Raw genomic sequence first — 55525 nt, forward strand, 5'->3', positions numbered from 1 at the left:
AGCATCCGGCGCGCGCTTTGAGGCGGTCGGGAACAGCAGCACCGAGTTCTGGTCGAAGGGCGACGCCGGCATGCTGACCGTGGAGGGACAGGAGATGCCCGATTGCACCCGGATCGACGAAAGCGCCCAGCCCTATCGCGCAGGCGGCAACGAGCCGGGCTGGCAGGTCAGCATCGGGGAAAATGAGGTGGAACTGATCGCCGATTATGGCGAACTGAAGCGAAGCGCCCTGCGGCCCGAACCCGAGGTCACGCCGGGGGCGTATCTGTTCGACATGCAGGGGATTGGCGCGCGCCTGACGCTGGAGGACAGGCTGTGCCGCGACGACGCCACCGGAATGCCGCATCCGCATCACGCCGCACTGGCGCTGGACGAGCGTGTACTGCGCGGATGCGGCGGCGACCCCGCCAGCCTTCTGACCGGCGGCGAATGGCAGATCGAGGACATGGGCGGTGCGGGAATCGTCGACAGATCCGCCCCCGCCATCAGCTTTGACGCGGGCGGGCGCGTGGCGGGGACCAGCGGCTGCAACCGGTTTATCGGAGGCTATGAACTGACGGGTGAGGGGCTGTCATTCAGCCAGATGGGTGCGACGCTGATGGCCTGCCCCGATGCGTTGATGAAACAGGAGCGCCGCCTGCTGGACGCGCTGGAACAGGTCCGGCGTTTTGATTTCGACGAGACCGGCGCGCTGTTGCTGATCGGCGGCCCCGAGGATGCCACGCTGCTGAAAGCGCGGCGGATGATGTAAGCGATGTGGGCGGCCCGCGATGGCGGGCCCGCCCTTTAGGTCCGGGGCGTGATCAGTTCACGCATTCCGCATCGACGACATCCTTGTCGCGCGATTTGCCAGCGCCGCTGGCGATCGCGATGCGGCGCGGTTTGAGCGCCTCGGGCACTTCACGCACGAGGTCGATATGCAGCATCCCGTCGGCATGGGATGCGCCGGTGACCTTGACGTGATCGGCCAGCTGGAACTTGCGTTCAAAGGCGCGGGTGGCGATGCCGCGATGCAGGAAGCTGCGCGCGGAATCGTCCTCGGCCTTACGGGCAGAAACGACAAGCGCGCCATCCTTCACCTCGACGCTGAGATCGCTGTCGGCGAAACCGGCAACGGCAATCGAGATGCGATAGGAATCATCGGCGGTCTTTTCGATGTTGTAGGGGGGATAGGTGGGCTGGCCCATGTCGCTGGCAAGGACACGATCCATCATGTCGGCGATCTGGTCAAAACCCACGGTGGCCCGGTACAGGGGCGCAAGGTCGAAGTTACGCATTGGTCATCCTCCTTTGAGCGATACCTCATGTGATGCCTTCCCGAAGGGACAGGCAAAAACTGCGCGACCCGCAAAGCGGCGTCGGGCAGAATTGATTTGGGATGCGCGCGCGGCGCTTTCAAGACCCCTGCGCGGAGTCAGGGCCGCGCGAAACGCGCGCCCGAGGCGCGGTGCCCCTCGCCCACCTGCACGCGCAGAAAACCGCCATTTGCAGGTTGTGCCGGTCTGGCGGCACGCAGATCGCGCTTGAGCGCATCGACCAGCGCGGGAAGCTCCATGCCATAGGCGGTGGTGCCAACGGCATCGCTCGACCCGCCGCTGACCAGCGACAGGATGCGCGCGCGGTGCCCGTCACGGGTGAAAACCGGCGCACCCGATGATCCGAAAGTGACATCGCAGTCGAACTGCATCAGCCCCCCGCCGAATGCCTCGAGCCCGCAATCACGCTGCCATGAGGGCGCGGAGTCGCGGTCGCGGCCATAGGAGACGACGCTGAGGCGCAGGCCCGCGCGCGGTGCGCCATGCAGCACGAAGGGATCGGCCAGCGCGGATTGAATGGGTGTTTCCAGTTCCAGAAGCGCCGCGTCGTTGCGCACGTTCTCAGCGCTCATCCCGCCCAGCGGGTCATAGGCCTTGGGCGCGACATGGCGGGCAACGCCGCGTTCAGCGATGGTCTTGCCGTCGCGCAGCCCGGCGCGAAAGCGCATGGTCTCGGGAGCGATCCTGTTGCCCTGCCGATCAAAGACGCAATGGGCGGCGGTCAGCACCAGATCGGGCGCGATCAGGACGCCGGTGCAATAGCCCGAAGCGCCCTGCTCCACGCGGCCCACGGCCTCCCATCCGAAAAGGTCGTCTCGGTCGGTCAGACGGATGAGGCCACTGTTCTGCGATGCCGCCGGGCTTGCAAGGAGAGCGGCGAACAGCGCCGCGCCCAGAATGCGATGCCAGCTGTTCATGGCTTGGCGAACTTGGCGCCGGTGTCGCGTCTGCCGCCCGTGGTGAACATGCGCCGGGGTTGTGGCGTAACGCTGTTCTCGTCGAGCATCGGCAAAAGCTCGGCCAGCGGCCCTTCAAGCTGCGTTCCAAGCGAGACCTTGCGCCCGTCCATCTCGGCCATGGCCGACACGACGGAGACCACGCGCGGCGCTCCCCCCTCGAAGGAAAAGATCGGCGCACCCGAGGCCCCGAAATCAACGTCGCAGGAGGTAATCAGCACACCCTGCCGACGCAGCATCACGTCGCAGACTTCCTGCAGCGAGGGCGCATCGGAACGCCCGCGCGCATAGCTGACGACGCCGATGCGCTGCCCCTTGCGGGGGCGGATATCGGTCTCGAACGGGATGACGCTGGTGTTGCGGATCGGGTGGTGCAGTTCCAGCAATGCGATGTCATTGCGCACCCGATTGCCCGGATCGGTCTCGGAAAAATCATAGGACGGGTGGATCACCGCGCGGCGCACCTGGCGATAGGCCGAGGCGCGGCCGTTGCGCCAACCGGCCAGGAACTCGATCCCGGTGGGGTCGATCTTTGCGCCGCTTGCCTTGTCGAACAGGCAATGCGCCGCTGTCAGCACGATCCGCGGTGCGATCAGCGCGCCGGTACAGAACCCCAGCCCGTTGATATCGAGACGCCCCACGGCCTCCCAGCCGCGCCCGTCATCGCCGGTATCAAGGCGCTCGAGGCGGCTGTCCTGCGCAGCCGCGACCCCCGCCAGGAAGACGGCGACGAAGATGATCAAATGTCTGAGCATGGCCCCTCCGGCGATACTGGCCATTTGGCTAGCAACGGTTTGGGGCGAAATTAGGGCGCGCCGCGCAGGTTCGGCACCTGCGGGCCGGCGTTGTGGCCGGGGCGCATCGCCGGGGGCATCGGCCCGCCCGTGGCCCAGTCCAGCAGTTCGACGGTATGCACCACCGGCACGTCCGCCCCCGACCCGATCTGCATCATGCAGCCGATATTCCCGGCGACGATCACCTCGGGCTGGCAGGCGGCCAGCGTGCGCAGCTTGCGCGCCTTCAACTGCCCCGAGATCTCGGGCTGCATCAGGTTGTAGGTGCCCGCGCTGCCACAGCACAGGTGGCTGTCGGCGGGTTCCACCACGCTGAACCCGGCGCGCTTGAGCAGGTCCTTGGGATAGCTCTTGATCTGCTGGCCATGCTGAAGCGAACAGGCCGCGTGATAGGCGACCCTGAGCCCCTTGTCTGCGCCCTCGGGCAGATCGAGCTTCATCAGCAACTCACTGATATCCATAGTGATTTCCGACACGGCGGCGGCATCTTCGGCCAGCGCCTCGCCCCGGAACATATGGCCGTAATCCTTGACGGTCGTGCCACAGCCCGAGGTGTTGATGACCACCGCATCAAGCCCTTCGCCGCGCATCTCGCGGGTCCAGGCGCGGATGTTCCTGGCCGCCGTGCGGTGGCTTTCCCCGGTCTTGCCCATGTGATGCGTGAGCGCCCCGCAACAGCCCGCGCCTTCGGCGACCACCACCTCGCAGCCCAGCCGGGTCAGCAGGCGGATGGTGGCATCATTGATATCGGTATTGAGCGCACGCTGCGCGCAGCCGGTCATCAACGCCACCCGCTTGCGGCGCGGCCCCTTGGGCGCAAAGCTCTGGGGGTCGTCGTTGCGGCTGACCGGCGGCACCTGCCTGGGTGCCATCTCGAGCATCGCCCTCAGCCGCGCATCGGGCATGAGGAACGCGAAAGGCCGCCCGATCTTCGCGCCCAGCAACGCCAGCCGGAACCGCCCGGGATAGGGCAGGATCCGCGCCAGGATCCAGCGCAGGGCACGATCGCCGAAGGGCCGCTTGTAATTGCGCTCGATATAGTCGCGCGCGTGATCGACAAGGTGCATGTAATGCACCCCCGAGGGGCATGTCGTCATGCAGGCCAGACAACTCAGGCAGCGGTCGATATGCTTGACGGTCTTCGCGTCAGGTACCCGCTCGTTCTCGAGCATGTCCTTGATCAGGTAAATCCGCCCGCGCGGGCTGTCGAGCTCGTCACCGAGCACCTGGTAGGTCGGACAGGTGGCGGTGCAGAACCCGCAATGCACGCAGGCCCGCAGGATCTCGTTCGAGCGCGCGATGCCCGGATCGCGAAGCTGCTCTTCTGTGAATTCCGTCTTCATTCAGTCGCTCGCCATTTGGGCCGGACCGTCCATCAGGCCGGGGTTGAGCAATCCGCGCGGGTCGAACTTGCGGCGCAGCCCTTCCTGCAGGGCCGCCACCGGCGCGGGCAGTGGCTGAAAGGTCCCGCCGCCCGCCTCGCCGCGAATGCGTGTCGCGTGGCCGCCCGTCTCTGCCAGCGGCGTGCGGATCTTCGCGGGCGCGGTGCCGCGCGGCACCAGCAGCCAGACAAGACCGCCGCCCCAGTCATAGATCGCCTCGGAACCGGGCAGCGCGGCCACGATACCGGGTGCGTCCGAGGGTTTCACGGAGAGGCGCCAGACATCGCCGTCGCGCCCGTGAAAGCGCCGCAGGTCGCGCAGGTCGCGCCATATTCCGGCAACAGCCTCACCGTCGTGGTCAAATCCGAGATCGCCGAACTGCGCCAGCGCCTCCTGCAACCGTCCGGCGCGATAGGCAACCGAGCCCTGCGATCCTTCCAGCCGGATCAGCGTCCGCGCCGGCCCGTCGCCGCCACCCGGCAGATGCGCTGCACCGCTCACCTCGAAGGGCGAGGCCAATGCACGCGACAGCGCGGTTATGGCACTGGCATCATCCTGGCCCGTGATCTCGACCGTGCCCGCGCTTTTCGCGCCGGGCAGCACCTTGAAGGACAGTTCGGTCAACACCCCGAGCGTGCCGAAACTGCCCGCCATCAGCTTGACAAGATCATAGCCGGTCACGTTCTTCATCACCCGCCCGCCATTGCGGATGACCTGCCCGCGCCCATCCACGAAGCGCACCCCCAACAGGAAATCGCGCGCCGCGCCCACCTGAATGCGCCGCGGCCCCGAGACATTGGCGGCGAAAACCCCACCGATGGTGGGCTCTCCACTGGTGCCGAGCAATCCGCGATGATCCATCGGCTCGAATGCCAGCCGCTGCCCTTCGGCCGCAAGCGTCGCCTCGATCTCGGCCAGCGGCGTGCCGGCGCGCGCCACCATGGTCAGCGCGCCCGGCTCGTATAGCGTGATCCCGCTCAGGCGCCGCGTCGTCAGCGGCACGCCGTCGCGCGCGCCCCCAACAGGGCGCGTCCCGCCGCCCTGCACCCGGAACGGCGCTTCGGCCCCGGCCAGGATGGCGGCCAGCTCGGCCTCGCTTTCAGGTTCCATTGTCTTCATCTTGCCAAAAATACTCCGGGGGAGTCGCCGCTTGCGGCGACGGGGGCAGCGCCCCCTTATGCTGCGGCGTCCCTGCGGGCGGCGCTCGATTGCAGGGGAAAAACCTTGGCCGGATTCAAGAGCCACCCGGGATCGAACACATCCTTCACCGCCATCTGGATTTCAAGGTCTTCCGGCGCATACTGGTCGATCATCAGGTCGCGTTTCTCGATGCCCACGCCATGTTCGCCGGTCAGGCAACCGCCGACCTCGACGCAAAGCTTGAGGATCGCCGCGCCGAACGCCTCGCAGCGCTCCAGATCGCCGGGCTTGTTGGCATCGAACAGGATCAGCGGGTGCATGTTGCCATCGCCCGCGTGAAACACATTCGCCACGTCCAGCCCGAATTCCCCCGACATCTCGCCGATGCGCTTGAGCACATGGGGCAGCTGGCTGACCGGGATGGTGCCGTCGAGGCACATGTAGTCGTTGATCTGCCCCATCGCGCCGAAGGCGGATTTGCGGCCCAGCCAGATGCGCGCGCTCTCCTCGGCCGAGTTGCTCTGGCGCAGCTCGACAGGGTCATGAGCACGGGCGATTTCGATAATGGTTTCAAGCTGTTCGTCGATCTCGGCGTCCGACCCTTCGACCTCGACGATCAACAGCGCCTCGCAATCGGGGTAGCCCGCACCGGCAAAGGCCTCGCAGGCGCGAATGCAGGGGCGGTCCATGAACTCGATCGCGACCGGCAGCACCCCGGCCTTGATGATATCGCTGACGCAGTGGCCCGCGACCTCGTTCGAATCAAAGCCGATCAGCACCGGGCGCGCGCCTTCGGGCTTGTGCAGGATGCGCAGGGTCGCTTCGGTCACCACGCCAAGCTGCCCCTCGGAGCCGCAGATCAGCCCCAGGAGGTCATAGCCCGCCGCATCGAGATGCGCGCCCCCGAGCTCGATCACGGTGCCATCCATCAGCACCATCGTGACCCCCATAAGGTTGTTGGTGGTGACCCCGTATTTCAGGCAATGCGCGCCGCCCGAATTCATCGCGATGTTGCCCGCGATGGCACAGGCAAGCTGGCTTGACGGGTCCGGCGCGTAGAAGAAGCCCTCGGTCTCGACGGCGCCGGTGACCGACAGGTTCGTGCGTCCGGTCTGAACGCGGATGAAGCGATTTTCGTAATCCGTTTCAAGCACTTCGGTCAGGCGCGCCACGCCAAGGATCACGCTGTCGGCACTGGGCAGAGCGCCCCCGGCGAGCGAGGTTCCCGCCCCGCGCGGCACCACCGGCACGCTCATTTCGTGACAGATGCGCAGTGCCTCGGCGACCTCTTGCGTGGAGCCCGGCAGCACAACCGCCATGGGCGCGCATTTATACGCGGTTAGCGCATCGCATTCATAGACGCGGGTTTCGGCGGGGTCCGAGATCACCGCGTCGCTGGGCAGAGCGCGGTGCAGGCGGGCGACCAGTTCGGATTTCCGCGCGAGAATCGCCGGGTTGGGCGGGGGCATGTCCATGTAACGTCTCCTATTGGTAATAAAATATAACCAATCATGAGGGGCTGGCAAGTTGTTCTTCGGCAGGATAATCTGAAAGAATGGACTGGACGGATCGGCTCAGCCTCTTTTCGCCGCTTGATTACTGGGCGGTCGGCCTGCTGTTCGGCAGCTGGATCGTGATCGGCTACTTCATTGAAAACCCTCCGAAATCCCGCCCTTCGGTATCTGTTCTGATGGCGCAATACCGGCGCGACTGGATGGTCCAGATGATCACGCGGCAACCGCGCATCTTCGACGCGCAGATCCTTGCCACGCTGCGGCAGGGGACGTCGTTCTTCGCTTCGGCGACGATGATCGCGATCGGTGGCTGCCTGGCGCTGTTTGGCAACATGGAGCGGTTCATCGGGGTCGCCGAAGACCTGACGCTGGGCGCCGACCCCAACATCGTTTGGGAAGTCAAGGTATTGGTATTGCTTGTTTTTCTGGCGAATGGATTCCTCAAGTTCGTGTGGTCGAACCGGCTGTTCGGGTATTGCGCGGTCTTGATGGCGGCGGTGCCGAATGAGCCTGAGAATGCGCTGTGCCAGAAACGGGCGGCCAAGTCGGGGGAGATCAACATCACCGCGGCGAGAAGCTTCAACCGGGGTCTGCGATCGGTTTATTTCGCTTTGACATCAACGGTTTGGCTACTTGGCGCCGAGGCGCTGATCGTCGCGGTGGGGTTCACCTGCCTTGTGCTCCTGCGGCGCGAATTCGCCTCGCAGTCGCGCGCCGTCCTGATCCAGACCGAGTAGAAAAACCGTACGAAACGTCCGTTTTGTACAGCGGTTTTGTACGAAATCTGCGCGACACCTTTTTGCAGTCCGAGGCCGGGGGGCCAGCCCCCCGGACCCCCCGAGGTATTTCGGGCCAGATGAAGGGCTGGGCGCGGTCCTAGCGGCGGCCTTCGCGCAGCCAGCCGCCGACGACCAGCGCAGAGATCAGCAGCAGCACTGCCCAAGCCGGGAGGAGCGCGGTTTGCGTCACCGAGGCGGTCTCGAAAGCGCCGCGCGGGGTGAGGCCGATCCAGCCGCGCCCGGCGGCGGGGCGACCGGGGCGCACGTCGCGGATGCGGGGCATGCCGTCTTCGAGGGCGAGCGCGCCGCCGCCGCTCTGTTCGAGCATCGGGGCGAGGGGGGCGGCGCTGGCGATGGTCTGTTCAAATTCGACCGGCGCGGCGGGGCCGAGGCCGATCACCGCGCTCTGATCGCCATTCTCGAGCCGGTAGAGGCCGATCTCGGGGCCGCCGAACTGGGTCTCGAAGCGTCCGGGGCTGACCTCTTCGAGGGACCGCTCGAAGGTTTCGCCTGAGGGGCTGGTGATGGTCACGTCACCGATATCACCCGAAAGCGAGCGGCGGATGATACGCATCCGCTGGCCGGTGGCTTCGGCCCAGAGGGCTTCTTCCTCGAGTTCGGGTTCCTTCATCATCCAATGCGCGAGGCGGCGCAGCAATTCGAGCTGCGGTCCGCCGCCCTCGTAGCCGCGGTTCCAGAGCCAGGCGTGATCCGACGCCAGGAGCGCGATGCGGCCTTCGCCGACGCGATCGAGCACCAGCAGCGGGCGATCGTCCTTGCCCGTCATCACCATGTCGCCGGCGGTCTGTTCGACCTCGATCTGGCGCATCCAGCGGCCCCATTCACCGTCGAATTCCTGTTCCAGCCCGGCGGTGACCGGATGGCGCTGCCCGAGTTCGCTGACCTTGGGGCGGTAACGTTCCTCGATCACGCGGGCGGTCGGGCGCGCGGGCACGATGGGTTCGATCGGTGTGCGATACAGGCTGTCGGCGCTGGCGAAATCAGGACCCGCCGCGATCAGCACCGCACCGCCCTTCTCGACGTAGTTGCGCACGTTCTCGAGATAGATCGAGGGCAGGATGCCGCGCCGCTTGTAGCGGTCGAAAATGATCAGGTCGAAATCGTCGATCTTTTCGAGGAACAGCTCGCGCGTGGGAAAGGCGATCAGCGAGAGTTCACGCACCGGCACTCCGTCCTGTTTCTCGGGGGGGCGCAGGATGGTGAAATGCACGAGGTCCACCGAGCTGTCCGATTTCAGCAGGTTGCGCCATGTGCGCCCGCCCGCATGGGGTTCGCCCGAGACCAGCAGGACCGAGAGCCGGTCGCGCACGCCGTTGATCTGCACGAGCGCGGTATTGTTGCGGTCGGTCAGTTCGCCATCCACGTAGGGCGTCGTGAATTGCAGCACGTTGCGCCCGCCATGCGGCAGGCTGAGGGGCAGTTCGATCTCGCGCCCAAGCGGCACGTTGAAACGCTGGGGTTCGTCACCGTCGATCGAGATGTCGAGCGGCACGTCGCGGACGCCTTCGGGGGCGGCGCCCTCGTCGGTGATGGTGAGGGTCATGCTGACCTCTTCACCGAGGATCGCGAAGGCGGGGGCGTTGTCGATGCGCAGGCGGCGATCCCAGTCATCGGAGCGCCCGGTATGCAGAAGGTGCAGCGGCGCGGGCATGTCGGGCGCGCGGTCCATGTCGTGGATGCGGCCATCCGAGAGCAGGATCGCCCCGGCGATGCGGCCGCGCGGTTCTTCGGCCAGGGCTTCGGACAGCGCGGTCATGGCCTCGGTCCCGGCATTGTCGGTGCCGTCGGGCACGGTGATGCGGCGCAGTTCGGTATTGTCGCGGGCCTCGATCCGGGCGGCCAGGGTTTCGGCGGCACTGGCGGTGGTTTCGCCGCGTTCGGCGAGGCGCTGACTGGCGCTTTCGTCTTCGAGCAGGAGCACGATGTCGGTCAGCGGCTTGCGGTCCTCCTGCTGGTAGACGGGGCCGGTGAGAGCCGCGAGGATCACCGCCCCCGCCAACGCCCTGAGCGGCCAGCCCGAGAGACCCCGGACGAGCGCAAGCGCGATGCCACAGGCCGTCACCAGCGCCAGAAGCGCGATCAGCCACCAGGGCAGGAGCGGGTCGAAGACGATGGTCGAGGTCATGGCGTCATTGCCCCAGCCTGTCGAGAAGTGCGGGCACATGCACCTGGTCGGATTTGTAATTGCCGGTCAGCACATGCATCACGAGGTTGACCCCGAAGCGATAGGCCAGTTCACGTTGGCGTTCACCGGCATAGCCGCGGCCCACCGGCAGCATCGGGTTGCCGCGCGAATCCACGGCCCAGGCAGAGGCCCAGTCATTGCCGCCGATCACCACCGGGGTGACGTTGTCGTTGAGGTTGCGAAACGGCATGCCGTCGATCTTTTCGGCATCGGGCGGTGCGGCTTCGACCCAGACGGGGCGGCCCGAATGGCGGCCCGGAAAATCCTGCAACAGGTAGAAGGCGCGGGTCAGGACGTGATCGTCGGGGACCGGTTCGAGCGGCGGGATGTCGAGGGGCTCGGCGAGGCGTTGGAGCATCTGCCCGTTGGGTGATGACGCACCGAAGCCCGCGACATTGGCGTCGCGCGTATCAAAGAGGATCATGCCACCGCTGCGAAGGTAGGTGTTGAGCCTTGCATAGGCCTCTTGCGAGGGAAGCGGCTGTTCGGGGGTGACGGGCCAGTAGAGCAGCGGGTAGATGGCCAGGTCATCGGTTTCGAGATCGACACCGATGGGCGATGCGGGTTCGACCGAGGTGCGGAAGAACAGCGTTTCCGAGAGCCCTTCGAGCCCGGCGCGGGCGGTATCGTCAAGCGTGGCATCGCCGGTCAGCACATGCGCCAGCACCACTTCGGAGGCTGCGCGCAACTCCTTGTCGCTGGCGGGTGGCGTGGCCTGGGCGCTGGCGCCGTCGGGCAGGAAAACCGACGCCATGAGGATCGCGAGACCAAGGCTGGCGGCGCTGCGGGTGGCGGGGGCGGGTATCAGCCGCCCCGACAGGGCCAGCGACGCGATGATGTCGGCAAGCAGCAGGAGCGCGGCAAGCCCCAGAAGCCAGCCACCCAGCGGCGTTTCGGGCGCGCGCGCCAGCCCTTCGACGGGGATGCTCGCGGGCCATGTGCTGGGCGCAAGCGTATCCTCGGCCTGCATCACGTTGCGCGCCAGCCGCCGGTCCGGCCCCTCGTAGAGGCCGGGGGGCAGATCGGGGCCGAGCGCGTCGGAAATCAGGCGTTCGCCCGCGATCCCCGGCAGGGTGCCCGCATCCTCAAGCTGGCCGAAGCCGTCAAGCACCTGCACCGGCTGCCAGGTGGTGCCCTCCATTTCCGCAAGGTCGGGCAGCGCCACGGCCGACGAAACCGCGAGCCGTTCGAGCATCTGCACGAAGAGGCCCGAGAGCGGCAGCGAGGACCATTCGGCATTGGCGGTGACGTGGAACAGCACCACCTGCCCCGCGCCGACCCGTTTGCGGGTGACAAGCGGGGTGCCGTCGGAGAGCTGCGCGATCACCCGCTCGGCCAGCACCGGATCGGGCTGCGCCATGACCTGCGCCGATACGGTCACGTCCTGGGGCACGTCCAGCGCCGCGAACGGGCTGTCTTCGGGGAAGGGCGCGAGGGTCTTGGGTTCGCCCCAGCTCATCGCGCCGCCGACGCTGCGGCCACCGGCGCGAAGGCGCACCGGCATCAGGGGGTTTTCGCTGTCGCGCGACACGTCCGAGGCGGCAAGGCGCGGGCCTGCAAAGCGCAGCAGCAAGCCGCCCTGATCCATCCAGTCGAGCAGGGCCTCTTCCTCGCCGGGGGCGAGGGTTGCGACATCGGCAAGGACGATCACGTCGGGATTGGCGGGCAGGATCTCGAGCAGCGCGCCGTCCAGGATTTCCGCCGAGGGCTGAAGCGCCTGTTCGAGGTAATGCAGCGGCGAGAGGAGTTCGAGCCCCTCGCGGTCCTCGCGCCCGGCGATCAGCGCCACTTCGCGGCGCTTGAGGCTGTCATCGGTCAGCGTGACGGCCCCGGCGGTGCCCTGCCCTGCGACCTGGAACCGGGTGATGCGGGCGCGCAGTTCGGCGGGAAGGGAAAGCGCGCCATCGGCGGTGGTGGCGTCATCCTCGAAGCGCATCGGCAGGGTGGCCAGCAGGCGCGCGTTGCCCTGGGGGTCGCGGCCGTGGGCCTCGATGGTGATGTCGCGCGCAGTGCCGGCGCGGGCACGCAGGGCGGTCAGCTGCACGGTGCCGTCCTCGATCACGACGGGGGTCAGCGCGATCACCGGCGCGGGGCTTTCATGCACGGTGACGGTGCCCTGGCGTTCAAGTGCGGCAAGCAGAGCGTCGCGGCCGGGGCGCGAGAGGCCGTCGGAGAACCAGCGGGTTTCAAGCGTGCCTGCGCCAAGCGCATCGCCCAGCCCGCCATCGAGCGCTGTGTCGAGGGCGGCGAGGGCCGCGTCATTCATGGCGGGGGTCGGCGAGAAGGGCGCGGGCTCAAGACCGGTGAGGCGGCTGCGCCAGTCCTCGGCGGCGCGAAGGACGGGCGGTTCGGGCTGCGAGAGGCGCAGGAACGCCACGGGACGCGAGGCGCGCCCGGCCTCGGCCAGAAGGGAATCGAGCAGGCCGATCTGCGCAGACCAGTCGCGCGCACTGGCCCAGCTGGCGTCCTGCACGATCAGCATGGGACCGCGCGGGGCGTCGGCGCCACCGGCACGCGGGTTGAGCACCGGACCGGCCAGCCCGACGATCACCGCCGCCACCGCAAGCATCCGCAGCAGCAACAGCCACCACGGCGTGCGGTCGGTCACGCAGTCGTCGTCGCGCAACCCCAGAAGCAGCGCCACACCGGGAAACCGCCGCCGGATCGGCGCGGGCGGCACGGCGCGCAGCAGGATCCACAGCACGGGCAGCGCCGCGAGCGCCAGCAAGAGCCAAGGCGCGGTAAAGCCGATTGCGCCGGGGATCATCGCCTGCCCCCGCCGTCAAACGCGCCATAGAGCCAGAGCAGCGCCGATTGCGCACTGTCGGATGTGTGGTGCAGCCCGTATTGCCAGCCGGTCACGGCGCATAGCGATTGCAGCTCGGATTTGCGGGTGGCGAGGCGTTCGAGATAGCGGTCGCGCAGCTCGGAGGCCTTGAGCGTTTCATGTGCCATCGAGCCGCCCATGCTCTCGAAAATGGTGCGGCCGCGATAGGGAAAGGATTCCTCGGCCGGGTCCAGGACATGCAGCATCGCGCCCTGCACGCCACGGTCGGCGGCGCGGGTCAGGGCCTTTTGCACGCCGTCGAGCGGGCCAAGAAAATCCGACACGAACAGCGCGCGGCCATGCGCGAGAAGCCCGCGCAGATCGGGCGTGCCGTAATCGGCATCGCTGTCCTGTGTCAGCGCCTCGGCGAGGCGGGCGATCTGCGCCTGCCCGCGCCGGGGCGGCAGGGCATGGCCGGTGAGGCCGACACGTTCGCCCGCGCGATCAAGCAGGATCGCGACCGCCAGCGACAAGAGCCGTGCGCGGTCCGATTTGCGCGGCAGGTTGTCATCGGAGGTAAAGCGCATCGAGGCCGCGTCATCGACCCATATCATCACGCTCTGGGCGATCTGCCATTCGCGCTGGCGCACGAATTCGGCGTCCGATTTGCCCGAGCGCCGCCAGTCGATATCGCGCCGCGCGTCGCCATGCATCACCGGGCGGTATTGCCAGAAGTCATCGCCCATCCCCGAGCGCCTACGGCCATGTTCGCCCAGAAGGACGGTCCCCGCCAGTTGCTCGGCCCGCGCCAGAAGAGGCGGCAGCGGGGCGGCTTCGGCCTCGGACCGGGCGCGAAGACGGGCGGCTTGGGTCACGCGGCGGCCTCAGCGCGGGTGATCTGCGAGACGGTCTCGGCGATCAGACCCTCGAGGCTTTCGCCGCGCGCCCGCGCCGCGAAATTGAGCGCCATGCGATGAACGAGCACCGGCTGCGCCATCGCCGCCACATCGCCGATATCGGGCGCAAGGCGGCCCTGCAGCATGGCGCGCGCGCGCACCGTCAGCATCAGCGCCTGTGCGGCGCGCGGGCCCGGCCCCCAGGCAACGTCCTTTTGCACCGCTTCGGAGGCGGAGGAATCTTCGGGCCGGAAGGCGCGCACCAGATCGAGGATGGTTTCGACCACCGAATCCCCCACCGGCATCCGGCGCAGCAGGGTTTGCGCGGCGATCAGTTCCTCGGCGGTGAAGACCTGGAAGGATTCGGTTTCCTCGGCCCCGGTGGTGGCCAGCAGGATGCCGCGCTCGGTGTCGCGGTCGGGATAGGGGACGTCGATCTGCACCAGGAAGCGGTCAAGCTGCGCCTCGGGAAGCGGGTATGTGCCCTCCTGTTCGATCGGGTTCTGGGTGGCAAGCACATGGAAGGGCGGCGTGAGCGGGCGGTTTTCACCCGCGACGGTGACCTGGCGTTCCTGCATCGCCTGCAGCAGCGCCGACTGGGTGCGCGGGCTGGCGCGGTTGATCTCGTCCGCCATCAGGAGCTGACAGAAGACCGGGCCGGGAATGAACTTGAAGGCGCGCCCGCCATCTGCGCCGGTTTCCAGCACTTCGGACCCCAGAATGTCGGCAGGCATCAAATCTGGCGTGAACTGGACGCGGTTGGCGTCGAGGCCCATCACGGTGCTGAGGGTCTCGACGAGGCGGGTCTTGCCAAGGCCGGGAAGCCCGATCAGCAGGCCATGCCCGCCGCACAGGAGCGCCGAAAGCGACAGGTCCACCACCCGTTCCTGGCCGATGAAGCGCCGGGTGATCGAGCTGCGGGCCTGGGCCAGCTTGTCTTCGAGGGCCTCGATCCCGGCCAGCAGATCGGCGTCATCGGTCATGGCAAAACTCCTGTCGAGATTATATCCTTGTGTATGAGTGTATCGCGCGAGACCGAAATGGCAAAAGCAATGAGCAAGGACATGATCACGAGCCCGTCAGCGGAAAGCCTGGCCGAGGCGGTGCGGGCGGCCCAAGGCAAGGGATTGCCCCCTGTCCACAAGTGGAACCCGGAGTTTTGCGGCGATCTGGACATGCGGATCGCGGCGGACGGGACATGGTTCTACCAAGGCACGCCGATCAACCGGTTCGCGCTGGCGCGGCTGTTTTCCACCATCCTGCGGCGCGAGGGCGACAGCTATTTCCTGGTGACCCCGGTCGAAAAGGTGGGAATCACCGTCGATGACGCGCCTTTCGTGGCGGTGGATGTCGAGGCCGAGGGAAGCGGCGCGGCGCAGGAACTGATATTCGAGACGAATATGGGCGAGCGGGTGGTCGCCGGCCCCGACAACCCTATCCGCGTCGAGCGCGACGAGGAAACCGGAGAGCCGCGCCCCTATGTGATGGTGCGCGACGGGCTGGAGGCGCTGATCGACCGCAAGAGCTTTTACCGGCTGGCCGGCATCGGCACAGAGCATGATGGCTGGTTCGGGCTCTGGTCAGGAGGTGCCTTCTTTGGCATCATCCCGCAGGCGGATCTTTCCGAGGGCTGACCGGCACGCGCCTATGTGCCATGATACGCCATGCCGAGGTTTGCCGCCAATATCACCATGCTGTTTCAGGAGCTGCCCCTTCATGCGCGCCCGATGGCCGCGCGAAAGGCCGGGTTCCAGGCGGTCGAGCTGCTGTTTCCCTATGACGAGCCGGTGCATCGCATCCGCGACGGGCTGGTGCATGCGGGCCTGCCGCTGGTGCTGATCAACACGCCGCTGAGCCGGGACAAGGCGGGGCGGCGTGGCCTTGCGGCGGTGCCGGGAGCGGAGGAAGATTTCGCCGAGGCGTTCCGCCGCGCGCTGCGCGTTGCCAAGGTGCTGGGAGCGGGGCATATCCACATCATGGCCGGGCTGGCCGAAGGGCCGGAAGCGCGAGACAGGTTCATCCGCAACCTGGCCTGGGCCGCCGCCACCGCGCCGGACCAGTCGCTGACGATCGAGCCGATCAACCCGCATGACATGCCGGGGTATTTCCTTAATGATTTCGATCTGGCCGCCGAGGTTCTGGACACCGTGGGCGCGCCCAACCTGGCGCTGCAATTCGATGCCTATCACGCCCGGCGCATCACCGGCGACGTTGCCGGCGCATGGGACAGGCATGGCCATCGCGCGGCGCATGTGCAGGTGGCGGGCTATCCGGGGCGGCACGAACCGGCGGGCGGCGAGATCGACTATCCCGCCTTTTTCGCGCGGCTGGAGGCGGATGGCTATGCCGGGTTCGTCAGCGGTGAATACACACCGGCGGGGCGCACCGAAGAGGGGCTTGGCTGGCTTGCGTGACGCTTACGAGCCGATCAGGTTGGGCGTGGCGCAGGCGGTTCCGGCGGGTTCCATTTCAAGCGTCGCGTGGTGAATGCCGAACCGCGTGGCAAGCATGTCCTTGATGCGTGCGCGCAGGGCGACACCGTCGATCCCGTCCTCCATCGCCACATGAGCCTGGAAGGCGGTTTCGTGTTCCTGCATCCGCCACAGATGCACCGCGTGCACATCGCGCACGCCCTCGATCTCGTCGAGGGCCGCGACCAGATCGCCCAGCGCGGGGTCGTCGGGGCTTCCCAGCATCAGCACATGGATCGTGGGGCGGATGCCCTCGCTGGCGTGCCAGAGGATGTAGCCCGCGATCAGGAAGGTCACCAGGGGGTCGATCAGGCGCCAGTCATACAGCAGGATCAGCGTACCCGCGACGATCACCGCGACCGAGCCCATCGCATCGGCAACGTTGTGCAGGAAGGCAGCGCGGATGTTCATGCTGTCCTTTGACATGCCGTAGATCAGCCATGCCGTCAGGCTGTCGATCACCAGCGCGACGGCGGCCACGACCACCACGATCCAGCCATCCACCCCCACCGGGTTCAGCACCCGCTGAACCCCTTCGGCCACGAGGTAGAGCGCGATGACGATCAGCGTGGTGTAATTGATCAGCGCGGCGACCACCTCGGCGCGGCGATACCCGAAAGTCATCTGCGCATCCGCCGGTCTGCGACCGATGCGGCGCGCGGCGAAGGCGATCACCAGCGACAGCGCGTCGCTGAGGTTGTGCACGGCGTCCGCGATCAGGGCGAGGCTGCCCGAGATCACGCCCGCCACCATCTGCACCAGCGTCAGCGCGATATTGACCCCGACCGCCCAGGCGACGCGGCGGTCGCCGCCAAGATCGGCGGCGTGATTGTGATGATGGTGGTGATGATCGTGCGGCATGGCGATGGCCCTTTGAACTGTGACCAAAGCAATCTAATCTCTCTAGTGACTAGAGGTTCAAGAGGGAAATGCGATGTTTTCCATCGGCGAAATGTCACGCCGCACCGGCGTCAAGGTGGCGACGATCCGCTATTACGAGGGGATGGGCCTGATTGCCCCGGAGGGCCGCACCGAAGGCAACCAGAGGCGCTATGATCTGGCCGGGCTGAAACGGCTGGGTTTCATCCGCCATGCGCGCGACCTGGGCTTGCCTCTGGACACGATCCGGGCGCTGGCGGCGCTGGAGGATCACGACCCGGCGGCGCATGACGAGATCCACGCCATCGCCCAGGACCACCTGAAGGACATACGCGACCGCATCAAGCGGCTGCGGCGGCTGGAAACGGAACTGAAGCGGATCGCCGATGCCTGTGACGCACGCGAGGGCGCGCCGTGCCGCATCCTGCATGCCTTTGGCGATCACGACCAATGCGGCGGGGCGCATTGACGCGCGCCCGCCACGGCAGTGAGGATCAGTTGCGCACCACGTAGACCGAGCATTCGGCGTGGGTAACGACATGGCTGGAAGTGGTGCCCAGAAGGTAATCCTTTACCTTGGGGTTGGCCGATTCCATCACGATGACATCGACGCCGCGTTCGTCCGCCAGCTTGACGATCTGGCGATGCACCGCGCCCTTGCGTACGACGGTTTCCACCTCGACACCGGTCGCGGGGTGGGCGGCGATGAATTTCTTCAGCTCATCCCCCCAGTACTTGTCGGAATCATAGATGTTCAGGTTGCGCTCGATCTCGGGGGCGATCGTGGCCACGATCAGCTTGGCGCCGCGCCGCTGGGCCATCTCGACGGCCTCTTGATAGGCGTTGTATTCCAGCTTGATGTGGCGAAGGTTGACGGGGCAGAGGATCAGTTTGGTTTCGCGGGCCATTGGACAATCTTTCGGCAGGAACGGGTTGCGCGGATGCATGCCCCTACCTGATTCGCGACCATGCTGCGTCGCGGAAACGGCAGGGCGTCGCCTGTAAGCGGCATCATGTAAACAGCGCATGGCACCCTTGCGATCATAGCACAGCGCGCCGCGCCGATCTTTCCCGAATGCTTAATTAATGTGCCTGTGCGCCAGGAAATGTGCATAATCGATGCTCTACCCATCAAACCGGCACGAAAGCGCATCGCGGCGCGACCCGGAGCGATAAATTCGATCAGGCGATGATCGTGAAAGGCTGAACCATGAGCGAAACACAGTATTTCGACGAAATGTGGGGTCATGACGAGACCCTTCGCCAGCCCTATCGGCAGTTTCACGACTGGTTGCACCGGGAGAACCCCGCCGACCTGCGCGCCAAGCAGCGCGAAGCCGAGGAACTTTTCCGCCTGACCGGCATCACCTTCAACGTCTATGGCCGCACCGAGGCCGAAGAACGCCTGATTCCCTTCGACATCATCCCGAGGATCATATCGGCGCCGGAATGGACCAAGCTGTCGCGCGGCATCGAACAGCGGGTGCGCGCGATCAACGCCTTTCTGCACGACATCTATCACCGTCAGGAGATCATCCGCGCCGGGCGCATCCCCAAGGAGATGATCAGCCGCAACGAAGCCTTCCTGCCGCATATGATCGGGGTCGAGCCGCCGGGCGGCATCTATACCCATATCGTCGGGATCGACCTTGTCCGCACCGGGCCGGGCGATTTCTATGTGCTGGAGGACAACGCCCGCACGCCGTCGGGTGTGAGCTACATGCTGGAGAACCGGGAAACGATGCTTCAGATGTTCCCGGAGCTGTTCAGTCAGAACCGGGTGCAGCCGGTGCAGAACTATCCCACCGACCTCTGCCGCTCGCTGGCGGCCTGTGCGCCCCCGGCGGCGGGATCGCAGCCGGTGGTCGCGGTGCTGACGCCGGGGATCTACAATTCGGCCTATTTCGAGCACGCCTTCCTGGCCGACCAGATGGGTGTCGAGCTGGTCGAGGGGCATGACCTGCGGGTCGTGGACGGGCGCGTCGCCATGCGCACGACGCAGGGCTACCAGCCGGTTGATGTGCTCTATCGGCGGGTGGATGACGATTTCCTAGATCCGATGAATTTCAACCCCGACAGCCAGCTTGGCGTGCCGGGGATCATGGATGTCTATCGCGCCGGGGGCATCACCATCGCCAATGCGCCGGGCACGGGCATTGCCGACGACAAGGCGATCTATTCCTACATGCCCGAAATCGTCGAATTCTACACCGGCGAGCGGCCCTTGCTGGAGAACGTGCCGACATGGCGCTGTTCGGACCCGGACGACCTGGCGCATGTGCTGGAGAACCTGGGCGACCTGGTGGTCAAGGAGGTGCATGGCTCGGGCGGTTACGGGATGCTGATCGGGCCGACCGCGACGAAGGCCGAGATCGCGGGTTTCCGCAAGAAGCTGAAGGCGCGGCCGGGCAATTACATCGCGCAGCCGACGCTGAGCCTGTCCACGGTGCCGATCTTCTCACGCCAGGGACTGGCGCCGCGCCATGTGGACTTGCGGCCCTTCGTTCTGGTCAGCCCCGAAGGCATCCGGGTGACGCCGGGGGGATTGACGCGGGTGGCGCTGAAGAAGGGCTCGCTGGTGGTCAATTCCTCGCAAGGGGGCGGCACCAAGGACACCTGGGTTCTGGGGGACTGATCGGAATGCTGGGAAAAACCGCGAATGGCCTGTTCTGGATGTATCGTTACCTGGAACGGGCGGAAAACACCGCGCGGCTGATCGAGGCGGGCCAGCGCATCGCGCTGACCCGGCTGGAGGCGCGCGACGAGGAATGGGTTTCGGTGCTGCAATCGGCCGGGGTGCTGGGCGCGTTTCAGGCCGAGAACGAGACCATCACCAAGGAGGCGGCGATCGACTGGCTGCTGCGCTCGCGCGCGAACACCAGTTCCGTCCTGTCCTGCGTCGAGGCGGCGCGGCAGAATGCGCGCATGGTGCGCACCGCCCTGACCGGCGAGGTCTGGGAGGCGATCAACGCCACCTACATGCGCACCCGCAGCGCGCTGGCGCGCAAGGTATCGGAACGTGAGCTGCCCAAGGTGTTGGGGGCGATCCGCCAGCATACCGCGCTGGTGCGCGGCATGACCCACGGCACGATGCTGCGCAACGAGATCTACGATTTCGCCCGGATCGGCACCTTTCTGGAACGTGCCGACAATACCGCGCGTATCCTGGACGTGAAATATTACGTGCTGCTGCCCACCGCCAGCGCGGTCGGCACGTCGCTCGACAATGTGCAGTGGGAAACCATCCTGCGGTCGGTCTCGGCAAGGGGTGGGTTTCGCATGGCCTATGGCGCGGGCGCAGGCCCTGCCGAGATCACCGAGTTCCTGATCCTCGACAAGCGGATGCCGCGCAGCCTGGCGTTTTGTGTGGACAAGCTGCACTGCAATCTGCGCTACTTGCACAAGGGTAAGCGAAAGCCGCTGCCGTCGCTGCGCCAGGTCGATCAGCTGGAACGGATGTATCTGGTGCATGATATCGGCGCGGTGTTTGAATTCGGCCTGCATGAATTCATCCAGCAGATGCTGACGCAACTGGCCGGGATCGCGCGGCAGATCGAAATTGATTTCCGCTTCTACGAGTGAGGGGCCATGCGACTCAAGATTCAGCACAGCACGCATTACCGTTTCGATACGCCGGTGAAATACGGACTTCAGCAATTGCGCAAGACGCCGAAATCATCGCCTCAGCAGCAGGTCATCCGCTGGCAGACAAAGGTGAAGAATGGCCGCAAGGAGCTGGAATTCGAGGATTTTCATCACAACACCACCGAATTGATCAGCTTTGCGCCGGGCACCACGGAACTGAGCGTGATCAGCGAGGGCGAGGTGGCGCTGAACGATACGCATGGGGTGATCGGCGCGCATCGCGGGCCAGCGCCGCTGTGGCTCTATCTGCGCGAGACCGACCGCACCCGCGCCAAGGCCGGGGCGCGCAGCCTGCTGCGCGGTATCGAGGCGGCAGCCCCCACCCTGGAGGGGCTGCACGCGCTGGCGGACGGTATCCGCGCGGCGGTCAAGTACGAGGTCGGCTCATCGCATCCCGAATGGAGCGCCGAGGACGCGATCGAGGCGGGGCGGGGCGTGTGCCAGGATCACACCCATATCTTCCTGGCCTGCGCCCGCGAGATGGGCGCGCCTGCGCGCTATGTGTCAGGCTACCTCATGCTGGACGACAAGACCGTGCAGGAGGCGATGCATGCCTGGGCCGAGGCGCATATCGAGGGTCTTGGCTGGGTCGGGTTCGACGTGTCGAACGGCATCTCGCCCGATACCCGCTATGTGAGGGTCGCGACCGGGCTGGACTATGGCGATGCTTCTCCGGTATCGGGATCGCGGGTCGGGGGCACAGGCGAGACGCTCGAGGTGCAGATCGACGTGGCGCAGCAGTAAGAGCAAAGGCCCCGGCATGACATATTGCGTGGGAATGATTCTGGACGAGGGGCTGGTTTTCATGTCCGACACACGGACGAATGCCGGGCTCGACAATATCTCGACCTTCCGCAAGATGACGCTTTGGGAACAGCCTGGAGAACGGGTCATCACCCTGATGGCCGCGGGCAACCTGGCCACGACTCAGGCGGTGGTCAGCCTGCTCGATGAACGCAGTAAATCCCCCGAGGAACGACAGCCGTCGCTGTTGCAGGTGCCATCGCTGTTTCAGGCGGCACGGGTCGTCGCCGAGACCCTGCGCGAGGTGATCGAGCAACACGGCCAAGGCGGGCTGCAATCGGACAGCCCGTTCGGCGCGACGCTGATCATCGGCGGGCAGATCGCCGGCAGCCCGCCGCGCCTGTTCATGATCTATCCCGAGGGCAATTTCATCGAAGCGGGCGAGGACACGCCGTTCTTCCAGATCGGTGAAACCAAGTATGGCCGGCCCATCCTGGTGCGGGCCTATGACAGGGGGCTGGGGTTCGAGGCGGCGATGAAACTGCTGCTGGTCAGTTTCGATTCGACTGTGAAGGCCAACCTGACCGTGGGCGCGCCCTTCGATTATCATTTCTACGCCACCGGGAGCCTGCGGGCGGGCCCGCGCGGGCGCATCGCGCAGGACGATCCCTATTTCCAGGTGATCTCGAAAGGCTGGGGTGATGCGTTGAAGGACGCGCTCGACAGCTTGCCGGAATTTCACTTCGAGGAATAGACAGGCGCTCAGTGCGCCTGCGCCCAGTTCGCCCCCTGCCCCGCATCCACGACCAGCGGCACGTCGATCCTGACCGCCGGATCGGCGGCCCCCTGCATGACCTCGCGGGCGGTGTCGATGAGGCTGTCGGCGGCGTCCTCCTGAACCTCGAAGATCAGTTCGTCATGCACCTGAAGCAGCATTTTCGCGGGCAGCCCTTCGATGGCGGCGGGCATGCGGATCATGGCGCGGCGGATGATGTCGGCCGCGGCCCCCTGGATCGGCGCGTTGATCGCGGCGCGGCGCGCGAAACCGGCGCGCGGCCCCTTGGCCGAAATCTCGGGCGTGTGGATCTTGCGCCCGAACAGGGTCTGCACGAAGCCGTGTTCCTTGGCGAAGGCGACGGTCTCGTCCATATAGGCCTTGATGCCGGGGAAGCGCTCGAAATAGCGGTCGATGAAGCCCTGCGCATCCGAGCGGGGAATGCGCAGGTTGCGCGCAAGCCCGAAACCCGAAATCCCGTAGATCACCCCGAAATTGATCGCCTTGGCCTGACGGCGGATTTCGGGAGTCATCTGGTCGAGCGGCACGTCGAACATTTCGGATGCGGTCATGGCGTGGATGTCGAGACCGTCGCGGAACGCCTGTTTCAGAGCGTCGATATCGGCGACATGGGCCAGGATGCGCAGCTCGATCTGGGAGTAATCGAGGCTGACCAGCAGATTGCCCGGCTCGGCGACGAAGGCTTCGCGGATGCGGCGGCCCTCCTCGCTGCGCACGGGGATGTTCTGAAGGTTGGGGTCGGTCGAGGCCAGGCGCCCGGTATTCGCGCCGGTCTGCACATAGGACGTGTGCACGCGGCCGGTCGCGGGATCGATGTGATCCTGAAGCGCGTCGGTATAGGTCGATTTCAGCTTGCTGAGCGCGCGCCAGTCCAGCACCCGCGCCGGAAGATCGTGTTCGGTGGCCAGGTCCTCGAGCACGTCGGCACCGGTGGCATAGGCGCCGGTCTTGCCCTTCTTGCCGCCATCGAGGCCCATTTCATCGAACAGGATCTCGCCCAGCTGTTTGGGTGAGCCGACATTGAACTTGCGCCCGGCCAGTTCGTGTATCTCTTCTTCGAGCTGGGCCATTTTCTGGGCGAACTTGCCCGACATGCGGCTGAGCGTGTCGCGGTCTACCTTGACGCCATTGCGCTCCATCTGCGCCAGCACCGGCGAAAGGGGGCGCTCAAGCGTCTCGTAGACGGTGGTGACCTTTTCGCGGTGCAACTGCGGCTTGAACGAGAGCCACAGCCGCAGGGTGATGTCGGCATCCTCGGCGGCGTATTTCACCGCGTCGATGAGCGGCACCCGGTCAAAGGTGATGGCGGATTTACCGCTGCCCAGGAGGGTCTTGATCGGGATCGGCGTATGACCGAGATAGCGTTCGCTCAGCGTGTCCATGCCATGCCCGTGGATGCCGGCATTGAGCGCGTAGGACATCAGCATCGTATCGTCGAACGGGGCCACGGCGATATCGTGGCGCGCGAAGATCTTGGCGTCGTATTTCATGTTCTGCCCGATCTTGAGGATCGAATCGTCCTCGAGCACGGGTTTTAGCGCCGCCAGCACGGCCTCGAAGGGCAGCTGCCCCTCGGCCAGCGCATCGGTGCTGAAGAGGTCCTCGGCCTGCCCGTCGCGGTGCTGGAGAGGGATGTAGCACGCCTGCCCGGGCACGACCGCCAGCGAGATGCCGACAAGCTCCGCCTGCATCTCGTTGAGCGAGGTGGTTTCGGTATCGACCGCCACATGGCCGTGGGCGCGGATGCGGGCGATCCAGGTGTCGAGCGCATCCATCGTCGCGACGCATTCATAGGTATCGGGCGCAATGGCGGGCCATTCGGGCGCCGCCGCGGACGGATCGGCGCCAGCCGGGTCGGTATCGGGAATGACCGGCGCTTCGGCCCCGAGCCTGTCGGCAATGCGTTTCGAGAGCGTGCGGAACTCCATCTCGGCGAGGAACCCCAGCAACGTGTCGGGATCGGGATCGCGCAGTTCCAGATCGTCCAGTGTGAAGTCGAGCGGCATGTGGCAATCGAGCTGCACGAGCTGGCGCGAGAGTTCGATCTGGGCGCGGTTCTCGATCAGGGTCTGGCGGCGCTTGGGCTGTGTGATTTCCTCGGCGCGGTCGAGCAGCGCATCAAGGCTGCCGAATTCGTTGATCAGGAGAGCCGCCGTCTTGACCCCGATCCCCGGCGCGCCGGGCACGTTATCGACGCTGTCGCCCGCCAGCGCCTGCACGTCGACCACGCGATCGGGGCCGACACCGAATTTTTCCTCGACCCCGGCGGCGTCGATCAGACGGTTCTTCATGGCGTCGAGCATTTCCACCCCGCCGCCGACAAGCTGCATGAGGTCCTTGTCCGAGGAGATGATCGTCACCCGACCGCCCGCGTCGCGCGCCTGACAGGTCAGGGTGGCGATGATGTCGTCGGCTTCAAATCCCTCGATCTCCTTGCAGGCGATGTTGAAGGCTTCGGTGGCGCGCCGGGTCAGCGGGATCTGCGGGCGCAGGTCCTCGGGCATGGCTTCGCGGTTGGCCTTGTACTGATCGTAGAGGTCGTTGCGGAAGGTGTGGCTGCCCTTGTCGAAGATCACCGCGATATGGGTGGGCGCATCGGCGCTGGCGTTGTTGCCGTCGATGTAGCGCTGCAGCATGTTGCAAAAGCCCGACACTGCACCGATCGGCATACCATCGGACTTGCGGGTCAGCGGCGGCAGGGCGTGATAGGCGCGAAAGATGAAGGCCGAGCCGTCGATCAGGTGAAGATGGCAGCCCTTGCCGAATGAATTGCCCATGATCGCCCCCGTTCAAATGTCCTGCGGGGACGGTATTGCCATGAAGTGCCGCGCGCTTCCAGCCGGATCATGCGCATTGATCGTGGCCACGCGCGGTATCCGGCGATACCCTGCCGCCAGCCCCGTCATCAGCCAATTGGTATCGCGATATGAAATTCAACAAGACCGGGATCATTCTCAACACGGAGAATTACCAGGCCTGCGTGACCTTTTACGGAGAGATCCTGGGTCTTGCGCAGCTATACCAGATCGACCGCCCCGGTGAGACATTGACCTGCTTCGACATGGGCGGCGCGTATCTGATGGTTGAAACGGGCGGCACATCGCAGCCCGAGGGCAAGACGCTCGAGACCTGTCCGGTCAAGTTTCGCTTCAACGTCGACGATGTCAGCGATGCGGCGGCCGAATTGATGGCCCGCGGGGTTGGCGTGACGGTGAAGGAGCATGATTGGGGCACGACGGGCGAGTTTCACGACCCCGACGGCAATCGCTGTGCACTGAGGTCCGATCGCGATTTCGGCGGGTGAGGTGCGACTTGCGGGGTCATCATGGGGGCGCTGCCCCCGTCGCCGCAAGCGGCGACTCCCCCGGAGTATTTTGGGCAAGATGAAGCCCGGTCAGACGCAGGGAGGCGTGGGTTCCTGGCGCTCGATCTCGATCAGGCGTTCGAGGCGGGAATCGGAGAGCGCGCCAAGGGTCGCGGTGCGCCCGATCACCAGGGCCGGTGTGCCGACGAAGCCGAAACGGCGGGCAAGATCGGCGGTGATGGAGAGCTGGCGGGTGACGCCGGGGTGATCCAAGTCGGCGATCAGGCGGTCGGGGTCGATGCCGGTATCGCGTGCAAGGCGGCGCAGATAGGCGGGATTCGGCACGAAGGAACTGTCCATCATCCGGGAATGGAACGCGTCGTAAGCCCCCTGGCGTCGTGCAGCCAGGGCGGCGCGCGCGCCAAGGGTCGAATCGGGGCCGAGCAGCGGCAGTTCATGCCAGGTGAGCGAGATTCCGGCTGTCTGCGCCAGCGCGGCGAGCCGGGGGCTGAGCCGGCGGCAGAAGGTGCAGCGGTAGTCCGAGAAATAGGCGAGCGGCACGTCACCCGCGCTGCGCATTTCGGTGAAGAGGAGGTCGCAGACCGAAAGGCCGGGCGTCGCGCCAGGCGCCCCCTGCCCCTCCAGTCCGGCCAGCGCATTGGCGGGTGCGGCAGGCGCGCCCCGTTCCCGGCGGAAACCGGGCAGGCCGGGAATGGGATCGAAGGCGACCTGAGGGTCGAGCATCGCCGAAAGACGCGGCCAGGCGGCCACGCCGAGCGCCGTCAGCACGACCGAGGCCGCGCCCGCCATCAGGATGTCGCGGCGATCAGGCAGCTGACAGTTTGTCCTTGAAGGCGTGGTGAATGTATTTGCAGTCGCAATAGGGGCATTCGACGAAGCCCGTCGCAGGCGGGATCGAAAGCCATACGCGCGGGTGGCCCAATGCGCCTTCGCCGCCGTCGCAGGCGATGCGGTAGCTGTCGACGATCCGGGTTTCCGGGGCTTTCGTCACCATCTGGCGTTTCCTTTTGACGACATTTCCACTAGGTCCGATTATGAGCGATCGGGCAGGCAGGGGCAAGGGCAGCCATGGGCGAGAACGCCATTGAAATCCGCGGACTGGAAAAGATCTATGGGGCGAGCAAGGGCAGCCCCGCCAAACCGGCACTGAAGGGCGTGGACCTGGATATTCCGGCCGGGTCGGTCTTTGGCCTGTTGGGGCCGAACGGGGCGGGCAAATCGACGTTGATCAACATCCTGGCGGGGCTGGTGGTGAAGACCGCCGGGCACGTCACGATCTGGGGTTTCGACCAGGATGTGAACCCGCGCCAGAGCCGTGCCTCGATCGGGGTCATGCCCCAGGAGCTGAACCTCGACCCGTTCTTTACCCCGCGCGCCGCGCTGGAGGTGCAGGCGGGGCTTTACGGTGTTCCGAAATCGCAGCGGCGCAGCGACGAGATCCTGGCGCTGGTGGGGCTGGAGGACAAGGCCGAGGCCTATGCGCGCACGCTGTCGGGCGGGATGCGGCGACGGCTGTTGCTGGCGAAGGCACTGGTGCATCAGCCCCATGTCCTGGTGCTGGACGAGCCGACGGCGGGGGTCGATATCGAGCTGCGCCAGATGCTGTGGCAGAATGTCCGCCGCCTGAACGAGCAGGGCATGACGGTGATCCTGACGACCCATTACCTCGAAGAGGCCGAAGAGATGTGCGACGAGATCGCGATCATCAATTTCGGCGAGGTGGTCGCGCGCGACAGCACCGCCAACCTGCTGGAACGGCTGGATTCCAAGACCATGATCATTCATCCCGACAGCGATGTGACCGAGCTGCCGCAGGCCCCCGGACTGACAGTGGAAAAGCGCGCCGACGGGGCGCTCGTGTTCACGTACCAGTCGCGCGAAACCCCCGCCGAGGCGGTGCTGGAGGCAGTGCGCGGCGCGGGCATCCGCATTCGCGACGTGAAGACCGAACAGGCCGATCTGCAGGACGTGTTCCTGGAACTGACGCGGTCGCGCCAGGCGTAACCGCGCGGCGCGATCAAGACCGTCAGATCAGGCCTTCGGCGCGGAACATCTCCTTTACATCCGCCTCGGGGCGCGCACCGTAATGCGAGATCACCTCGGCGGCGGCGATGCAGCCCATGCGCCCCGCCACCTCAAGCGGCGCGCCGGTCGCCACGCCGTAAAGGAAGCCGGCGGCGAACTGATCGCCCGCGCCGGTGCTGTCGAGCGCCGGCACCGCGCGGACCGGCACGGTGAGCGTGTCGCCGCCCGTGGCGATCACCACGTCATGGCCCGAGCGGGTGCAGACCACGAGCCCGCTTTCGGCGGCCGCCTGTTCCAGCGCCGCGCCGAGATCCTCGGTTTCATAGAGCGCGCACCATTCATGTTCGTTGCCCAGCACGTAGTCGAGCTCCTGAACCAGCTTGCGGAAATCACCGCGGTGGCGGTCGACGCAGAACGGGTCGGAAAGCGTGATGCCCGCCATCCCGCCCGACGCGCGGCAGGCACGCGATGCGGCGAGAAAGGCATCCTTGCCCTTGGGCTTGTCGAAGAGATAGCCTTCGAGGAACAGGAGCGCCGCGCCGCCGGCGACATCATCGTCCACGTCCTCGGGGCCAAGCTCGGCAGAGATCCCCAGATAGGTGTTCATCGAGCGCTCGCCATCGGGCGAGACGAAGATCATCGAGCGCGAGGTCGGCAATTCGCCCTCGGGCACGGGCGGATTGACGAAGTCGATCCCCTCGGCGGTCATCGCATTGGCATAGAAACGGCCCAGCGCATCGTCATGCACGCGCCCGATGAACCCCGTCTTGAGCCCGAGCGCCCCCAGACCGGCGATGGAGTTGGCGACCGAGCCGCCGGGCATCTGGTTGCGGTTCTGCATCTGGTCGAACAGGAATTCCCCGCGCTGCTGCTCGACAAGCTGCATGACGCCCTTGTCGATGCCAAGGCGCGTCAGAACATCGTCGTCGCATTGGGTGATGACATCGACGACGGCATTGCCGATGCCGACGGCCTGGTATCTGGTCATATGGTTTTTTCCTCGTACTGACAGAGATCACGGATGATGCAGGTCGGGCACATCGGCTTGCGGGCCTTGCAGTGGTAGCGGCCATGCAGGATGAGCCAGTGATGGGCGCGTTGCTGGAAATCGACCGGCACGTTGTCTTCGATAGCGCGCTCGACCGCGACAACGTCCTTGCCGGGGCAGATGCCGGTGCGGTTGCCGACGCGGAAGATATGGGTATCGACCGCCTGCGCGGGATAGTGCCACCACATGTTGAGAACGACATTCGCGGTCTTGCGCCCCACCCCCGGCAGCGCCTGAAGGGCGGCACGGGAATTGGGGACTTCGCCGTCATATTGATCGACGAGGATGCGCGAAAGCTTGATCACGTTCTTCGCCTTGTTGCGGTAAAGGCCGATGGTCTTGATATGGTCGATCAGCCCGTCTTCGCCGAGGTCGAGCATCTTTTGCGGCGTGTCGGCGATCTGAAACAGCGCGCGCGTGGCGCGGTTGACGCCCGCGTCGGTCGCCTGCGCCGAAAGCGCGACGGCAACCACCAGCGTATAGGCGTTGACGTGGTCGAGCTCACCCTTTGGTTCGGGCTCGGCCGCCTGGAAACGGGTGAAGATCTCGCGGATGGTGTGATAATCGAGCTGGCTTGCCATGCGAAGCCTTTTGCCCCGAAAGAACCCAATGCGCAACATTCGGGTCGCCGCAGGGCGCCGCGCGTCTTAATCTTGGGACATGAACAAAGACGAGACCATGAGCGAAACCATGAAAGATGCCCCTGCAGATGCCCTTACGGTCGAGCCGAGCGAGAGCGCGAAAGCGCAGAGCTATCATTACCACGTGATGCGCCGGGCGCTGGACAAGATCGATGCGGCGGGCGAGCGGATACCGCTTGAGTCGCTGGCCACCGAGTTGAACATGAGTCCGGCGCATTTTCAGCGCCTGTTCTCGGCCTGGGTCGGAGTCTCGCCCAAGCGGTATCAGCAATACCTGACGCTGGAACATGCCAAGGCGCTGCTGGCCGAGCGCCACACGGTGCTGGAGACCGCTGTGGCTGCGGGGCTGTCGGGCACCGGGCGGCTGCATGACCTGTTCCTGAGATGGGACGCCATGAGCCCCGGCGAATACGCGCGGCGGGGCAAGGGGCTGACGATTCGCCACGGCTGGTTCGCAAGTCCCTTTGGCGAGGTGCTGGCAATGGGCACCGACAAGGGGCTGTGCGGGCTGGCATTTGCCGAGGAATGCGGGCGCGTTGCCGCCTGGCAGGACATGGCGGGGCGCTGGCCCGCCGCGCGGTTCGAGCATGACCCGGACAGTATCGCGCCTTGGGTCGAAGCGGCCTTTGAAGGACGCGGCGAAGCGGCGCTGCACATGATCGGCGCGCCGTTTCAGATCAAGGTCTGGGAGGCGTTACTGCGCGTGCCGAGCGGCCATGTCACCACCTATTCCGACATCGCGCACGCCATCGGCAGCCCGCGCGCGGTGCGCGCCGTGGGCACCGCTGTGGGGCGCAATCCGGTCAGTTTCCTTATCCCGTGTCACCGGGCGATGCGAAAATCGGGCGGGCTTGGCGGCTATCACTGGGGCTTGCCGGTCAAACGGGCGATGCTGGCCTGGGAAAGTGCGCGCGCCGAGGCCTGACGGCGCGCCCGGGTATCAGATATGCGCGGATTGCCGCCGATTTCCCCCCGGTTTTCCTTGGGTCGGGGGACGGCATTGCCTATTCTGTCCCCAGACCCGGCCAATCGGGCAATCAACACAAGGCTTCATTCATGATCCGAGCACGACATTCACTTCTTATTCTTGCCGGCACATCCCTGCTGATGGCCACGGCATGCACCGACCCGGCAATGGTCAACGGCAATGACCCGCGCCAGAAAACAAAGCAGGGCGCGCTTCTGGGCGGCCTGTTGGGCGCGGGGCTTGGCGCCGCGGTCAGCGACGACAAGGGCAAGGGCGCCATCATCGGCGGTGCGCTTGGCGCAGCGGGCGGCGCGGCCTATGGCAACATGCTGGACAAGCAGGAAGCGCAGCTTCGCCAGGAGCTGGACAACGACCGCATCCGCATCACCAATACCGGTGACCGCCTGATCGTAACCATGCCGCAGGACATCCTGTTCGACGTGGACAGCGCCGCCGTCCGTCCCGGACTGCGCAGCGACCTGCTGACCGTGGCGGACAGCCTGCGCGATTATCCCGATTCGTCGGTGCAGGTGGTCGGTCATACCGACAACACCGGCGCGGCCTCCTATAACCAGCAGCTCTCGGAGCGGCGCGCGAATGCGGTGGCCGATGTGCTGATGCAGGGCGGCGTTTCCTTCGGGCGCATCCAGACCTTTGGCCGGGGCGAGAACCAGCCGATCGCGGATAACCTGACCGATTCGGGCCGCGCGCAGAACCGCCGGGTCGAGATCGTGATCCTGCCCAACGCGGCCTGATCGCACGGCGCCACGGGCGCCCCGGAAACGGCAAAACCCCGGCAAGGTCCAAGGCCCTGCCGGGGTTTTTCATGTCCGGGTCATGCCGGGCGGTCCTTACATGGCGTCGATCATCTCGGCCTGGCGCACGATCACCTCGGCCTGCTTGATCGAGGCGATATCCACCAGACGGCCCTTGTAGGTGGTCGCGCCTTCGCCGCGCGCCTTGGCCTCGTCCATCGCCTTCAGGATTTCGCGGGCTTCCTGCACGGCTTCGGCGGAAGGGGTGAAGATCTCGTTCGCCAGCGCGATCTGCTTGGGGTGGATCGCCCATTTGCCGACCATGCCCAGCGTCGCCGAGCGGCGCGCCTGTGCGCGGAAACCCTCGTCATCCGAGAAATCCCCGAACGGGCCATCGACCGGCAACAGCCCATGCGTGCGGCATGCCGCGACGATGGCGGTCTGCGCCCAGTGCCAGGGATCAGACCAGTATTTCTGTCCCTCGCGCAGCATGTAATAGCTTTCCTGCGTGCCGCCGATGCCGGTGGTCGCCATGCCCATCGAGGCGGCGAAATCCGCCGCACCGAGGCTGAGCGCCTGCATCCTGGGGCTGGCGGCGGCGATCTCTTCGACATGGGCGATGCCGGCGGCGGATTCGATGATCGCCTCGAAGCTGATGCGCTTCTTGCGGCTCTTGGCGGCCTCGACCCCGGTCACCAGCGCATCGACGGCATAGATATCCGCCGCGCAGCCCGCCTTGGGGATCATGATCTGATCGAGCCGGTCGCCCGCCTGTTCCAGAAGGTCCACCACGTCGCGATACCAGAACGGCGTATCCAGACCGTTGATGCGCACCGACAGGGTCTTCTGCCCCCAGTCCACATCGTTGATCGCCTGGATGGTGTTGGCGCGCGCCGTGTCCTTGTCACCGGGCGAGACCGAGTCCTCGAGGTCGATATTGATGACATCCGCCGCACTGGCCGCCATCTTCTCGAACAGCTTGGTATTGGAGCCGGGGCCGAAGAGCTGGCAGCGGTTGGGACGGGCGGGGGCGGGCGGTTGCAGGCGGAAGCTCATGATGCGCGGCCTCTTGTCGAATGTTTCACTTTTGATCGGCCAACCGGTATAAAATTGCGCCCGCCCCCGCAACCGGTTTCTGCGCAGCAGCATCACGGGACCGCAGCCGGAAGTGGCGTTTGCGTATGGGGAAAAATTCTGTAGAACGTCGCACAAGCGGGATATTCTTGCGTACTGGTGGATTTTTACTTCGATTTCCCACAGAACATCGCGCCCATACTGTAGGAAAATCCCCCGAAACGTGATTCCCGAAAGGAGCCGTCATGATCGAGACCCCTTACCTGTTGTTTCTGGGCGATGCGCCCGACATGCTGGCCGCCAAGGTGGCCATCGGCATCCGCGACTGGCGCCCCGACAATGCCGTCGGCCAGCTGCGCCTGCCGGGCTGCGGCGCCGACCTGGGGCTGAGCGACATGACCCTGGAAGAGGCCCGCGCCGCCGGTGCCAAGACGCTGGTGATCGGTGTCGCCAACCGGGGCGGCGTGATCTCGAAGGAATGGAAAAAGGTTCTGGTCGCCGCGCTGGAGGAAGGTTTCGACCTCGCCGCGGGGCTGCACAACCTCTTGCGCAACGAACCCGACCTTGTGGCCGTGGCCGAGGCGACCGGGCGCAGCCTGCATGACGTGCGCGTGCCCGAGGTGGATTACCCCATCGCCGACGGCAAGAAGCGCCGCGGCAAGCGCTGCCTGCCTGTGGGCACCGATTGTTCGGTCGGCAAGATGTATACGGCGATCGCGATGGAGCGCGAGATGCACGCGCGCAACATGAAGGCGACGTTCCGCGCAACCGGGCAGACCGGCATCCTGATCACCGGCGACGGTGTCCCTCTGGACGCCGTGATCGCGGATTTCATGGCCGGTTCGGTCGAATGGCTGACGCCGGACAATGACGAGGATCACTGGGACCTGATCGAGGGTCAGGGCAGCCTGTTCCATGTCTCCTATTCGGGTGTGACCATGGCGCTCATTCATGGCGGCCAGCCGGATGCGCTGATCCTGTGCCACGAGCCGACGCGCGCGCAAATGCGCGGCTTGCCGGATTACACCCCGCCCTCGCTGGAAGAGCTGCGCGACACCGCGCTGCCGCTGGCGCGCATCGCCAATTCCGGCTGCGTGGTGGCAGGCGTGTCGGTGAACACCCAGCATATGAGCGAAGAGGACGCGAAGGCCTATCTCGCCGAGATCGAAAGCAGCATGGATCTGCCCGCGACCGACCCCTATCGGTTCGGACCGGGCAAGCTGGTGGACGCGCTGGCCGCCCTGTGATCTGATCGCCTCGCCCGGCGGCGCGATGACGCGGCCGGGCAGATGAGTATTTGAAGAACGATGAAGGAGAAGAGCGTGGAGATATCGCTGACCCGTGATGTGTTCCGGCTGGCGCAGGTCTTCACGATCAGCCGCGGTTCGCGCAGTGAAGCGCAGGTGCTGACGGTGCATCTGAACGATGGCGGCGTGAGCGGGCGCGGCGAATGCGTGCCCTATGCCCGCTATGGCGAGACGCTGGAGTCCGTGGCCGCGCAGATCGAGGGCCTGCCCGAGACCTTCGATCGCGCCCGGTTGCAGGACCTGCTGCCCGCCGGGGCGGCGCGCAACGCGGTGGATTGCGCGCTGTGGGATCTTGAGGCCAAGCGCGCGGGCAAGCGCGTGTGGGAGCTGGCCGGGCTGCCCGAGCCGAAGCCCGAAATCACAGCCTACACCCTGTCGCTGGACACGCCGGACGCCATGCGCGAACAGGCCGCGAAACACGCGCATCGCCCGCTTCTGAAGATCAAGCTGGGCACGCCCGACGACATGGAGCGCGTCGAAGCGGTGCGCGCAGGAGCGCCCAAATCCCGCATCATCGTCGATGCCAACGAGGGCTGGAGCGCAGAGGTCTATGCCGAACTGGCGCCGCATCTGGTGCGGCTTGGCGTGAGCCTTGTGGAACAGCCCCTGCCCGCAGGCGATGACGAGGCGCTGCGCGGAATCGAGCGCCCCCTGCCGGTCTGCGCAGATGAATCCTGCCATGACCGCGACAGCCTGCCCGGGCTGAAGGGGAAATATGACGTGGTCAATATCAAGCTCGACAAGACCGGTGGCCTGACCGAGGCCCTGGCCCTGCGCGACGCCGCGAAAGCGGACGGTTACAAGGTGATGGTGGGCTGCATGGTGGGCAGTTCGCTGGCGATGGCGCCGGCGGTTCTGGTGGCACAGGGCGCTCTGGTAACGGATCTTGACGGGCCGCTGTTGCTAGCTGAAGACCGGGACGAGGGTTTGACGTTTGACGAGGCCGGGGTGCATCCGCCCAAGGCCGCATTGTGGGGATGAAGAACATGCGCACCGTATACCTGAATGGCGAATACCTGCCCGAGACCGAAGCCAGGGTCTCGATCTTCGACCGGGCCTTCCTGATGGCTGACGGGGTCTATGAGGTGACCAGTGTGCTGGGCGGCAAGCTTATCGATTTCGAGGGGCATCTGAAACGGCTGGAGCGGTCGCTCAATGAGCTCGACATGCCCAAGCCCGAAGCCTTCGACGAGTTGCTGGATATCCACCGCGAACTGGTGCGCGTCAACGATATAGACGACGGGCTGATCTATCTCCAGGTCACGCGCGGCAGCGATGGCGACCGCGATTTCGCTTTTCCGGACCCGGAGACCACGGCCCCGACACTGGTGCTTTTCACCCAATCGAAGCCCGGCCTGGCCAACAGCCCGCAGGCGGAAAAGGGTTTGAAAATCATAAGCATAGATGACGTTCGCTGGGGCCGCCGCGACATCAAGACCGTGCAGCTTCTCTATCCTTCGATGGGCAAGATGATGGCCAAGAAGGCGGGGTGTGATGATGCGTGGATGGTGGAGGACGGGCATGTCACCGAAGGGACCAGCAACAACGCCTATATCGTCAAGGGCGGGCGGATCATCACGCGCCAGCTGAGCAACGACATCCTGCACGGGATCACCCGCGCGGCGGTGCTGCGCTTTGCGCGCGAAGCGCAGATGGAAGTCGAGGAAAGGCCTTTTACCATTGAGGAAGCGAAGACTGCGGACGAGGCTTTCGTGACCTCGGCCAGCGCCTTCGTGATGCCGGTGGTGGAGATCGACGGCGCGAGCCTGGGCGATGGCAAGCCGGGTCCGGTGGCCAGAAGGCTGCGTGAAATCTACCTCGAGGAAAGCCTGAAAAAGGCGATCTGAGGCGCGCGGGACGTGTACGAAACGTCCGTTTTGTACGGCGGTTTCGTACATCTTTCGCGCCGGGTCCGCCCCGGCGCGCGCAAGTTTTGTACAAATTGGCAGAGTCCGCGCCAGAGGCGCAATCTCTCCGGCGCATGAAAACGCGCCGCGGGCGCCGGTTCAGCCGGGCTTGTCGGGGTTACCCACGTTCTGCGCGAAGGCCTGCCGGAACTCGGCCTGCTTCTCGGGGCTGGCCTCGGTCTGGTGGCCGGCTTTCCAGTCTTCGTAGGGCATGCCGTAGAAGATCTCGCGCGCCTCGTCCTTGGTCATCTCGATGCCACGGGCATTGGCGGCCTCCTGATACCAGCGGCTGAGGCAGTTGCGGCAGAACCCGGTCAGGTTCATCATGTCGATATTCTGCACGTCGGGGCGTTTTTCCATCAGGTGTTCGCGCAGGGTGCGAAAGGCGGCGGCCTCGAGTTCGATGCGTGTCCGGTCGTCCATGACGGTCCTCCTTGGTGTCAGCTTCAACATGCGCACAAGGGCGCGTGCGTTCAAGGCGTCGGTGCGGCGTCAGACCCCGGCGCGGCGCGCGGCCTCGGTCAGGATGGGGGCGAGGCGGCACGCCCATGCGGCCTGCGTGTCGGGGGTTTCGATCAGGTCGTTGCGCAATTCGAGGAGCGTGTTGGGGCGCTCATGGGCGATTGCGTGGCGGGCGATGGCATCGCCGGGAAGATGGCCGCCGTATGGTTCGTTCTCGCCGATGCAGAGATCCTGCTCGTCGTGAAGCAGGTCGATGAAGGGTCGCGACAGGCGCCGGTCGGCGGCATAGAGCACACCCACATGCCAGGGCCGGGGCGGGCGCGCGCGAAGCTGTCGGGTGAAGCTGTGAACCGACACGATCACCGTGTCGCGCTGGCGCGCGGCCAGTTCCGACAGGGCCGTGTGATAGGGCCGGTAACAGCGGTTGAGGCGGCGCTCCAGTTCCTCTTGCCCGGCGTGGCGGTTGCCGGGAATGATCGTGCCGTCATAGAGCTTCATCAACAGGGTCGGGTCGTCCTCGCCACGGTTCGGATCGATCACGAGGCGCGAGAAATTCGACAGGATCACGGGCGCATCGAGATGCCGCGCCAGTTCGCGCGCCACACCGGCGGCGCCCACATCATAGGCGATATGGCGGTTCATGTCGGCCTCGGGCAGGCCGAGGGTGCCGCCGTTGACGAAGGGCGGCACGGTGTTGGCGGCATGGTCGCAGGTGACCAGCCAGCGGGCGGGGCGCTCTGCGCCCTCTATGAAAAAGGGTTGATAGGTCATCGCGGTGTCATGTCCTTTGCGCATCCTCTAGGACAGATGAAAGAGGATGTGAATTGGGAATGGACCTTGCTGCGCCGTTAGCGGTAACATATGGCCAACCGAGCAGCCAGGGACCATGCCGGACCCGGCAGCCCATTGACAGGACGCGCCCGGATGGTGACACCGGGCGGCGAATAAAGACAGGAATTCCCGGATGAAACGCCACCGCAACGTCAAGATCGTGGCCACGCTTGGCCCCGCCTCGTCGGATTACGACACGATTCGCGCCCTGCATGAGGCGGGCGCGGACGTGTTCCGCCTGAACATGAGCCACGGCGTTCATGAAGAGATCGCCGAAAAGCACCGCATCATCCGCCAGATCGAAGAAGAGCTGAACAGCCCGATTGCGATCCTGGCGGACCTTCAGGGGCCGAAGCTGAGGGTCGGCAGTTTCGCCAATGGCGAGGAGGAGCTGATCGAGGGTGCGGCGTTCCGGCTGGACCTGGACGAGGCCGAGGGCGACGCGAACCGCGTCTGCCTGCCCCATCCCGAGATCTTTGCCGCGCTCGAACCGGGCGCGAGCCTGTTGGTCAATGACGGCAAGATCCGCCTCAAGGTGATCGAATGCGGCAAGGATTTCGCGCAGACCGAAGTGGTCATCGGCGGCACCATTTCCAACCGCAAGGGGGTCAATGTGCCCGATGTGGTGCTGCCGCTGGCGGCGCTTTCGGAAAAGGACCGTGCCGACCTGGAATTCGTCTGCGGGCTGGGCATCGACTGGCTGGCGCTGAGTTTCGTGCAGCGGGCGGAGGACGTGACCGAAGCGCGCGAACTGGCGGCTGGCCGGGCCGCGATCCTGAGCAAGATCGAGAAACCCTCGGCGGTGACGCAGTTCGACGCGATCCTCGAGGCCTCGGACGGGATCATGGTGGCGCGCGGCGATCTGGGGGTGGAACTGCCGGTGCAGAACGTGCCCCCCATCCAGAAGCGCCTGGTGCGCAAGTGCCGCGCCGCCGCCAAGCCGGTGATTGTCGCCACACAGATGCTGGAATCGATGATCGAGAGCCCGATGCCCACCCGCGCCGAGGTGAGCGACGTGGCCACGGCCATTTACGAGGGCGCGGATGCGATCATGCTGTCGGCGGAATCGGCGGCGGGAGATTACCCCGTCGAGGCGGTCACGACGATGGACAATGTCGCCCGCGAGGTCGAGGACGACCCCACCTACCAGGAGGTGATCGAGGCCTCGCGCCGGGTCAGCCGCACATCGGTGGCCGACGGTATCGTCGCCGCCGCGCGCGAGATCGCCGAAACCACGGATATCAAGGCGATCTGCTGTTTCACGCAGTCGGGCACGACCGCACTTCTGACTGCGCGCGAACGCCCGCGCGTGCCGATCATCGCGATGACCAACCTGTTGGGCACCGCGCGGCGGCTGGCGCTGACATGGGGCGTGCATTGCGTGATGACCGGCCAGCTTGAGCGCTTCAAGCAGGCGGTGCTGAATGCGGCGCGCGCGGCGCGCGAGGAAGGCTATGCCGAGCCGCTCGATCAGATCGTGGTGACGGCGGGCGTGCCTTTCAACGTGCCGGGCACCACCAACATCCTGCGTGTCGCGCCCTGTCAGGAAAGTTTGATATACGCGACCGATCCGGGTTAAACTGCGCCTGTCGCAGCCTGTTTCCCGTATCGGAGAGTTGAATGGACCATGATCTTGCGCTGATTGTCGGCCTTGTGCTGATCATCCTGTCCATTCCCTCGATCATCGCCGCGTTCAGCGACGGACACGCGCCGCGCGTCGCCGCCTTCACGATCATCGCGGGCGGGGCGCTGTTGGTCTGGGCAATCTCGAGCAAGCCCGGCGGCTACACGATCAGCGATGTGCCCGACACCTTCGTACGCGTGGTGGCACGGTATCTGCCCTGAGGGGCGGAGCAGCGCGCGCGCCTGTAAGTGAGTAAAGAGTGGAGGTCGTTTTGACCGATAAAGAACACGTCGAATCCGGAATTCTCAGCCGTTTCATTGACTTATTCTGGGGCTATGGAAGTTTCGAGGCCCCGATCTGGATGGTCGGAATGGAGGAATCCTGCGGTGAGAAGGACTTTCCCAAGCGCATCAATGCCTGGCACACGCGTGGCGAGCGGCAATTGGACGATGCGGCCGGGTATCATCAAGCGATCGGCGCGCCTGAGCATTTCGAAGAACGGGCCAGGGTGCAAAGGACATGGTCCAAGCTGATCAAGACCTATCTGGCCGCCTATGGCCATCGGACGAATACAAGCGACACGCGCCGGTTCCAGATCATGTCGCTGGGTCGTATCGAACCTGTGCTGGTGCCCACATGCTTTATCGAACTGATGCCCCTGCCGTCGCCGAGTACGGGCGATTGGTGGGTCAAGGATCACACCGATCTCGACTATCTGCAGAGCCGCAAGGCCTATATGGCGGAGGTTGCCGACAAGCGTGCGCAAAAGCTGAAAGCGCTCGTCGCCGAACATCGGCCCGCCGCCGTGCTGTTCTATGGCTCGACCCTCAGGAAACACTGGGAGCGCGTGTCTGGCCCGCTGGTGCGCCACCCGGCGCATCAGAAGTTGTTCCACAGCCAGACCGGCGGCACGCAGTTCCTGATGATGCCGCATCCGGTCGCGCACGGGGTGAAGAACGCCGACTACATCAAGGTGGGTGAACTGCTGCGTGACCGGATCGGCGGGCAGTAAGACGGCGCCGACCGGGCGCAGGATGCATTGCTTTGGCGCTGCGGCCACGAACCCGTCTTTCACGGTGACACCCCCTTGCGAAACAGAGTGAGTCGGCGTATACGGCGCGCTCTGATACCGCGTGGCCGGCCGAAGTGGCATGCCGAGTCGCGCGTTCCACCGAACCTGAAGAGGAGCCGGAAATGCCCAAGATGAAGACCAAGTCGAGCTGCAAGAAGCGGTTCAAGGTGACGGCCAGCGGCAAGATCAAATGCGGACAGGCGGGTAAGCGCCACGGCATGATCAAGCGCACCACCAAGTTCATCCGTGACGCCCGTGGCACCACGGTCATGTCCGAGGCAGACGCCAAGATCGTCCGCCCGATGATGCCCTATTCCCGCTAAGGCCAAGGAGACCTGAACCATGTCACGCGTCAAAGGTGGGACCGTTACCCACGCCCGTCACAAGAAAGTCGTCAAGGCCGCCAAAGGCTATTACGGACGTCGCAAGAATACCTTCAAGGTGGCCCGTCAGGCCGTCGACAAGGCCAACCAATACGCCACGCGCGACCGCAAGAACCGCAAGCGCAATTTCCGCGCGCTGTGGATCCAGCGGATCAATGCCGCCGTGCGCGCCCATGATGAAGGCCTGACCTATTCGCGCTTCATCAACGGGCTGTCGCTGGCCGGGATCGAAGTGGACCGCAAGGTTCTGGCCGATCTGGCCGTGCGCGAACCCGAAGCATTCGGTGCCATCGTCGATCAGGCGAAAGGCGCCCTGGCATCATAAGCCAGCCGCGTTCGAGGGACAGAACGCAAAGCACCTGAACAACCGCCGTCAGCCCCGCGCTGGCGGCGGTTTTCGTTGTGCGCCGCCTGCGGGCGTGCCCGAAATTGCCCCGGCCCTGCCCTTATTCCGGCGGATTCGACATGCACCCTGAACGACGGATCGCGGCCCGTCCGGCCGCCCGTTGGATGGAGATGCAGATGCAGAGCTCACCGCAACAGCCCGTTCTGACGCTTCTGAGCGAGAAGGCCCGCCGCCTGCTGGCGGCGCATGACCAGGAGGTCCAGCGCGCCCGTCCCGCCTGACCCGGCGGCCTGAACCGCCTCCGCGGCCGGCGCCAGTCACTTGCGCTGGCGCGCCAAGCGCGGTAACCCGCCCGTGACGCCAAACGGGTGAGACAGATGGACGACCTCAGAGACAAGTACCTGACCGCGATCGCCAATGCCGGCGACGAGGCCGCGCTGGAGAACCTGCGCGTCCAGGCCGTTGGCAAGAAGGGCGAGATCAGCCTCAAGATGCGCGAGCTGGGCAAGATGACGCCCGAGGAGCGGCAGGTCATGGGGCCGAAGCTCAATGCGCTGAAAGACGAGATCAATTCGGCGCTCTCGGCCAAGAAACAGGGGTTGGGAGATGCCGCCCTCGACGAGCGCCTGCGCGGCGAGTGGCTGGATGTCACCCTGCCCGGCCGGTCGCGCCGAAACGGCACCATCCACCCCGTCAGCCAGGTCAGCGAGGAAGTCACCGCGATCTTCGCCGATATGGGCTTTGCCGTGGCCGAGGGGCCGCAGGTGGAAAGCGACTGGCATAATTTCGACGCGCTCAACATTCCCGGCCACCACCCGGCGCGCGCCGAGATGGACACGTTCTATATGCACCGCGACGCGGACGATACGCGCCCGCCGCATGTTCTGCGCACCCATACGAGCCCGGTTCAGATCCGCTCGATGGAATTGCAGGGCGCGCCGCTCAGGGTGATCTGTCCGGGCCGCGTCTATCGCGCCGATTACGACCAGACCCATACACCGATGTTCCACCAGGTCGAAGGGCTGGCGGTGGACAAGGACATTTCCATGGCCAACCTGAAATGGGTGCTGGAAGAGTTCGTGAAAGCCTATTTCGAGGTCGATGGCGTCGACCTGCGCTTCCGTGCCTCGCATTTCCCCTTCACCGAACCTTCGGCCGAGGTGGATATCCGCTGCAGCTGGGAAGGCGGCACGCTCAAGGTGGGCGAAGGCGACGACTGGCTGGAAATCCTGGGCAGCGGCATGGTCCATCCCAAGGTCTTGATGGCGGGGAATATCGACCCGGCGGCCTGGCAGGGCTTTGCCTTTGGCATGGGGATCGACCGGATCGCGATGCTGAAATACGGCATCCCCGACCTGCGCGCGTTCTTCGATTCCGACTTGCGCTGGCTACGCCATTACGGCTTCAGCGCGCTGGACGTGCCGACGGTGCGCGGCGGGTTGAGCAGGTAGACGGCGAGCACAGCAACGCGCGGTGAGGACGCCGCGCCGATAATCCGCAGCCAACCGGAGGCCCGCACATGCGCCTGTTCCGACATGAATCCCGCCAGCGAAATGCCGATACGCGAAGGATCTATGCGGCCTATGAGATCGCCTATACGGTGGTCGATTTCAGCGCCGCGATCTGTTTTCTGATCGGGTCGGTCCTGTTTCTCTGGGCCGATTTCGAGACCCAGGCGATCGTGTTGTTCATTGTCGGCTCGGCCTGTTTCTGTCTCAAGCCGACGCTGCGCCTGGCGCGCGAGATCCATCTGTGGCGGATGGGGAAGATCGACAGCCTGGCGCGGCGGATCGAGGGGTGAGCACCCCAGAGCGGTTGCGCGCGGATGCGCGCGGCGTCAGCGAGGGGCCAGCCCCTCGCGCTCCCCGGGATATTTCCAAACAGAAGAAGGCGGAGGCCCTGACACGCTGCGGGGTTTTCCCCCTGCGCCGGATAGGCTAAACGCGCATTGAACAATGTTCCTTTCGTGGATGAGAGCCGATGAAATTCACCCTGTCCTGGCTGAAAGACCATCTTGAGACCGAGGCCGGCCTGGCCGAGATCGCAGAGACGCTGACCGATCTGGGGCTGGAGGTCGAGGAGGTCTCGGACCCCGCCGAACGCTTGCGCGCCTTTACGATCGGCAAGGTGGTGAAGGCCGAGAAGCACCCCGATGCCGACAAGCTGAAAGTTTGCCAGGTGGCCACGGCGGACGGCGAGACGCAGATCATCTGCGGGGCACCCAATGCGCGCGAGGGGATCACCGTGGTCATCGCCAGCCCCGGTGTCTATGTGCCGGGGATCGACACCACGATCGGGGTCGGCAAAATCCGCGGCATCGAGAGCCACGGGATGATGTGTTCCGAGCGCGAGATGGAGCTTTCGGAAGAGCATGACGGGATTATCGAGCTGCCTTCGGGCGAAGTCGGGCAGGCGTTTACCGACTGGCTGGCCGAGCATGATCCCGCCAAAGTCGACCCGGTGATCGAGATCGCCATCACCCCGAACCGGCCCGATGCTCTGGGCGTGCGCGGCATTGCGCTGGACCTGGCTGCACGCGGGCTGGGGCAGATGAAGCCCGCACCGCAGGCCCATGTGGAGGGGCAGTTCCCCTGCCCGATCAATGTGACCATCGACGAGGACACGCGCGAGGGTGGCTGCGAGGTCTTTGCCGGGCGGGTGATCCGGGGCGTCGCCAACGGGCCTTCGCCGCAATGGCTGCAGGACCGGCTGCGCGCCATCGGCCTGCGGCCGATCTCGGCGCTGGTGGATATCACGAATTTCTTCACCTATGACCGCAACCGCCCGCTGCATGTGTTCGATGCCGACAAGGTGAGCGGCGACCTGCGGGTGCATCGCGCCAAGGGCGGCGAGACATTGGTGGGGCTTGATGAGAAGAGCTATGAGTTCGCCCCCGGCATGGTGGTGATTTCGGACGATCAGGGCGTCGAGAGCATCGGCGGCATCATGGGCGGGCTGGCCACCGGCGCCACCGGCGAGACGGTGAACGTGTTCCTCGAGGCGGCGGTCTGGGACCATATCCAGATCGCGGCGACGGGACGCGGCCTCAAGATCAATTCGGACGCGCGCTATCGCAACGAGCGCGGCATCGATCCGGGTTTCAACATGGAGGGGCTGGAACTGGCGACGCAGATGATCCTTGATCTGTGCGGCGGCGAGGCATCCAGTGTCGTGGTCGCCGGTGAGGTGCCGAATGTGAACCGCGCCTATCGGCTGGACCCCAAGCGCGTGCAGTCGCTGGTGGGCATGGATATTCCCGAGGCCGAGCAGCGGCGCACGCTGACGGCACTGGGCTTCAAGCTGGAAGGCGACATGGCGCATGTGCCAAGCTGGCGCCCCGACGTGATGGGCGAGGCGGATCTTGTCGAGGAGGTGGCACGCATCGCGTCGCTGACGAAGCTCGAGGGCAAGCCATTGCCGCGCGCCGAGCCCGGCGTTCCCAAGCCGATCCTGTCGCCCATGCAGAGGCGCGAGCAGATCGCGCGGCGCACCGCTGCGGCGCTCGGCTATAATGAATGCGTGACCTACAGTTTCATCGACCATGCGAGCGCGGTGCTGTTCGGGGGTGGCGACGACGCCACGATGCTGGCCAATCCGATCAGTTCGGAGATGAGCCATATGCGCCCCGAGCTGCTGGCGGGGCTGTTGCAGGCGGCGGCGCGCAACCAGGCGCGCGGCCATATGGACCTGGCACTGTTCGAGGTGGGCCATGCCTTTCACGGTGGTGAGCCCGAGGAACAGCATGTGCAGGTTGCAGGGCTGCTGGTGGGCCGGACTGGCCCCAAGGATGTGCATGGCGAGGCGCGCGCGGTCGACCTGTTCGATGCCAAGGCCGATGCCGAGGCGGTGCTGGCCGCGCTGGGTGCGCCCGACAAGGTGCAGATCCTGCGCGACGGGCCGGGCTGGTTCCATCCCGGTCGCCACGGGCGCATCTGCCTTGGCCCCAAGAAGGTGCTGGGCATTTTCGGCGAGTTGCACCCCCGCACGCTGGAGCAGATGGATGTGAAGGGTCCGGCGGTGGCCTTCACCCTCTTCCCCGGCGAGATCCCGCTGCCGCGCCGGAAGGCCACGGGCCGCGCCGCGCTGGAACTGCGCGACCTGCAGGCCGTCGAGCGCGATTTCGCCTTCGTGGTGGATGCCGGGACCGAGGCGCTGACGCTGGTCAATGCCGCCGCCGGGGCCGACAAGGCGCTGATCGACGATGTGCGCGTCTTTGACGAGTTCATCGGCGGCAGCCTTGGCGAGGGCAAGAAATCGCTGGCCGTGACCGTGCGGCTTCAGCCGACCGAGAAGACCCTCAACGAGGCCGATATCGAGGCGGTGAGCCGCAAGATCGTCGAGAAGGTCGAGAAGGCCACGGGCGGCACGCTGCGCGGGTGAAACGCGCCCTCACTGCGGTGGCGCCATGACGCTGAGCATGTCGCCGTGGCTCCATGAGACGGCTTCGTAGCAGATCTGCGCCCCGGTGCCGCCGCACCATCCGCCATCGCGCGCGATCAGGATGATCGGTTGCCCGTCCCAGTCGATGACGCGCCACGCCTCGGCCTGGAAGCGCCAGCTATCCTGCCCGACCACCGCATGGAGCATGCAGCCGCCGCTGCCGCAATACATCGAGGCGGCGGAGCTGCATGTGAACCGGCTTTCATCCACCACATGATCGGGGACTCCGTCGCCCGTGAGGTCGATACTGGTGACGGCATCGCCTGCGTCGAACCGGCCGTTCTCGTAGGAGGCGCATCCCGCGCGCGCCGCGTCCAGTATCGCCGCGACGGGATCGGCGGCCAGGGCCGGGGCCGTGGACAGAACGACAGCGGCGCAGAAAGGGAGAACCAGGCGAGGATGCATATCAAGAACTCCTGAAGGCGATGAGGGTAGTGAGGTCACGGCAAGATAACACCCGAGCGCGCGCGCATGAACCTGAAATCCGCGCGAGGCGGATGACGCCAAGCCGGTTGCGGGCTATGTAGCAGGGGAACGCGAAAGAACAGATCAGGAGACCCCATGACATTGAACGTTTATCTCTCGGGTGAGATCCATACCGACTGGCGCGAGCGCATCCTCGAGGGGGCCAAGGGGCTGGACCTGCGGTTCAACAGCCCGGTCACCGATCACGGTGCCAGCGACGATTGCGGTGTCGCGATCCTCGGGGCGGAAGAGGACAAGTTCTGGCACGACCACAAGGGCGCGAAGATCAACGCGATCCGCACCCGCAAGGGGATCGAGGATGCCGATGTGGTCGTGGTGCGTTTCGGCGAGAAGTACAAGCAGTGGAACGCCGCGTTTGATGCGGGTTATGCATCTGCGCTGGGCAAGTCGCTGATCGTGCTGCAACCGCCCGAGCATGACCATGCCCTGAAGGAGGTGAACGCGGCCGCGCTGGCGGTGGCGCGCGAGCCTGAACAGGTGGTCGCGATCCTGCGCTATGTGCTGGAGGGCACGCTGGAGGGCTGAACGCCTGCACAGCGCGCGAAAGCGAGGGGGAGAGGCCCCGCGTAATTCCCATCAAATAGCTGGCCTTTTTACCGGAAACCGGGTCAATATCTCGGCGCGCAGGCAATGATCGCTGCGGGTATGAGTGAAACAGGGACAGGAGATCCGTGAAATGATCCAGGAATTCAAGGACTTCATCGCCAAGGGCAATGTCATGGACATGGCCGTCGGCATCATCATCGGTGCGGCCTTTACGGCGATTGTCACCTCGCTCGTGGGCGATCTGATCAACCCGATCATCAGCCTGTTCATGGGCGGCGTCGATTTCGCGGGTCAGTATGTGCTGCTGGGCGAGGGTGAGTTCGGCTCGATCGGCGAGGCGGAAGAGGCCGGGGCGGCGGTTTTCGCATGGGGGCGCTTCTTGATGGCGATCCTCAACTTCCTGATCATCGCCTTCGTGGTCTTCCTGCTGGTCAAGGCGGTGAACCGCGCCAAGGAGAGTGCCGCGAAGAAGGAAGAGGCCGAAGCCGAGGCCGCGCCTGCGGGGCCGACCGAACTGGAGCTGCTGACGGAAATCCGCGACGCGCTCAGGAAGTGATCCGCGCCACTGGCGCAAGCATCTGGGGGCCTGCGGTTGCGCAGGCCCCTTTTTTCATGAGAGGTATCGAGGACGCGAACAGATACGGGAGTAAAGCAGGATGGAAGGTTTGATGGAGCAGCTTGGCGGCTATGCGCCGCTGGTGATCAGTGCGGTAAAGGCCGCCGTTGTTCTGATCGTGGGCTGGATCGCGGCGGGGGTCATCAGCAGCGTGATCCGCAGCCGGGTCAACAGCAACCCGAGGATCGACGACACGCTGGGCGGTTTCGTCGCCTCGATGGTCAAATGGGTGATCCTGCTGATGGTGCTGGTGGCCGTGCTGGGCCTGTTCGGCATCGAGGCCACATCGCTGGTGGCGATGCTGGGCGCCGCGACGCTGGCGATCGGACTGGCGCTTCAGGGCACGCTGAGCGATCTGGCGGCAGGGTTCATGCTGATCCTGTTCAGGCCCTACAAGCTGGGCCAATATGTCGATATCGGCGGCACCGCGGGCACGGTGAAGGATCTCAACCTCTTTTTCACCGAGCTGGTGACGCCGGACAATGTGCAGATCATCGTCCCGAACGGGCAGGCCTGGGGCGCGATCATCACCAATCTTTCGCATTACCAGACGCGGCGTTGCGATCTGACCTTCGGAATCGACTACAATGACGACGCGGACAAGGCGATGGGGCTGATCCTGGACCTGGCGCGCGCGGACCAGCGGGTGCATGACGATCCCGAGCCCTGGGTGCGGGTCACGAATCTTGGTGACAGCAGCGTCGACCTGACCGCTCGGCTGTGGTGCGACGCGGCGGATTACTGGAACCTCAAGTTCGACATGACCAAGGCGGTGAAAGAAGCCTTCGACAAGGGCGGCATCTCGATCCCCTATCCGCACTCGGTGGAAATCCAGAAAGCCGGCTGAAGGGTCTCAGGCGCGGTCCGGGGGGCCAGCCCCCCCGGCCCCCCCGAGGTATTTCGGGCCAGATGAAGGGGCGGGTGAACGGCCCTGTTCAGCCGCGCCCGATATAGGGCATCTTGGTTGCCATCAGGGTCATGAACTGCATGTTCGCCTCAGGCGGCAGGCTGGCCATGTGGAGCACCGCGCGTCCGACCTCGGCCACGTCCATCGTGGGGGGCGGGTCATCCGGGTTCTCGGCGATGATCCCTTCGAGAAGTTCGGTGCGCGCATTGCCGATGTCGATCTGACCACAGGCGATATCGTAGGGGCGGCCATCGAGCGACAGGCTTCTGGTGAGGCCGGTGATCGCGTGTTTGGAGGTGGTATAGGCAACCGACAGGGCGCGCGGGGCATGGGCGCTGAGCGAGCCGTTATTGATGATCCGCCCGCCCTGCGGTTCCTGGGCGCGCATCCGCGCGAAAGCGGCGCGGGCCGCGTTGAACATGCCATGCAGGTTCACGTCGATCACCTGGCGCCATTCGTCATGATCGAGTTCGTCGATCAGGGCGGCGCGGCCGAAGGTGCCGGCATTGTTGAAGAGGACATCAAGCCGCCCGGCAGCCGCCATGAAGGCATCGAAGGCGGTTTCGACGGCGGCCCCGTCGGTGACATCACAGGGCAGGATCACCGCGTTGGGGTGGCCATCCGCCATCTCGTGAAGCGCTGCGGCCCGCCGCGCGACGCAGCCCACACGCCAACCCGCATCAAGACATGCACGCGCCGTGGCGGCGCCGATTCCGGCGCTGGCGCCGGTGATGAGGATGGTTTTCATGTTTCGACCTCGAGTTTCAGGGGCACGGGCGCGCTGCGCAGGTCGTCGACCCGCAGGGGGCCGGTGGGCTTGGCGAGGCGGTTGCGCACGACCCAGTGCAGGCGTTCTTCGGCGCGGGTAATCGCGACATAGGCCAGCCGTTTCCACAGCGGTTGTCCCGCCTCGGTCCGGCCCATCCGGGCGGCAATGGCGAGATCGGGCGCGAAGACCTGCACATCGCGCCACTGGCTGCCCTGCGCCTTGTGGATCGTCACCGCCGCCCCATGCAGGAAGGTGGCCCCGAGGCCCGCGGCGAAGGGGATGAAGGGTTCTTCCTCGTCGGGTTTCTCGATCTTGACGATGCTGGCTGCGCTGACGCGGGGGTCTTCGGCGCCGATCACATGCAGGCGCGAGAATCCGGGCTTGTTCCCCGGCCCGAGATAGATCACCTGCGCGCCCTTGATCAGGCCGCGCGCCTCGAGGTCGAGGCGTTTCTTGCGGTGCTTGACGGGCAGTTCGATCCCGTCGCAGATCAGCGGCTCGCCTTCGAGAAGGGCATCATCGGGCGCGCCATGCACGGCGCGAAAGGCATGGATCAGCCGGATGCGGGTGGCGTTGCGCCAGACCAGAACCGGCGAGCGGGCCATCATGTCCACCTCGACGCGCTGCGCCCATTGCACGCGCTCGTCACGTTGGGCAGCCTCTTGCACGAGGGTTTCAAAGCGGTGGAAATCCACCTCGGGATCGCCCAGCGCGTGAGCGAGGTCAAGGATCGGGTTATCGGCGTCCTGGCGGTGGATGCGATGCAGTTCCAGCTTGGCGGGCGCGGGCAGACCATCGAACACCATCGAGCCCGACTGCTTGACCGGCGCAAGCTGTGCGGGGTCGCCGAACAGGATCAGGTTGGGGAAGATCTCCTTGAGGTCCTCGAACTGCCGGTCGTCGAGCATCGAGGCCTCGTCGACGAAGCCGATATCGAGTGGTTCCTCGCGCCGGGTCCAACCGGTGATGAAATCGCTTCCGCGCAGACCCGCCGCCGCCAGCGCGCCGGGGATCGAGCGATTGGTCTGGAAGAAGGCGAGCGCGCGGTTCAGGGCCTCTTCGGTGATGCCGTCGATCTCGGGGCGCTCGCCGTTGCCTGCCAGCCATTCGGCGATCTTGGCGTATTCGGGGTGATAGACCGGTGTGTAGAGGATGCGGTGAATGGTGGTGGCGGGCACGCCGCGCATGCGCAGGACGCTGGCGGCCTTGTTGGTGGGTGCGAGGATCGCCAGCGTGCGCCGGTCGCGCCGCCGTCGCCCCTCCCAATCGCCGGACACGACATCGACCCCCGCCTCTTCGAGGGCGCGAAACAGCGCCGCCAGAAGCAGGGTCTTGCCCGAGCCGGCCTTGCCGACCACCGCCATCACGCCGGAACCGCCTTCGCGCGGCGGCGTGAGCTGCCCGCTGTCGAGATCGACGCCCGCGGCACGCAGCATCTCGGCGATGCGGTCATGGGCTTCGGCCTGATCGTGGGAGAATGTGAGTGCGCTGCTGGACATGGCGCGACCCTATCCAAGCCGCGCGACCAGCACCAGAGGCAGAGGCAGAGGCAAGGACAGGCGGACGGCGATCAGACCCGCTTGCCGAGCCCTTGGGAATCGGCACCGGTCCCGATGCGCGCCCTCTGCTCGCCCCCGTCGGCGTCATGATTGCCATCGGGCGTCAGTTCCAGCACCGCCAGCAACCTTGTATCGCCCAGTTGCCTGGCAAGCGCGGGCAACCCGTTCTGACGGGCGAATGCCTCCAGGTCGGCAAGCACGTCGAGGATCCATTCATTTTTCATGCCGATACTCCGCATAACGGGTTATTGAAATGGCGATACAATCTTAGCACGAACAGACTGTTAATGAATCCCTCTTTTTCGCAGCGGGCAGAATAGCGCGGCGCCGAAAGGCGGAGCTGTTTGAAATCAGGGCGTTATGATCCCCGGAACGGCAGAACGCCCGCGACCGGAAATACCGAGTCGCGGGCGCTCACCCTCCTCCCCGAGGGTTGCTTGCTTACTTGGCGGCGTCCAGCACGTCTTCGACGGTGCGCAGGCCGGTCTTCGGCGACTGGACCAGCACGGCCATGTTGCCCGGCTTGTGCTGGTTGTTGAGCATCTTCACATGCGCATCGGGGATCTGCTCCCAGGGGAAGACCTCGGACATGCAGGGGTCGATGCGGCGCTCGACCATCAGGCGGTTGGCGGCGGCGGCCTGTTTGAGATGGGCGAAGTGGCTGCCTTGCAGGCGCTTCTGGTGCATCCACATGTAGCGCACGTCGAAGGTGCAGTTGAAGCCGGTGGTGCCTGCGCAGATCACGACCATGCCGCCCTTCTTGCAGACGAAGGTCGAGACCGGGAACGTCGCCTCGCCGGGATGTTCAAAGACGATATCGACGTTGTTGCCCTTGCCGGTGATGTCCCAGATCGCCTTGCCGAACTTGCGGACTTCCTTGAACCATTCGGCGTATTCGGGGGTGTTCACCGTGGGCAACTGACCCCAGCAGCTGAAATCCTTGCGGTTGATGACACCCTTGGCGCCGAGATCCATGACGAACTGGCGCTTGTCCTCTTCCGATATGACGCCGATCGCGTTGCCGCCAGCCGCATTGATGAGCTGGATTGCGAAGGAGCCGAGACCGCCCGAGGCACCCCAGACCAGCACGTTCTGGCCGGGTTTGAGCTCATGCGGGTGGTGGCCGAACAGCATCCGGTAGGCGGTGGCCAGCGTCAGCGTGTAGCAGGCGCTTTCCTCCCATGTCAGGTGACGCGGGCGCGGCAGAAGCTGTTGCGCCTGGACGCGGGTGAACTGCGCAAAGGACCCGTCAGGGGTTTCATAGCCCCAGATGCGCTGGCTGGGCGAATACATCGGGTCGCCGCCATTGCATTCCTCGTCGTCGCCATCGTCCTGGTTGCAATGCACCACGACCTCGTCGCCGACTTTCCAGCTTTTGACCTTGTCGCCCACGGCCCAGACAATGCCCGAGGCATCCGAACCGGCGATGTGATAATCGGCGCCGTGACCGTCGAAGGGGCTGATCGGCTGGCCGAGGCCCGCCCAGATACCGTTGTAGTTGACGCCCGCCGCCATCACCAGGACAAGCACCTCGTGGCTGTCGAGAACCGGGGTATCGACCACTTCGACCTGAAAGGACTTGTCGGGGGTGCCGTGGCGCTCGCGGCGGATGGCCCAAGCATACATCTGCCGGGGGACATAGCCCAGCGGGGGCATTTCGCCGATCTCGTAGAGATCCTTTTCCGGTGCGTCGTAGGGCGCGATGCCCGTTTCGGTATCCAGAGCCATTGCCAGCCTCCTTGTCGATCAAAATTGCCGCGATGCAGAATCACGGTGTCGACCAAGGGGATATAATCCATCGCGCAACAATGCAATGCCGGGAATGGCATTTTTGTAATTTTATGACCTCGCAATCGCAGAAAATACGCAGCTACACGCTGCGTGCGCAGAAAAGATGCGCAATCGAGCGGGCATAGAAGGCGAGAATCGCCTCATGTTCACCCACCGGCGCGATGACTCCGTCGGTTTCGCTGACCAGCCCGCGGCGCAAAAGGGTGCGCAAGCCGGACTCGACCGCATGCGCCATGTCGGCGCGCGGCAGGCACATATCCCGGTGCGGCAGGTGCGAGACCATCTTCGCCACGGCCTGTTCGAGGCCGGACCGGGGCATTGCGCCCTCAGTCAGAAGCGCCCGCGCCACCAGCGGCACCGGCACCACCGGCACCTCGTCGCCGATCCGCTGCATGAGGTGCTGGCCCAACGCCTCGACCGGCGCCCCTGGGTGATCCTGCTGGAAACCGGCCAGCGACAGGGGCGCACCGAAACTGACGGCGGCATAGCCGTGGCGGTGATAGCGCCGCGTGAGCCAGAGCCAGAACTGATGCAGGATGAACCGCGCCACCACGCTGATACGGGCGTGAAAACGGCGCTCGCCGCGCTCACCGGCGGCGACAAGAATGCGGTCCTCGAAGACGCGGTCGTAATTGATCGCCACCGGCACGAAGACCACATCACGCGCATCGCGCGCCCGCCCCTCGACGATGTATTTCAGGATTCCCAGCTTGGGCGGCGTCAGCCCGCCATCAAGGCTGAGCCCGCCTTCGGGGAACACCGCCTGCGTCACCCCCGCATCGGTCGCCATGCGCACATAGCGCGCCAGCACCCGGCGATAGAGATCGTTGCGCGATTTGCGGCGGATGAAATAGGCGCCCATCGCCTTGATCAGGCGCGACAGCGGCCAGACCCGCGCCCATTCCCCCACCGCATAGCTGAGCGCCGAGCGTTCGGCGGCAAGCCAGGTGACCAGCACGTAATCCATGTTCGAGCGGTGATTCATCACGAACACGATGGTCGCGTCCTGATCCACACCGGCCAGGGCGGTTTCGTCGAAATGCCCGAGCCGCACCCGGTAAAGCGCACGCGACAGCCATTTTGCCGCGCGGATCGCGAAGCCGAAATAGGCGGTCGCCGAAAAGCCCGGCACGATCTCGCGCGCATAGCGTTTGGCTTTCTCGAACGCGACATTCTCGGGGATGCCTTCAGCGCTGGCATGATCGGCGATGGCGCGGCTGACCTCGGGATCATAGATCAGGCGCTGGATCATGTCATAGCGGCGGGCCAGTTTGAACGGCTGGATCGGACGCTCGAGCCGCTCGTTGAGCTTGGCGACCACACGCTCCATCCGGCGGCGGAAGAACCAGCGCACCGAGGGAAACAGGAAATGCGACGCAAAGGTCACCGCCGCAAAGGCGATCAACAGCACCAGCACCCAAAGTGGCATTTCAACCATCTGACCCATCATCCAAGCAATACAGGGTTTGACGGCGCGGTAAATGCCCTCATGCCGCAACGCAGCGAATTGACAGCGCCACATTATTCCAGATAAAAATGCCGGAACGTAACAAAATTACGCATCCTGATTCACGAGGTCCGCCCATGTCGCAGACGCAGAATGACCCGACCACGCCCGCCCGCAGCGCCGATCGCCCCTGGCTGATCCGCACCTATGCGGGCCATTCCACCGCCCAAGCCTCGAACGCGCTATACCGCTCGAACCTGGCGCGGGGTCAGACCGGGCTCAGCGTGGCGTTCGACCTGCCGACGCAGACGGGCTATGACAGCGATCATGTCCTGGCCAAGGGCGAGGTGGGCAAGGTCGGCGTGCCGATCTGCCATCTGGGCGACATGCGCCACCTGTTCAACCAGATCCCGCTGGAGCAGATGAACACCTCGATGACGATCAACGCCACGGCGCCCTGGCTGCTGGCGCTCTATATCGCCGTCGCCGAGGAACAGGGCGCCGATATCAGCCAGCTTCAGGGCACGGTGCAGAACGACCTGATCAAGGAATACCTGAGCCGGGGCACCTATATCTGCCCGCCCGCGCCCAGCCTGAAGCTGATCGGCGACGTGGCCGAATACTGCTATACCAACATCCCCAAATGGAACCCGATGAACGTGTGTTCCTATCACCTGCAGGAGGCCGGCGCGACGCCCGAACAGGAGCTGGCCTTTGCCCTTGCGACCGCCACCGCCGTTCTGGACGAGCTGAAGCCGCGCGTCCCGCCCGAGGATTTCCCCCGCCTTGTCGGGCGCATCAGCTTTTTCGTGAATGCGGGCATCCGTTTCGTCACCGAGATGTGCAAGATGCGCGCCTTCGTCGATCTCTGGGACGAGATCTGCCGCGAGCGCTACGGCGTCGAAGACCCCAAGTTCCGCCGCTTCCGTTATGGCGTGCAGGTCAACTCGCTGGGGCTGACCGAACAGCAGCCCGAAAACAACGTCTATCGCATCCTGATCGAGATGCTGGCGGTGACCCTGTCGAAAAAGGCCCGTGCGCGGGCGGTGCAATTGCCCGCCTGGAACGAGGCGCTTGGCCTGCCCCGCCCCTGGGACCAGCAATGGTCGATGCGCATGCAGCAGATCCTGGCCTATGAAACCGACCTTCTGGAATATGACGACCTGTTCGATCAGAATCCCGCGGTCGATGCGCGGGTCGAGGCCCTGAAGGATGGCGCGCGCCACGAGCTGGCCAATATCGACAGCATGGGCGGCGCGGTCGAGGCGATCGAATACATGAAATCCCGCCTCGTCGACAGCAATGCCGAGCGCCTCAACCGGATCGAGCGCAACGAGACCATCGTCGTCGGCGTGAACAAGTGGACCGAAGGCGAGCCCAGCCCCCTGATGGGCGAGGATGGCGGCATCATGGTGGTGGACCATGCCGTCGAGGCCGAACAGATCGGCCGCCTGAATGACTGGCGCAGCCAGCGCGACGACGCGGCCGTCAAGGCGGCGCTGGCGGATCTGCGCGCCGCCGCGAGCGAGGGGCGCAACATCATGCCCGCCTCGATCACCGCCGCACGCGCCGGCGTCACCACCGGCGAATGGGCTGCCGAGATGCGCGCCGTGCATGGCGAATACCGCGGCCCCACCGGCGTTTCGGGCAGCCCCTCGAACAAGACCGAAGGGCTGGACGATATCCGCGACGCGGTGAACGCGGTCAGCGACAAGCTGGGCCGCCGCCTCAGGTTCCTTGTCGGCAAGCCGGGGCTGGACGGGCATTCCAACGGCGCCGAGCAGATCGCCTTCCGGGCGCGCGATTGCGGGATGGATATCAGCTATGAGGGTATCCGCCTGACCCCGGCGGAAATCGTTGCCGCCGCGCTCGAGGATGAGGCCCATGTGGTGGGCCTGTCGATCCTGTCGGGCAGCCATATCCCGCTGGTCGAGGACCTGATGGAGCGGATGCGCGCCGCCGGGCTTGGCGCGGTGCCGGTCATCGTCGGCGGCATCATCCCCGAAGACGACGCGCGCCGCCTGCGCGACATGGGCGTCGCGCGCGTCTATACGCCCAAGGATTTCGAGCTGAACACGATCATGATGGATATCGTGGCGCTCGCAGACCCCAAGGCCGTCGCCGCCGAATAGCAAAAGGGCCCGCCTGCAAGAGACGGGCCCTGATGCTGTGAGTGACGGCCGGTTCTCAGCTCTCGTTCTGGGCTTCTTCCAGCTTGGCCAGAATGCGCGCGTTCAGTTCTTCATCCTGCTGCGCGACTTTGCCGATGGCCATGTATTGCTCGGGCGTCATGTTATCGACGCCCTCGACGGCCTCGATGGCGGCCACGTTGGCCTCTTCGATCACGGCCTTCTGTTCCGCTTCGCTTTCCTGCTGCTGGATGCGCGGCAGGTAATCGGCCCGCACTGCCTCGATGGCGACGAGAGCCTCGACGAAGGCGTCAAGCTGCTCTTCGCTCAGCGACTCGGCGGTGATCTGCGGGGCTTCGCTCTGCTGCGCGGGTGCCTCGCTTTGCTGGGTTTCACCCTGTTGCGGGGCCTCGGTCTCTTGCGCGGCCAGGGGCGTGGCCAGCGCCAGGGCCGCGGTCATGACGGGGGCGAGCATGGTTTTGAAGGTCAATCGGAATCTCCGTTTCGGTGCAATTTCGCCCGGATCCTGCGCCCGGGCCACCAAGAGCACATGGGGCAGCGCGCGCGCGCCTGCAAACCGATCAGCGGAAAAATGCCGGGAGGCACGCCCCCGCGGCCCGCCAAGAACCCGCTGGCACTCCGGCGGGCTTTTGGTCCAGACTGCGCGAAAGCGAAAGGAAACCGTCATGAGCATCACCATCCGTTTGATCGAACCGGACGACAAGGCAGATTGGCGCGCGCTCTGGACCGCCTATCTCGACTTTTACGAAACCAGCGTATCCG

57 protein-coding genes (2 of these 57 only partly in view) are annotated in these 55525 nt (G+C 65.3%); 30 read left to right on the forward strand and 27 right to left on the reverse strand.

The genetic code is table 11. The annotated features are described in order from the left end of the window. Positions 1-751: the 3' portion of an META domain-containing protein gene (locus tag ROH8110_RS17205; RefSeq protein ID WP_245962873.1), read on the forward strand. 503 nt of this gene lie to the left of the window's left edge; only the last 751 of its 1254 coding nucleotides appear in the window; the start codon falls outside the window, past its left edge; it ends in the stop codon at positions 749-751. A 52-nt stretch (positions 752-803) separates the two neighbouring features. Here ROH8110_RS17205 and ROH8110_RS17210 read toward each other — a convergent pair whose 3' ends face one another. The 6 genes from ROH8110_RS17210 to ROH8110_RS17235 form a co-directional block, all read right to left on the reverse strand. Next, the gene (locus tag ROH8110_RS17210) at positions 804-1277 is read right to left on the reverse strand and encodes an Hsp20 family protein (RefSeq protein ID WP_085818969.1); all 474 of its coding nucleotides are present in this window, start codon (positions 1275-1277) and stop codon (positions 804-806) included. Positions 1278-1414: 137 nt separating this feature from the next. Then, positions 1415-2233 carry a trypsin-like serine peptidase gene (locus ROH8110_RS17215; protein WP_085818970.1) on the reverse strand — a complete coding sequence of 273 codons (819 nt, stop codon included), beginning with the start codon at positions 2231-2233 and terminating at the stop codon, positions 1415-1417. Further along, positions 2230-3027: a trypsin-like serine peptidase gene (locus tag ROH8110_RS17220; RefSeq protein ID WP_085819077.1), complete on the reverse strand. Its 798-nt coding sequence runs from the start codon at positions 3025-3027 to the stop codon at positions 2230-2232. The genes ROH8110_RS17215 and ROH8110_RS17220 overlap by 4 nt, the downstream gene beginning before the upstream one ends. A gap of 50 nt (positions 3028-3077) precedes the next feature. Continuing rightward, positions 3078-4409 (reverse strand): glycolate oxidase subunit GlcF, encoded by a 1332-nt coding sequence (glcF, locus tag ROH8110_RS17225; RefSeq protein ID WP_085818971.1) that lies wholly within the window; start codon positions 4407-4409, stop codon positions 3078-3080. Continuing rightward, a complete protein-coding gene (locus ROH8110_RS17230; protein WP_085818972.1) occupies positions 4410-5558 on the reverse strand; it encodes an FAD-binding protein in 1149 nt (382 codons plus the stop codon). A gap of 65 nt (positions 5559-5623) precedes the next feature. After that, complete coding sequence (locus ROH8110_RS17235; RefSeq protein WP_085818973.1) at positions 5624-7063, reverse strand: FAD-linked oxidase C-terminal domain-containing protein; 1440 nt, start codon at positions 7061-7063, stop codon at positions 5624-5626. Positions 7064-7143: 80 nt separating this feature from the next. Between ROH8110_RS17235 and ROH8110_RS17240 the strand changes: the two genes are divergently transcribed. Then, positions 7144-7839 carry a DUF599 domain-containing protein gene (locus ROH8110_RS17240; protein WP_085818975.1) on the forward strand — a complete coding sequence of 232 codons (696 nt, stop codon included), beginning with the start codon at positions 7144-7146 and terminating at the stop codon, positions 7837-7839. A gap of 139 nt (positions 7840-7978) precedes the next feature. Here the strand turns inward: ROH8110_RS17240 and ROH8110_RS17245 are convergent, their stop codons facing one another. Genes ROH8110_RS17245 through ROH8110_RS17260 form a run of 4 tightly spaced genes read right to left on the reverse strand, consistent with a single transcriptional unit; the run spans position 7979 to position 14733 of the window. Then, positions 7979-10027, reverse strand: a complete 2049-nt coding sequence (locus ROH8110_RS17245) for a DUF7408 domain-containing protein (RefSeq protein WP_085819078.1) — start codon at positions 10025-10027, stop codon at positions 7979-7981. A 4-nt stretch (positions 10028-10031) separates the two neighbouring features. Further along, on the reverse strand, positions 10032-12854 hold the full coding sequence (locus ROH8110_RS17250) for a DUF4159 domain-containing protein (protein ID WP_085818976.1): 2823 nt from the start codon (positions 12852-12854) through the stop codon (positions 10032-10034). Beyond that, positions 12851-13729: a DUF58 domain-containing protein gene (locus ROH8110_RS17255; protein ID WP_085818977.1), complete on the reverse strand. Its 879-nt coding sequence runs from the start codon at positions 13727-13729 to the stop codon at positions 12851-12853. The genes ROH8110_RS17250 and ROH8110_RS17255 overlap by 4 nt, the downstream gene beginning before the upstream one ends. Further along, entirely contained in the window at positions 13726-14733 is a 1008-nt protein-coding gene (locus tag ROH8110_RS17260; RefSeq protein WP_085818978.1) for an AAA family ATPase, read from the reverse strand. The genes ROH8110_RS17255 and ROH8110_RS17260 overlap by 4 nt, the downstream gene beginning before the upstream one ends. Positions 14734-14802: 69 nt before the next feature. Between ROH8110_RS17260 and ROH8110_RS17265 the strand changes: the two genes are divergently transcribed. Together ROH8110_RS17265 and ROH8110_RS17270 are read left to right on the forward strand one after the other, a co-directional pair. Next, positions 14803-15384, forward strand: a complete 582-nt coding sequence (locus tag ROH8110_RS17265) for a DUF1285 domain-containing protein (RefSeq protein WP_085818979.1) — start codon at positions 14803-14805, stop codon at positions 15382-15384. A 30-nt stretch (positions 15385-15414) separates the two neighbouring features. Continuing rightward, complete coding sequence (locus tag ROH8110_RS17270) at positions 15415-16164, forward strand: hydroxypyruvate isomerase family protein (protein ID WP_085818980.1); 750 nt, start codon at positions 15415-15417, stop codon at positions 16162-16164. A 3-nt stretch (positions 16165-16167) separates the two neighbouring features. Here ROH8110_RS17270 and ROH8110_RS17275 read toward each other — a convergent pair whose 3' ends face one another. Further along, positions 16168-17082 (reverse strand): cation diffusion facilitator family transporter, encoded by a 915-nt coding sequence (locus tag ROH8110_RS17275; RefSeq protein WP_085818981.1) that lies wholly within the window; start codon positions 17080-17082, stop codon positions 16168-16170. Between the two features lie 73 nt (positions 17083-17155). On the opposite strand from ROH8110_RS17275, the gene ROH8110_RS17280 reads away from it, so the two are divergent. Further along, a complete protein-coding gene (locus ROH8110_RS17280) occupies positions 17156-17569 on the forward strand; it encodes a MerR family transcriptional regulator (protein ID WP_085818983.1) in 414 nt (137 codons plus the stop codon). Positions 17570-17594: 25 nt separating this feature from the next. Here ROH8110_RS17280 and ROH8110_RS17285 read toward each other — a convergent pair whose 3' ends face one another. Continuing rightward, the gene (locus ROH8110_RS17285) at positions 17595-18008 is read right to left on the reverse strand and encodes a universal stress protein (RefSeq protein WP_085818984.1); all 414 of its coding nucleotides are present in this window, start codon (positions 18006-18008) and stop codon (positions 17595-17597) included. A gap of 302 nt (positions 18009-18310) precedes the next feature. On the opposite strand from ROH8110_RS17285, the gene ROH8110_RS17290 reads away from it, so the two are divergent. Genes ROH8110_RS17290 through ROH8110_RS17305 form a run of 4 tightly spaced genes read left to right on the forward strand, consistent with a single transcriptional unit; the run spans position 18311 to position 22243 of the window. Continuing rightward, entirely contained in the window at positions 18311-19735 is a 1425-nt protein-coding gene (locus ROH8110_RS17290) for a circularly permuted type 2 ATP-grasp protein (RefSeq protein ID WP_085818986.1), read from the forward strand. 5 nt (positions 19736-19740) lie between these two features. Further along, positions 19741-20682, forward strand: coding sequence for an alpha-E domain-containing protein (locus ROH8110_RS17295; RefSeq protein WP_085818987.1), 942 nt, complete (start codon positions 19741-19743; stop codon positions 20680-20682). A 6-nt stretch (positions 20683-20688) separates the two neighbouring features. Next, the gene (locus ROH8110_RS17300) at positions 20689-21489 is read left to right on the forward strand and encodes a transglutaminase family protein (RefSeq protein ID WP_085818989.1); all 801 of its coding nucleotides are present in this window, start codon (positions 20689-20691) and stop codon (positions 21487-21489) included. Between the two features lie 16 nt (positions 21490-21505). Further along, the gene (locus ROH8110_RS17305) at positions 21506-22243 is read left to right on the forward strand and encodes a proteasome-type protease (protein WP_211330791.1); all 738 of its coding nucleotides are present in this window, start codon (positions 21506-21508) and stop codon (positions 22241-22243) included. An 8-nt stretch (positions 22244-22251) separates the two neighbouring features. Here the strand turns inward: ROH8110_RS17305 and polA are convergent, their stop codons facing one another. Further along, positions 22252-25062, reverse strand: coding sequence for a DNA polymerase I (gene polA / locus ROH8110_RS17310; protein WP_085818993.1), 2811 nt, complete (start codon positions 25060-25062; stop codon positions 22252-22254). Positions 25063-25211: 149 nt separating this feature from the next. Between polA and ROH8110_RS17315 the strand changes: the two genes are divergently transcribed. Next, on the forward strand, positions 25212-25589 hold the full coding sequence (locus ROH8110_RS17315; RefSeq protein WP_085818994.1) for a VOC family protein: 378 nt from the start codon (positions 25212-25214) through the stop codon (positions 25587-25589). 90 nt (positions 25590-25679) lie between these two features. Here the strand turns inward: ROH8110_RS17315 and ROH8110_RS17320 are convergent, their stop codons facing one another. Continuing rightward, positions 25680-26399, reverse strand: a complete 720-nt coding sequence (locus ROH8110_RS17320) for a DsbA family protein (protein ID WP_085818996.1) — start codon at positions 26397-26399, stop codon at positions 25680-25682. Positions 26400-26415: 16 nt separating this feature from the next. Further along, positions 26416-26604, reverse strand: a complete 189-nt coding sequence (locus tag ROH8110_RS17325) for a zinc-finger domain-containing protein (protein WP_085818998.1) — start codon at positions 26602-26604, stop codon at positions 26416-26418. 74 nt (positions 26605-26678) lie between these two features. On the opposite strand from ROH8110_RS17325, the gene ROH8110_RS17330 reads away from it, so the two are divergent. Next, the gene (locus ROH8110_RS17330; RefSeq protein WP_085818999.1) at positions 26679-27614 is read left to right on the forward strand and encodes an ABC transporter ATP-binding protein; all 936 of its coding nucleotides are present in this window, start codon (positions 26679-26681) and stop codon (positions 27612-27614) included. Positions 27615-27636: 22 nt separating this feature from the next. Here the strand turns inward: ROH8110_RS17330 and ROH8110_RS17335 are convergent, their stop codons facing one another. Further along, positions 27637-28623, reverse strand: a complete 987-nt coding sequence (locus ROH8110_RS17335; RefSeq protein WP_085819001.1) for an adenosine kinase — start codon at positions 28621-28623, stop codon at positions 27637-27639. After that, positions 28620-29264 carry an endonuclease III gene (nth, locus tag ROH8110_RS17340; protein ID WP_085819003.1) on the reverse strand — a complete coding sequence of 215 codons (645 nt, stop codon included), beginning with the start codon at positions 29262-29264 and terminating at the stop codon, positions 28620-28622. The genes ROH8110_RS17335 and nth overlap by 4 nt, the downstream gene beginning before the upstream one ends. A 109-nt stretch (positions 29265-29373) precedes the next feature. Here nth and ROH8110_RS17345 point away from each other — a divergent pair, with 109 nt between their 5' ends. Both ROH8110_RS17345 and ROH8110_RS17350 read left to right on the forward strand, forming a co-directional pair. Then, complete coding sequence (locus ROH8110_RS17345; protein ID WP_085819079.1) at positions 29374-30249, forward strand: methylated-DNA--[protein]-cysteine S-methyltransferase; 876 nt, start codon at positions 29374-29376, stop codon at positions 30247-30249. 131 nt (positions 30250-30380) lie between these two features. Continuing rightward, positions 30381-31046 carry a YiaD family glycine zipper/OmpA-like lipoprotein gene (locus ROH8110_RS17350; protein ID WP_085819005.1) on the forward strand — a complete coding sequence of 222 codons (666 nt, stop codon included), beginning with the start codon at positions 30381-30383 and terminating at the stop codon, positions 31044-31046. Between the two features lie 96 nt (positions 31047-31142). Here the strand turns inward: ROH8110_RS17350 and ROH8110_RS17355 are convergent, their stop codons facing one another. Continuing rightward, positions 31143-32102: an L-malyl-CoA/beta-methylmalyl-CoA lyase gene (locus ROH8110_RS17355; RefSeq protein WP_085819080.1), complete on the reverse strand. Its 960-nt coding sequence runs from the start codon at positions 32100-32102 to the stop codon at positions 31143-31145. A 263-nt stretch (positions 32103-32365) separates the two neighbouring features. On the opposite strand from ROH8110_RS17355, the gene dgcN reads away from it, so the two are divergent. Genes dgcN through ROH8110_RS17370 form a run of 3 tightly spaced genes read left to right on the forward strand, consistent with a single transcriptional unit; the run spans position 32366 to position 35274 of the window. After that, complete coding sequence (gene dgcN / locus ROH8110_RS17360; RefSeq protein WP_085819007.1) at positions 32366-33367, forward strand: N-acetyltransferase DgcN; 1002 nt, start codon at positions 32366-32368, stop codon at positions 33365-33367. A 60-nt stretch (positions 33368-33427) separates the two neighbouring features. Continuing rightward, positions 33428-34408, forward strand: a complete 981-nt coding sequence (gene dgcA, locus ROH8110_RS17365) for an N-acetyl-D-Glu racemase DgcA (RefSeq protein ID WP_370738121.1) — start codon at positions 33428-33430, stop codon at positions 34406-34408. 5 nt (positions 34409-34413) lie between these two features. Further along, positions 34414-35274 (forward strand): D-amino-acid transaminase, encoded by an 861-nt coding sequence (locus ROH8110_RS17370; protein ID WP_085819081.1) that lies wholly within the window; start codon positions 34414-34416, stop codon positions 35272-35274. Positions 35275-35433: 159 nt separating this feature from the next. Here the strand turns inward: ROH8110_RS17370 and ROH8110_RS17375 are convergent, their stop codons facing one another. Both ROH8110_RS17375 and ROH8110_RS17380 read right to left on the reverse strand, forming a co-directional pair. Further along, positions 35434-35757 (reverse strand): DUF1244 domain-containing protein, encoded by a 324-nt coding sequence (locus ROH8110_RS17375; protein WP_085819010.1) that lies wholly within the window; start codon positions 35755-35757, stop codon positions 35434-35436. A 69-nt stretch (positions 35758-35826) separates the two neighbouring features. Beyond that, the gene (locus ROH8110_RS17380; protein ID WP_085819083.1) at positions 35827-36567 is read right to left on the reverse strand and encodes an N-formylglutamate amidohydrolase; all 741 of its coding nucleotides are present in this window, start codon (positions 36565-36567) and stop codon (positions 35827-35829) included. Positions 36568-36760: 193 nt separating this feature from the next. Here ROH8110_RS17380 and pyk point away from each other — a divergent pair, with 193 nt between their 5' ends. The 9 genes from pyk to pheT all read left to right on the forward strand — a co-directional run bounded on the left by pyk (position 36761) and on the right by pheT (position 44432). Beyond that, the gene (gene pyk, locus ROH8110_RS17385) at positions 36761-38206 is read left to right on the forward strand and encodes a pyruvate kinase (RefSeq protein WP_085819011.1); all 1446 of its coding nucleotides are present in this window, start codon (positions 36761-36763) and stop codon (positions 38204-38206) included. A gap of 41 nt (positions 38207-38247) precedes the next feature. Further along, entirely contained in the window at positions 38248-38472 is a 225-nt protein-coding gene (locus ROH8110_RS17390; protein ID WP_085819012.1) for a hypothetical protein, read from the forward strand. A 38-nt stretch (positions 38473-38510) separates the two neighbouring features. Continuing rightward, positions 38511-39263: a hypothetical protein gene (locus tag ROH8110_RS17395; protein ID WP_176236625.1), complete on the forward strand. Its 753-nt coding sequence runs from the start codon at positions 38511-38513 to the stop codon at positions 39261-39263. 182 nt (positions 39264-39445) lie between these two features. Next, entirely contained in the window at positions 39446-39646 is a 201-nt protein-coding gene (gene rpmI / locus ROH8110_RS17400; protein WP_085819014.1) for a 50S ribosomal protein L35, read from the forward strand. Between the two features lie 19 nt (positions 39647-39665). Beyond that, positions 39666-40031, forward strand: a complete 366-nt coding sequence (rplT, locus tag ROH8110_RS17405; RefSeq protein ID WP_085819015.1) for a 50S ribosomal protein L20 — start codon at positions 39666-39668, stop codon at positions 40029-40031. A 140-nt stretch (positions 40032-40171) separates the two neighbouring features. After that, complete coding sequence (locus ROH8110_RS18770) at positions 40172-40333, forward strand: hypothetical protein (protein ID WP_170156517.1); 162 nt, start codon at positions 40172-40174, stop codon at positions 40331-40333. Between the two features lie 96 nt (positions 40334-40429). Continuing rightward, on the forward strand, positions 40430-41503 hold the full coding sequence (gene pheS / locus ROH8110_RS17410) for a phenylalanine--tRNA ligase subunit alpha (RefSeq protein WP_085819016.1): 1074 nt from the start codon (positions 40430-40432) through the stop codon (positions 41501-41503). 68 nt (positions 41504-41571) lie between these two features. Continuing rightward, positions 41572-41853, forward strand: a complete 282-nt coding sequence (locus tag ROH8110_RS17415) for a YrhK family protein (RefSeq protein ID WP_085819017.1) — start codon at positions 41572-41574, stop codon at positions 41851-41853. Positions 41854-42032: 179 nt separating this feature from the next. Then, positions 42033-44432: a phenylalanine--tRNA ligase subunit beta gene (pheT, locus tag ROH8110_RS17420; RefSeq protein ID WP_085819018.1), complete on the forward strand. Its 2400-nt coding sequence runs from the start codon at positions 42033-42035 to the stop codon at positions 44430-44432. 9 nt (positions 44433-44441) lie between these two features. On the opposite strand, the gene ROH8110_RS17425 is transcribed toward pheT, so the two are convergent. Continuing rightward, positions 44442-44897 carry a hypothetical protein gene (locus ROH8110_RS17425; RefSeq protein WP_085819019.1) on the reverse strand — a complete coding sequence of 152 codons (456 nt, stop codon included), beginning with the start codon at positions 44895-44897 and terminating at the stop codon, positions 44442-44444. Between the two features lie 156 nt (positions 44898-45053). Here ROH8110_RS17425 and ROH8110_RS17430 point away from each other — a divergent pair, with 156 nt between their 5' ends. The 3 genes from ROH8110_RS17430 (at position 45054) to ROH8110_RS17440 (ending at position 46987) form a co-directional block, all read left to right on the forward strand. Next, entirely contained in the window at positions 45054-45503 is a 450-nt protein-coding gene (locus ROH8110_RS17430; RefSeq protein ID WP_085819020.1) for a YtoQ family protein, read from the forward strand. A 151-nt stretch (positions 45504-45654) separates the two neighbouring features. Continuing rightward, on the forward strand, positions 45655-46080 hold the full coding sequence (gene mscL, locus ROH8110_RS17435) for a large conductance mechanosensitive channel protein MscL (RefSeq protein ID WP_085819084.1): 426 nt from the start codon (positions 45655-45657) through the stop codon (positions 46078-46080). 100 nt (positions 46081-46180) lie between these two features. Next, positions 46181-46987, forward strand: coding sequence for a mechanosensitive ion channel family protein (locus tag ROH8110_RS17440; protein ID WP_085819021.1), 807 nt, complete (start codon positions 46181-46183; stop codon positions 46985-46987). Between the two features lie 88 nt (positions 46988-47075). Here ROH8110_RS17440 and ROH8110_RS17445 read toward each other — a convergent pair whose 3' ends face one another. The 5 genes from ROH8110_RS17445 to ROH8110_RS17465 all read right to left on the reverse strand — a co-directional run bounded on the left by ROH8110_RS17445 (position 47076) and on the right by ROH8110_RS17465 (position 52613). Next, on the reverse strand, positions 47076-47795 hold the full coding sequence (locus ROH8110_RS17445) for an SDR family oxidoreductase (protein ID WP_085819022.1): 720 nt from the start codon (positions 47793-47795) through the stop codon (positions 47076-47078). Then, positions 47792-49315 carry an AAA family ATPase gene (locus ROH8110_RS17450; RefSeq protein WP_085819023.1) on the reverse strand — a complete coding sequence of 508 codons (1524 nt, stop codon included), beginning with the start codon at positions 49313-49315 and terminating at the stop codon, positions 47792-47794. Before ROH8110_RS17450 ends, ROH8110_RS17445 begins: the two co-directional genes overlap by 4 nt. Before the next feature lie 71 nt (positions 49316-49386). Beyond that, positions 49387-49599, reverse strand: a complete 213-nt coding sequence (locus ROH8110_RS17455) for a hypothetical protein (RefSeq protein WP_085819024.1) — start codon at positions 49597-49599, stop codon at positions 49387-49389. Between the two features lie 217 nt (positions 49600-49816). Next, positions 49817-51103, reverse strand: a complete 1287-nt coding sequence (gene ccrA, locus ROH8110_RS17460) for a crotonyl-CoA carboxylase/reductase (protein WP_085819025.1) — start codon at positions 51101-51103, stop codon at positions 49817-49819. Between the two features lie 142 nt (positions 51104-51245). Continuing rightward, the gene (locus ROH8110_RS17465) at positions 51246-52613 is read right to left on the reverse strand and encodes a 1-acyl-sn-glycerol-3-phosphate acyltransferase (RefSeq protein ID WP_085819085.1); all 1368 of its coding nucleotides are present in this window, start codon (positions 52611-52613) and stop codon (positions 51246-51248) included. Positions 52614-52750: 137 nt separating this feature from the next. Between ROH8110_RS17465 and ROH8110_RS17470 the strand changes: the two genes are divergently transcribed. Next, positions 52751-54745 (forward strand): ethylmalonyl-CoA mutase, encoded by a 1995-nt coding sequence (locus ROH8110_RS17470; protein WP_085819026.1) that lies wholly within the window; start codon positions 52751-52753, stop codon positions 54743-54745. Between the two features lie 55 nt (positions 54746-54800). Here the strand turns inward: ROH8110_RS17470 and ROH8110_RS17475 are convergent, their stop codons facing one another. Continuing rightward, entirely contained in the window at positions 54801-55232 is a 432-nt protein-coding gene (locus ROH8110_RS17475; protein WP_170156516.1) for a DUF4168 domain-containing protein, read from the reverse strand. 196 nt (positions 55233-55428) lie between these two features. On the opposite strand from ROH8110_RS17475, the gene ROH8110_RS17480 reads away from it, so the two are divergent. Next, positions 55429-55525, forward strand: partial view of a GNAT family N-acetyltransferase gene (locus tag ROH8110_RS17480; RefSeq protein ID WP_085819027.1) — the beginning only. The gene runs 344 nt beyond the window's last position; 97 of the gene's 441 nt are visible here — the first part of the coding sequence; it begins with the start codon at positions 55429-55431; its stop codon lies off the right edge, out of view.

The organism is Roseovarius halotolerans (genome assembly GCF_900172255.1).
GTDB classification, from domain to species: Bacteria; Pseudomonadota; Alphaproteobacteria; order Rhodobacterales; family Rhodobacteraceae; genus Roseovarius; species Roseovarius halotolerans.

Coding starts and splice junctions, on each gene's coding strand:
- pyk (WP_085819011.1), top strand. CDS start 36,761: ATGAAACGCCACCGCAACGTCAAGATCGTGGCCACGCTTGGCCCCGCC.
- ROH8110_RS17290 (WP_085818986.1), top strand. CDS start 18,311: ATGAGCGAAACACAGTATTTCGACGAAATGTGGGGTCATGACGAGACC.
- ROH8110_RS17390 (WP_085819012.1), top strand. CDS start 38,248: ATGGACCATGATCTTGCGCTGATTGTCGGCCTTGTGCTGATCATCCTG.
- ROH8110_RS17305 (WP_211330791.1), top strand. CDS start 21,506: ATGACATATTGCGTGGGAATGATTCTGGACGAGGGGCTGGTTTTCATG.
- ROH8110_RS17455 (WP_085819024.1), bottom strand. CDS start 49,599: ATGAAAAATGAATGGATCCTCGACGTGCTTGCCGACCTGGAGGCATTC.
- ROH8110_RS17235 (WP_085818973.1), bottom strand. CDS start 7,063: ATGGACATGCCCCCGCCCAACCCGGCGATTCTCGCGCGGAAATCCGAA.
- ROH8110_RS17425 (WP_085819019.1), bottom strand. CDS start 44,897: ATGCATCCTCGCCTGGTTCTCCCTTTCTGCGCCGCTGTCGTTCTGTCC.
- dgcN (WP_085819007.1), top strand. CDS start 32,366: ATGATCGAGACCCCTTACCTGTTGTTTCTGGGCGATGCGCCCGACATG.
- ROH8110_RS17230 (WP_085818972.1), bottom strand. CDS start 5,558: ATGGAACCTGAAAGCGAGGCCGAGCTGGCCGCCATCCTGGCCGGGGCC.
- ROH8110_RS17415 (WP_085819017.1), top strand. CDS start 41,572: ATGCGCCTGTTCCGACATGAATCCCGCCAGCGAAATGCCGATACGCGA.
- ROH8110_RS17245 (WP_085819078.1), bottom strand. CDS start 10,027: ATGACCTCGACCATCGTCTTCGACCCGCTCCTGCCCTGGTGGCTGATC.
- pheT (WP_085819018.1), top strand. CDS start 42,033: ATGAAATTCACCCTGTCCTGGCTGAAAGACCATCTTGAGACCGAGGCC.
- ROH8110_RS17215 (WP_085818970.1), bottom strand. CDS start 2,233: ATGAACAGCTGGCATCGCATTCTGGGCGCGGCGCTGTTCGCCGCTCTC.
- ROH8110_RS17440 (WP_085819021.1), top strand. CDS start 46,181: ATGGAAGGTTTGATGGAGCAGCTTGGCGGCTATGCGCCGCTGGTGATC.
- rpmI (WP_085819014.1), top strand. CDS start 39,446: ATGCCCAAGATGAAGACCAAGTCGAGCTGCAAGAAGCGGTTCAAGGTG.
- ROH8110_RS17465 (WP_085819085.1), bottom strand. CDS start 52,613: ATGGGTCAGATGGTTGAAATGCCACTTTGGGTGCTGGTGCTGTTGATC.
- ROH8110_RS17380 (WP_085819083.1), bottom strand. CDS start 36,567: ATGACCTATCAACCCTTTTTCATAGAGGGCGCAGAGCGCCCCGCCCGC.
- ROH8110_RS17335 (WP_085819001.1), bottom strand. CDS start 28,623: ATGACCAGATACCAGGCCGTCGGCATCGGCAATGCCGTCGTCGATGTC.
- ROH8110_RS17330 (WP_085818999.1), top strand. CDS start 26,679: ATGGGCGAGAACGCCATTGAAATCCGCGGACTGGAAAAGATCTATGGG.
- ROH8110_RS17350 (WP_085819005.1), top strand. CDS start 30,381: ATGATCCGAGCACGACATTCACTTCTTATTCTTGCCGGCACATCCCTG.
- ROH8110_RS17375 (WP_085819010.1), bottom strand. CDS start 35,757: ATGGACGACCGGACACGCATCGAACTCGAGGCCGCCGCCTTTCGCACC.
- ROH8110_RS17295 (WP_085818987.1), top strand. CDS start 19,741: ATGCTGGGAAAAACCGCGAATGGCCTGTTCTGGATGTATCGTTACCTG.
- mscL (WP_085819084.1), top strand. CDS start 45,655: ATGATCCAGGAATTCAAGGACTTCATCGCCAAGGGCAATGTCATGGAC.
- ROH8110_RS17280 (WP_085818983.1), top strand. CDS start 17,156: ATGTTTTCCATCGGCGAAATGTCACGCCGCACCGGCGTCAAGGTGGCG.
- ROH8110_RS17285 (WP_085818984.1), bottom strand. CDS start 18,008: ATGGCCCGCGAAACCAAACTGATCCTCTGCCCCGTCAACCTTCGCCAC.
- ROH8110_RS17260 (WP_085818978.1), bottom strand. CDS start 14,733: ATGACCGATGACGCCGATCTGCTGGCCGGGATCGAGGCCCTCGAAGAC.
- polA (WP_085818993.1), bottom strand. CDS start 25,062: ATGGGCAATTCATTCGGCAAGGGCTGCCATCTTCACCTGATCGACGGC.
- ROH8110_RS18770 (WP_170156517.1), top strand. CDS start 40,172: ATGCACCCTGAACGACGGATCGCGGCCCGTCCGGCCGCCCGTTGGATG.
- ROH8110_RS17315 (WP_085818994.1), top strand. CDS start 25,212: ATGAAATTCAACAAGACCGGGATCATTCTCAACACGGAGAATTACCAG.
- ROH8110_RS17220 (WP_085819077.1), bottom strand. CDS start 3,027: ATGCTCAGACATTTGATCATCTTCGTCGCCGTCTTCCTGGCGGGGGTC.
- ROH8110_RS17240 (WP_085818975.1), top strand. CDS start 7,144: ATGGACTGGACGGATCGGCTCAGCCTCTTTTCGCCGCTTGATTACTGG.
- ROH8110_RS17250 (WP_085818976.1), bottom strand. CDS start 12,854: ATGATCCCCGGCGCAATCGGCTTTACCGCGCCTTGGCTCTTGCTGGCG.
- glcF (WP_085818971.1), bottom strand. CDS start 4,409: ATGAAGACGGAATTCACAGAAGAGCAGCTTCGCGATCCGGGCATCGCG.
- ccrA (WP_085819025.1), bottom strand. CDS start 51,103: ATGGCTCTGGATACCGAAACGGGCATCGCGCCCTACGACGCACCGGAA.
- ROH8110_RS17325 (WP_085818998.1), bottom strand. CDS start 26,604: ATGGTGACGAAAGCCCCGGAAACCCGGATCGTCGACAGCTACCGCATC.
- ROH8110_RS17265 (WP_085818979.1), top strand. CDS start 14,803: ATGAGCAAGGACATGATCACGAGCCCGTCAGCGGAAAGCCTGGCCGAG.
- ROH8110_RS17300 (WP_085818989.1), top strand. CDS start 20,689: ATGCGACTCAAGATTCAGCACAGCACGCATTACCGTTTCGATACGCCG.
- ROH8110_RS17450 (WP_085819023.1), bottom strand. CDS start 49,315: ATGTCCAGCAGCGCACTCACATTCTCCCACGATCAGGCCGAAGCCCAT.
- rplT (WP_085819015.1), top strand. CDS start 39,666: ATGTCACGCGTCAAAGGTGGGACCGTTACCCACGCCCGTCACAAGAAA.
- ROH8110_RS17210 (WP_085818969.1), bottom strand. CDS start 1,277: ATGCGTAACTTCGACCTTGCGCCCCTGTACCGGGCCACCGTGGGTTTT.
- ROH8110_RS17270 (WP_085818980.1), top strand. CDS start 15,415: ATGCCGAGGTTTGCCGCCAATATCACCATGCTGTTTCAGGAGCTGCCC.
- ROH8110_RS17320 (WP_085818996.1), bottom strand. CDS start 26,399: ATGGCGGGCGCGGCCTCGGTCGTGCTGACGGCGCTCGGCGTGGCCGCC.
- ROH8110_RS17370 (WP_085819081.1), top strand. CDS start 34,414: ATGCGCACCGTATACCTGAATGGCGAATACCTGCCCGAGACCGAAGCC.
- ROH8110_RS17445 (WP_085819022.1), bottom strand. CDS start 47,795: ATGAAAACCATCCTCATCACCGGCGCCAGCGCCGGAATCGGCGCCGCC.
- ROH8110_RS17355 (WP_085819080.1), bottom strand. CDS start 32,102: ATGAGCTTCCGCCTGCAACCGCCCGCCCCCGCCCGTCCCAACCGCTGC.
- ROH8110_RS17470 (WP_085819026.1), top strand. CDS start 52,751: ATGTCGCAGACGCAGAATGACCCGACCACGCCCGCCCGCAGCGCCGAT.
- ROH8110_RS17275 (WP_085818981.1), bottom strand. CDS start 17,082: ATGCCGCACGATCATCACCACCATCATCACAATCACGCCGCCGATCTT.
- pheS (WP_085819016.1), top strand. CDS start 40,430: ATGGACGACCTCAGAGACAAGTACCTGACCGCGATCGCCAATGCCGGC.
- ROH8110_RS17430 (WP_085819020.1), top strand. CDS start 45,054: ATGACATTGAACGTTTATCTCTCGGGTGAGATCCATACCGACTGGCGC.
- nth (WP_085819003.1), bottom strand. CDS start 29,264: ATGGCAAGCCAGCTCGATTATCACACCATCCGCGAGATCTTCACCCGT.
- dgcA (WP_370738121.1), top strand. CDS start 33,428: ATGAAGGAGAAGAGCGTGGAGATATCGCTGACCCGTGATGTGTTCCGG.
- ROH8110_RS17345 (WP_085819079.1), top strand. CDS start 29,374: ATGAAAGATGCCCCTGCAGATGCCCTTACGGTCGAGCCGAGCGAGAGC.